The sequence below is a fragment of the Nesterenkonia sp. Act20 genome, assembly GCF_019173455.1.
Lineage (GTDB): Bacteria > Actinomycetota > Actinomycetes > Actinomycetales > Micrococcaceae > Nesterenkonia.
This window is the reverse complement of sequence record NZ_JADPQH010000001.1, coordinates 1,604,876-1,662,546: the sequence shown is the minus strand read 5'-3', so window position 1 is coordinate 1,662,546 and position 57,671 is coordinate 1,604,876. Positions and strand designations below refer to the sequence as shown.

The window sequence follows — 57,671 nt, the reverse complement described above, 5'->3', positions numbered from 1 at the left end:
TCACAGACCCATCTATCGATGCAGTACGGGTTCGACAACAGCTACCAAGAGAACCTTCAGCGGTTTGATGACCTGGGCCTGTACACGGCGGTGACCGAGATCGACGTCCGTGGAGAGGTGGATGAGAACGACCAGATGTCCGCCGAGGACCGTGCCGGCGCGGCGGAACGCTACGAGACGGTGCTCGAGGCGTGTCTCGCGGTGAGTGGCTGCAACTCCTTCACCATCTGGGGAACCCTCGACGCACAGAGCTGGGTGCCGAATACGTTCCCCGGTGAGGGCGATGCCACGCTCCACGAGGGGGACTACGAGCGAAAGCCCGCCTATTGCATCCTCCAGCGCACACTGGTGGAGCATGAGGAAGGGGACGCTGCCTGGGATGCGGACCCCGCGTTTGAAGAATGCCGCAGCATCCTTCAGGAGGCCGGCCTCTGATCAGGCGTCGTGAGGAGCTTTGGTGACCCTCGCCTCGGTCAGGCCGGGGTCACCATCGCTCTGGTTCACCGTGCTGGAGTTGCTGCCGGGGCCGTCCTCGGTGTCAGTGTTCTCCTCAAGCTCCTGGACTCCCCGGACGGTGACTCCATTGACCTTCAGCGCGTGCGCGTTGACGGTCCCGGAGACGCTGATCACCTCACCTACCGCGTCGCCGTCGATCTGGAAGGGCATCGGCTCTGCCATCGTGATCCGGGCCTGCTTGGCCTGACGCACGGTCATCACGGGGATGTCGGCCGCGAAGCGCGTGACGGTCTTGGCCAGAATCCGCGCCCAGTCCAGTGCGTGGCGCGGAGTGAACAGCACCGCGTCCATGTGCCCGTCGTCGAACTCGGCGGAGGGCACCAGCAGCATTCCGGCCTGGAGTGAGCCGCAGTTCGCCAGCAGGACCGAGCGGACCTTGTGGGTCTGCGCCTCGCCGCCGTCGAGCTGCACGGTGACACTGGAGCGCGCGCCCATGATGTGGCGCAGTCCGGCCTCGCCATAGGCCAACCAGCCAGCGCGCTGCTTGAGCGCCTCACGGGTGTCGCCCATCACCTCGGCGTCCAGACCGCCGCCCGCGATGACCAGGGAGATCTCTTCTTCGGTGCGACCGCCCACACGCTCGAGCACCAGGTCCAACGTGTCCACGCGGTGACTGCGGCCATGGATGGCCTCGTCCACGCAGGCATGCAGGTCCTGATAGGGCAGGCCGATGTTGCGGGCGAAGAGGTTTCCGGTGCCCAGCGGCACGATCCCCAGCGCGGTCTCGGTTCCGGCAAGCTCCGCGGCCACAGCGCGGACGGTGCCGTCTCCACCAGCGGCGACGACGACGACGGCGCCCGCCTCCAACGCTCGGCGGGTCATCTCATGGCCGGGATCCTCGGCGCTCGAGGCCATCACGAGCGGACTCGGCATGCCGGCTCGGGAACAGGCGGAATGGATCTGCCGCACGACGTCGTCGGAGGAGTCCTTGGTCGTGTTGACCACCACCGCCACCAGGCGCCCCGGAGCGTGCTCGCTCGGGGAGTACTGGGTGTTGCTGCGCTCGCGTTCGAGCGCGGCGTTGCTGCGGCGAAGCTTGTGGCGCGAGACGCTCAGCCAGATCACCGCAATGAGCAGCAGTGCTGCCGCGGCGAGGGCGAACCAGAAAAGTGTGCTGGGGGCGTCGTTAGTCATCAAGGGCAGTGTACTGGCGGAGTCTGGCGGCGGTGTGGCGATAGGCTGGTGTCGTGATCGACATCAAGGACCTCATCGAGAATCCCGAGACCTACCGGGCCAGCCAGCGCGCACGCCAGGCGGACGAAGCCGCAGTGGATGCGCTGATCTCCGCCCAGGAGTCCCGCAACGCCGCCATCACCCGCTTCGAGACTCTGCGAGCGGAGCAGAAGTCCTTCGGCAAGAAGGTCGCCCAGGCCAGCGGGGAGCAGAAGCAACAGCTGCTCGCGGAGGTCAAGGAGCTCTCGCATCAGGTGAAGGCCGCCGAGGCCGCATCCGGTGAGGCCGAGGACCAGCTGCGCCGACTTCAGGGCGCCTTCCCGAACCTGATCCACGAAGGCGTCCCCGCCGGCGGTGAGGACGACTTCGTCGTTCTGCGCGAGGAAGGGGCGGCCCGTGACTTCGCGGCCGAGGGGTTCACCCCCAAGGACCACCTGGAACTGGCCGAGCGTCTGGCCGCCGTGGACATGGAGCGCGGGGCCAAGGTCTCCGGCGCGCGGTTCTACTTCCTCAAGGGGATCGGCGCCCGACTGGAGCTGGCCATGATGCAGATGGGCCTGGACCAGGCGGTGGAGGCCGGTTTCACTCCCATGATCACTCCCACCTTGGTGCGCCCCGAGACCATGGCGGGCACCGGATTCGATGTGGAGCACGACGACGAGATCTACCGTCTCGAGCGCGACGACCTCTATCTGGTCGGCACCTCGGAGGTGGCGATCGCCGGATACCACTCGGACGAGATCCTCGACCTGGACAAGGGTCCGGAGCGGATCGCCGGATGGTCCACCTGCTATCGGCGTGAGGCCGGGTCGCATGGCCGGGACACGCGCGGGATCCTGCGCGTGCATCAGTTCAACAAGCTCGAGATGTTCATCTACTGCTCGGCCGAAGACTCCGCCGCAGAGCACGCGAAGCTCCTGGCCTGGGAGGAGACGATGCTCCAGAAGATGGAGCTGCCTTACCGGGTGGTGGACATCGCCGCCGGTGATCTTGGTCTCTCCGCGGCCCGCAAGTTTGACTGCGAAGCGTGGGTTCCCTCCCAGTCCACCTACCGCGAGCTCACGTCCACCTCCGACTGCACCACTTTCCAGGCACGGCGGCTCAACATCCGGGAACGCACGCTGAAGGAGGACGGCTCCAAGGGCCCCACGCGCCCTGTGGCCACGCTGAACGGGACGTTGGCGACCACGCGCTGGCTGGTCGCGATCCTGGAGAATCACCAGCAGGCGGACGGCACCGTGCGCGTGCCCGAGGCGCTGCGTCCCTACCTCGGCGGCATGGAAGTGATGACCCCGCCGGCCTGAACTGGCAACTGAGGATAGGCTCAACTGCCTAGCGGTCCCTTTTATGAATCACTAGTATCAACAGTGTCCGCGCCGAAAAGCGCTAATGCATCAACAGCACAAGGAGTGTGACATGACTGAGAAGTACTCCGACTACACCGCGCCAGGTCTGGCGCAGGAGAACGGCCACGAGATTGCCGGTCTGCTGCAGAGCCGCCTGTACGCCCTGAATGATCTTCATCTGGTCCTCAAGCACGTTCACTGGAACGTGGTGGGCCCGAACTTCATCGCCATCCACGAGATGCTCGACCCGCAGACCGAGGTCGTGCGCGGATTCGCCGATGAGGTCGCTGAGCGCATCGCCACTCTGGGGGGATCCCCGTCCGGACTGAGCGGAGAGCTGGTCTCTAAGCGCCACTGGGAGGACTACCCGCTGTTCAAGGCTGACGGGACCACTCACCTGGCCGAGCTTGAAAAGGTCTACGACGGCGTCATCGGCGACCACCGCGATGTGCTGAACAAGGTCGGCGAGCTCGATCCGATCACCGAGGACCTGCTCATCGGACAGGCCAAGGCGCTCGAGCTCTTCCAGTGGTTCATCCGCTCGCACCTGGACAAGGCTGGAGCCACCTCCTGACCCGCTGAGGCTTGGTTCTTCACAAGGCCCGACGACGGCGCGTGAGTTGCGCGCCGACGTCGGGCCTTGCTGTGTCCGGGGTGCTCCATCACGGGGTCCGCTCTGAACAGATGTATTTGACGTTTGTTCTGGGCGACGTAGCATGGAGGAAGACCCAGGTACGAGTTGAGGAGCCAACATGAGCAGTCAGTTTCGAATCGTCATCGGCAGCGACGAAGCCGGTTTCGCCTATAAAGAAGCCCTGAAAGCTGACTTGGAGGCCGATCCTCGAGTGGCCTCGGTCGTCGATGTCGGCGTCGGCGACGACGCAGACAAGACTCCGTATCCCAATGTCGGGGTCTCCGCCGCGGAAAAGATCGTCGCCGGCGAGGCCGACCGGGCGTTGCTGCTCTGCGGCACTGGTCTCGGCGTGGCCATCTCAGCCAACAAGGTCAAGGGCATTCGCGCAGTCACCGCCCATGATGCCTATTCCGTGGAGCGCGGCGTGCTCTCGAACAATGCCCAGGTGCTCTGCATGGGACAGCGCGTGATCGGTCGGGAGCTTGCCCGCAAACTGGTCGATGAGTGGCTCAAGCACGAGTTTGACCCCTCGAGCGCCTCCGCCGAAAAGGTCGGGGCGATCACGCGCTATGAGGACACCGGCAGCTGCAGCTAGAGCTGGCGGTCCATCGCGCGAGCCGTTGACTCGTCGGTCACCAGGATGTTGAACCATCCTGCGCTGGCCGCAGCGAGGATGCTCGGCGCCTTGTGAACCCCTACGGCCGCCGCGATGCGCGTGGGAACTGCACGCAGCGTCTCGCCAGGAACCCGCACCATCCGCTCGCTGCCGGGGAACGTGACCTCATGACCCTGCGGATCGTAGAACGCGAGGCAGACATCGCCGATGGACTGCGCGAGGTTCGGGTGATGGCGGGGCACTGACTGGGCGATCGAACTGCGTGACAGCGGCGCCGCGCCGATGCCCACCAGTGCCACCTTTGCAGTATTCCAATCGGCGACCACCTGGCGATAGCCCGGGTCGTCCTGCAGCGCCGAAAGCAGGGCCGGTGACGGCATTGATGGCGCGAAGAGATAGTGGGGGTAGCCCCCGGAGGTCGCGGCGAAGGCTCGCACCACCTCATTGGTCTGGTGCCAGGGATCCGGCTCCGCCTGGCCGCCCACGGTGGGGGCGATGACCACGCCCGCGAAGTCGCCCAGGCGCTGCTGTGCCAATGCGTAGGTGGTCTCCCCTGAGGCCAGCAGCAGGACGTCGCCGGCGCGCAGATTCGCGCCTGCCAGGGCCTGTCGCGTCACCGGGCCCAGACCCAGGCCGACCCGCTGAGACTGATCTCCCGGTGCCAGGTACACAGCCTCCACGCCCAGCTTCTGCGTCAGCCGCGCGCTGAGCTCATCCATGCCGGAGGCCGCAGGGCGGTGGACTCGGATCTCGACGATCCCCTGAGCCCGCGCCTCTGCCAACATGCGGCTGACCGAGGGGCGGGACACCTTCAGCTGCTCGGCAACCTCGGCCTGGGTCGCGCCCTGCTCGTAGTAGAGCTGGGCAGCCCGATACAGGCGCTCCAGCTCAGACGTGCCCTCGGGAGCGTCCTTCATGACCTCTGTTGCCTCCATCGGGACATCGTATCCGTCCACCTGACTTCACGGGGAAAGTGGTGCTGGTCACGCAATCTGCTCTAGGGTGGCCTCAGCACATATGTCAGCGCACATCTGTACCGCCCGTCAAGGGCGTACCGATCCGGGACCACGAGGACAGTCATGACCTACCTGCTCAACTCTGCATCTGATTTCTCCCACGAGGCGGTGCTCGGCTTCGCCGCCGCCAACTCGCAATACGTGACCGCCGTGCACGGGGGAGTGGTTCGCTCCACGCAGACCCCCGCCGGCCAGCCTGCGCTGGTGATCGGCGGCGGCTCGGGACACTACCCCGCGTTCGCCGGCTGGGTCGGCCCCGGGATGGGCCACGGCGCCCCGTGCGGAAACATCTTCTCCTCCCCCTCCGCCTCCCAGGTCTACTCGGTGGCCCGCAACGCCGAGAACGGCGGCGGAGTTCTCATGGGATTCGGAAACTATGCCGGAGACGTCCTGCACTTCGGAGCCGCCGCAGAGAAGCTCCGTGCTGAGGGGATCGACGTGCGGATCATTCGAGTCAGCGACGACATCGCCTCGAATAGCCGCAAGAACCATCGGGATCGTCGCGGCATCGCCGGTGACCTTCCGGTGTTCAAGATCGCCGGAGCCGCAATCGAGGCGGGCGCTGATCTGGATGAGGCCGAGCGGATCGCGTGGAAGGCCAATGACGCGACGCGTTCCTTCGGGCTGGCCTTCGACGGGTGCACGCTGCCAGGTGCCGAGGAGCCGCTGTTCCATGTGCCGGAGTCCACCATGGGCGTCGGACTGGGGATCCACGGGGAGCCCGGCATTCGAGATCTGCCGATGGGCACCGCCAGTGAAGTCGCCGACCTGCTCTTCGAAGGCATCCTCGAGGAGGTGCCGCAGGATCGGAGCGGACGCGTCGCCGTCGTGCTCAACGGTCTGGGACGAGTCAAGTATGAAGAGCTCTTCGTGGTCTATGGGCGGATCGCCGAGCGTCTGGCAGAAGCAGGTCTCACTGCCGTACAGCCCGAGGTCGGGGAGTTCGTCACCAGTCTGGACATGGCGGGATTGTCATTGACCGTGGTGTTCCTCGACGAGGAGCTCGAAGGGCACTGGGTCGCAGCCGCCGACACTCCTGCCTATCGCCGAGGCGAGCTGCGGGACCTCCCCTCGATGCAGGACCGCGCACCGCGCACCGACTTCTATACTCCCGGCGAGGAGAATGTTCCCGAGGCCACCACGGAGTCGCAGACCACCGCCGCCTCTGTGCAGGAGGTCATCGAGCTCTTCGCGCAGGTCTGCGCCGAGAATGAGGGAGAGCTCGGCCGGCTCGACGCCGTGGCAGGCGACGGCGACCACGGGCAGGGCATGGTCCTGGGCAGCCGCGGCGCGGTTGAGGCCGGCCGCGCAGCGCTCGAGAGAGGGGCCGGGGCCAGGACGGTGCTGCTTCACGCCGGAACGGCATGGGCCGAGTCTGCGGGCGGCACCTCCGGTGCCCTCTGGGGTTCAGCGCTCACCGCAGCCGGTGGCGCGCTCTCCGATGAGACCAAGGCTGACCCGGAAGCCGCGCTGCAGGCGCTGCTCCGTGCGGTCGAGGCCGTCCGTCGGCTCGGTGGCGCACAGCCGGGGGACAAGACCATGGTCGACGCCGCAGCTCCATTCGCTGCGCACCTGAAGCAGCAGTCGCAGGCCGGCCAGGATCTGCCCTCTGCGCTCTCCGCAGCGGCCGCCGTTGCTACCGAGGCCGCTGCCGAGACCGCAGAGCTCAAGGCGCGCCTGGGCCGCTCCCGGGTCCTCGGGGACAAATCGCTCGGTACGCCTGATCCAGGGGCCACCTCCTTCGCCCTGCTCATGGAAGCCCTGGCGGACCATCTGAAGAAGGCCCGCGGATGACCCGTTGGATCGGCACCAGCTGGAAGATGAACAAGACCCTGGCCGAGGCGCGCGCCTACGCCCGGGGACTCGACGAGGCGCTCAGCAGCCGTCCTGAGCTCACGGACGGGGTGCAGCCGTTCATCATCCCTCCCCATACTGCGCTGGCAGCTGTGGCCTCCGAGCTCAGTTCGGATTCCCCGGGGGTCGGATCGGCACCAGGCGTTCACCTCGGCGCGCAGAACGCGCACTGGGAGGACAGTGGCGCCTGGACCGGGGAGGTCTCTGTTCCGCAGGTCAAAGATGCCGGTGCCGTGCTCCTCGAGATCGGCCACTCCGAGCGCCGCGAACACTTCGCGGAGACCGTCGAGACCACACGCCGGAAGGTCGAGGCGGCCCTGCGGCACGAGCTGATCCCCCTGCTGTGCATCGGCGAATCCGCCCAGATCCGCCAGCAGGGCGGCACGGCCGACTTCCTGCTTGATCAGGCGCGCGGTGCACTTCAGGGACTCACCGAGGAACAGCTGAGCCGGGTCCTCATCGCCTATGAGCCCATCTGGGCGATCGGCGCGCAGGGACGCCCGGCCGAGGTTGATGAGCTCCTCGAGCCCTTCGACGTGCTGCACGAGGAGTACGGAGGCCGAGTGGAGGCCCTGCTCTATGGCGGATCGGTCACACCAGAAAACGCTGCGCAGTTGCTGGGCATCCCCGGGGTGCAGGGTCTGTTCATCGGACGCGCGGCATGGTCCCTGCAGGGATATCTGGAACTTCTCCAGCTCGCCGCCCGGCCTTCTGCCGCCTAGATTCCGCAGGACTCGGCTCCCCGCGTCGCCCCACCATCACGTGTGACGCTTGACACACGCGACCAAGTACTCAAAGATGAACCCGCATGCACGTTTGAAAGGAACAAATGTTCACAGCAGCCACGTGGCCCATTGCAGGAAATATGCTCGCCTTCGGAGGGACGACCTCCGAGGGTGTCCCGGTCTGGGAGGCATCGACGACCTATTGGTCCGACTGCCTGCGCCAGATGCGCGAACTCGGCTTCGATCACATCGACCCCACGGATGCCTGGCTTCCTCTGCAGAAGCTCTCCCCATCCCGTCTCGAAGACTTCAAGAAGGTCCTCGCGGATGAGGGGCTCAAAATCTCTTCGATCTCCATGACGCGGAACTCGGTAGTGGATCGAGAGCACGGCGAACGCAATCTCGCCGATGCCCATCGGCTGATCGACATCGCCCCCGAGTTTGGTGCGACGATCGTCAACACCGGCTTCATGCAGGCGCTGACGCCGGTCCAGCAGCAGGCGCTCTGGTTCTGGCTTGAAGAGGGCCACCATGACGATCCCGCCCTGCGCCCGCTGGCGGTGGAGCGAATCCGCGAACTCGGTGACCACGCTCAGGCCAACGGCATCGAGCTGAGCCTGGAGATGTATGAGGACACGTTCCTGGGCACCGCCGACGACGCCGTCGCGTTCCACGCCGACGTCGACCACCCCGCCGTGGGTCTGAACCCCGATCTCGGCAACTTCATCCGCCTGCACCGGCCGATGCCGGCCTATGAGGAGATGTTCGAGAAGGTCCTCCCGCACGCGAACTTCTGGCACATCAAGAACTACACCCGAGACGAAGACCCGGCGACGGGCGGCTACTCCTCGGCGCCGATGCCGCTGAAGTACGGCCAGATCAACTACCGCAAGATCATCCGCCGGGCCCTGGAGCTCGGCTACACCGGGCCGTTCTGCTGCGAGCACTACGGCTCGGACTCCATCGGAGTCTGTGCCGAGAATCGCGAGTACATCGCACAGATTCTGACCTCGGCGGAGAACAGTCCGCTGCTCGCCGCCGCACGCCCAGCCACGAGCTGAGTCGGCTGCGATCAGGCACGAACACCACCAGACAGCGCACCATGACGAAAGAGGCATGAGAACCATGGCCAAGACCATCAACACCGTGACAGTCGTCGGCGCCGGGTACATGGGCGGCGGCATCGCCCAGTCCCTGGCCCTGGCGGAGCTGAAAGTCGAGATCGTCGACGTCGACGTCGAGGCAGCCAAGAAGGGTCTCGAGCGGCTGCTCCAGGAGGCTCAGGAGTTTGAGGACCAGGGGCTGTACGCGGCTGGATCCACTGAGACCATCAAGGCGAATCTGACGGCGGGCCGCACGCTTGAAGAAGCCGTCGCCGAGTCCGACTTCATCGAGGAAGCCGTCTTCGAGTCTCCCGAGGTCAAGCGGGAGGTGCTGGGGAAGATCTCCGAGCACGCTCGCGAAGACGCCATCATCGGCACGAACACCTCCACGATTCCGGTTCACGTGCTGGTCTCAGCGGTGAAGAACCCCGAGCGGTTCCTCACCGTGCACTTCTCCAACCCTGCTCCCTTCATCCCCGGTGTCGAGCTGGTCTCCGGGGAGGCGACCACCCCCGATGTGGTCGACGCCGTCAAGGAGCTCCTGGCTCGAGCGGGCCGTGAAGGTGCCGAAGTCGCGGACACTCCCGGCATGGTCTTGAACCGGCTCCAGTATGCGCTGCTCAAGGAGGCCGCCTCGGTGGTCGAGGAGGGCATCGCGACAGCAGAAGACGTCGACACCGTGGTGCGGACCACCTTCGGCTTCCGGCTCGGCTTCTTCGGCCCCTTCGCGATCGCCGACCAGGCAGGCCTTGATGTCTACGCCAACGGGTTCAACACGCTCTCCGAGGCCTATGGCGAACGCCTCGCCCCGCCGAAGCTGCTCGAGGAGAACGTCGCAGCCGGTCGCCACGGAGTCAAGAACGGCAAAGGCTGGACCGGGGACTTCGACGACGAGACCAAGGCCGCTGTCATCGCCTATCGCAACAAGGCCTACGCCCGCATGGGCGACCTGCTGCGCGAGCTGGGCCCGGCCCCGAAGGGTAAGAAATGACCGATGATCTGACGCTCGCCTTCGAGCTCCCCACCCCAGCCCTGCTCGTCCTGGCACTGGCTTCCATCATCTTGTTGCTGGTGCTGATCGTGAAGGTCAAGCTCCATGCCTTCTTCTCGCTGATCATCGTTTCGCTGATCACCGCGCTGGCCGCCGGCATCGCGGTCGGCGACGTGCTCTCCGTGGTGGTCGGTGGCTTCTCCACCACAGTGGGCAATGTCGCGCTGCTCATCGGCTTCGGCGCTGTGCTCGGACGTCTGGTCGAGATCTCCGGCGGCGCGCAAGTGCTGGCGGACAAGATGCTCGCCACCTTCGGGGAGAAGCGAGCGCCCCTGGCCCTCGCCGTGGCTTCGCTGTTCTACGCCTTCCCGATCTTCCTCGACGCAGGCTTCATCGTCATGCTCCCGGTGATCTACACCGTGGCACGCAGGCTCGGCGGCAGCTTCATGCTCTACGTGCTGCCTTCCATCGGCGCGTTCCTGATGATGCACGCCCTCACCCCACCGCACCCCGGGCCAACGGCGGCCGCCACGGTCATGGGTGCAGACATCGGACTGGTTCTGATCGTCGCCATGATGGTGGGCATCCCCACCTGGTACCTGGCCGGCTACCGGCTCGGCCTGGTCATGGCCAAGGGTTACCCGAACTTCCCGGTCCCGAACCTCTTCGGGGAGTCCAGGGTCACCGAGGAGTACGCGCGGCCCGCCTTCGGCACCGTCATCTTCGTGCTGCTCCTGCCGCTGGCGCTCATCTTCTACAACGCGCTCTCCAACACGCTGGAGGCCGATGGCCGAATCAGCGAGGACAGCTTCGGCTACGCGCTCTCCCAGCTCATCGGCCCCACCCCTGTGGCGCTGCTGATCGCAACGTTGGCCGCGATGTACCTGCTCTTCATCAAGCCGCGCAGGGGCTCGGGCGGACTCGGCGACGCGATGTCCGACCTCATCGACAACGCGCTCGCTCCGGTCTGCTCGATCATCCTGATCACCGGTGCCGGTGGCGCCTTCGGCGCCGTGCTCACCGCCACCGGGATCGGCGGATCCATCGCCGAGGGGCTGGATGCGCTGGGCCTGCCGGTCATCCTTGCGGGCTTCCTCGTCGCCGTGGTCATCCGCGTCGCACAGGGCTCGGCCACAGTGGCAGCGACCACCGCCGGCGGGATCATGGCCCCCGGCGTCATGGAGCTGGGACTCGACGGCTTCGCCCTGGCGTCCCTCGTGGTCGCCATCGTGGCGGGCTCGATCACCTTCTCGCACTTCAATGACTCCGGCTTCTGGCTCGTCGGCCGCTTCTGCGGCTTCGACACGATCACCACCTTGAAGACCTGGTCCGTCATGGCCACGGCCATCGGCTTCATGGCCTTCTTCCTCAGCTGGGGCGTGTACGCCATCGCCGCTTGAGGACCCGAATACCGCACGACACTCGTACCGCAAGCACATCGCAATTGATGAGGAAAGGAACGATCGATATGTGGGAAAGAAAAGCAAGACTCAGCACGGCCGTGATCGCGGCAGGTGCGCTCCTGAGCGTGTCCGCATGCGGAGGTGGGGACGGCGGCGGCTCAGAGGGCGAGGAGCCAACCGCCTGGGTCCTCAACGGTGGCGTCTGGAACGAGGTGGAGGAGGACTTCGAGGCATGGAACGAAGAGAATCCCGACCAGGCCTTCGCCGTTGAGAGCTTCGCCAACGACATCTATAAGGACCGCATTCGCCAGGCCGTGGGTTCGGGGGAAGCACCCACGTTGATCGTGGGCTGGACCGGCGGAGGACTGCTGGAGTACGTGGAAGGTGACTACGTCACCGACATCACCGAAGAGACCGAGGAGCTGCGAGGTCGGCTGATCGAATCGGTGGTCGCCAACGGTGAGGTGGATGGTTCCACCTACGCCGTACCGATGAACAACGTGCAGCCCGTTGTCATGTACTACAACCAGGCCGTCTTCGACGAGGCTGGCATCGAGGTGCCGACCACCTGGGAAGAGACCCTTGAAGCGGTGGAGGTGTTCAATGAGCAAGGCGTCCATCCCTTCGCCCTCGCCGGAGGCTCCAATTGGCCCCTGCTGATGTGGGCCTCGTACTTGACCGACCGCATCGGAGGTCCGGAGGCGTTCCAGGCCGTGGTGGAGGGCGAGGAAGATGCCTGGTCGCACCCGGCCATCATCGAGGCGCTGGAACGTTGTCAGGAGCTTGTGGAGGCGGGGGCCTTCGACCCAGGATTCGCCTCGGTGGTGGCTGACAACAACGAGGACGCCCACCTGGTGGCGGACGGCAAGGCGGCTATGGTCCTGCAGGGGTCATGGGTCTACTCGCGTCTGCTGGAGGAGAGCCCCGACTTCATGGAGACCGGCAATCTCGGTGTGACCACCTTCCCTGAGATCGAGGGCGGGGAAGGTGACCCCGCGAACATCGTCGGCAATCCAGCCAACTTCTGGTCGGTCTCAGCCAATGCCTCCGAAGGCGAGCAGCAGGCAGCGGTGGACTACCTCTCTGACTGGCTGTTCAACGACGAGTATGTCGACGGCATGTTGGAGACCGGAAACATCCCTCCGCTGACGGGGCTCGAGGAGAAAATTGCAGAGACCGAGGATCCCGAGTTCCTCAACTTCACCTACGAAACCGTGACAGAGGCCCCCAGCTTCCAGCTGTCCTGGGATCAGGCTGTCGATCCTGCGCAGGTGCAGGTTCTGCTGCAGAGCCTCTCCCAGGTGTTCCGCGGCGAGATCACGCCTGAGGAGTTTGCGACAAACATGAATGAAGCCCAGGCCAGCGAGTAATCGAGGGCTGTTCAACGGCTGTGAGGCCTGGGCACCGGCAGGAGATGGCTGGTGACCAGGCCTTACGTCTGTGTCGGGCGTCCGCCCCCGAACAGACCTGCTGCGAGTTAAGTTTCACCATGAGACGCAAGTGTGACGTCGGTCATGAGTTGTGTCTTGACACACACTGATCGGCTATTTAGTCTTACGGCAAGACGAAATCCAGATCACAGTCTGTTCCAGGTCCACTCGGGCTTCAGACCCGGATCTGGTTCGGACTGCGGCTCTGTACCGCTGAGCACCCCCACCCGGCCGATCCGGGACGCGGGGAAGCCTCGGCCCTGTACCGGTACAGCGCTGGAGCTCGCACTGATGAGAAAGGACGCGCGACGATGCGTAAAGCAACTCGTATGGCAGCAGCAGGCCTCGGAGTCACCTCGCTGATGGCGATCTCCGCCTGCGGCGGAGGAGACAACGGCGGTGGAGGCGGAGACGCAGACGCCAACGCATGGATCCTGACCGGCGGCGGCTGGCCCGCCATCGAAGAAGACTTCAACCGTTGGAACGAATCCAACGAAGACGCACAGATCGACGTCGAGGGCATCGAGAACGATTCCTACAAGGGCCAGATCCGCACCGCGGTCGGCTCCGGCGAGGCCCCCACACTGATCATGTCCTGGACCGGCGGCGCGCTGCTGGAATACGCCGAGCAGGATGCCGTCGTGGACCTCACCGGCGAGACCGGTGACCTCGAAGAGCGCGTCTTCGACTCGGTCTGGCAGAACGGCCAGGTCGATGGCAGCACCTACGCCGTTCCGCTGAACGACGTCCAGCCCGTGGTCATGTATTACAACCAGGAGGTCTTCGACGAGGTCGGCCTCGAGGTTCCGGAGACCTGGGAAGACGTCGAGGAGGCCATCGAGGTCTTCAACGAGAATGATGTCGCGCCCTTCTCCCTGGCTGGCGGCTCCGTCTGGCCCGCGCTGATGTGGCTGCAGTACCTCACCGATCGCCACGGCGGCGAAGAGGCGTTCCAGGCAGTGGTCGAGGGTGAAGAGGGCGCATGGGACAACGAGTCCATTCTCTTCGCACTGGAGACCATGCAGGACCTGGGCGAGAACGGCGGCTTCATCGAGAGCTACAACTCCGTGACCGCAGACCAGAACGAAGATGCTCAGCTGCTGGCTGACGGTGAGGCAGCCATGCTGCTGCAGGGCTCGTGGGTCTACGCCACCATCAACCAGGACTTCCCAGAGTTCGCCGATTCCGGCAACTTCGGCTTCACCTCCTTCCCGACTCTGGAAGACGGGGCGGGTGATCCCTCGAACATCGTCGGCAACCCGGCCAACTTCTGGTCGGTCTCGGCTGACGCCTCGGAGGAGGAGCAGCAGATCGCGATGGATTACATCAGCGAGAACCTCTACAACGAAGAGACAGTGGACGCGATGCTCGAGGCCGGATCGCTGCCGCCGCTCAATGACATCGAAGAGGAGATCGCTGCCACTGAAGACGCGGACTTCCTGGAGTTCTCCAGCCAGCTGGTCGGCGACGCCAACCACTTCCAGCTCTCCTGGGACCAGGCAGTTGCATCCAACGTGGCGCAGCCGCTGACGGACAACCTGTCCGGAATTCTCCGCGGGGAGATGACTCCGCAGGAGTTCGTCGACGCGATGAACGCGCTGTAACAACCCCACATACGGTTCGGGGCGGCCGCTACTGGTCGCCCCGGACCGTTTGCCTTGCACCGACAACAAGAATCTGAATCGAGCTCATGACTGAAACCGCTTCTCGAAGCAAGACGACCGGGCTTGGTCATAAGGGACCCTCGTTCCTGATGGCGCTGCCCGCTGTCGCGTTCTTCGGTATATTCGCCCTGATCCCACTCATCGGAGTGGTCGTCATCTCCTTCATGGAGTGGAACGTGCTGGGATCGCCCGAGTGGGTCGGCCTGACCAACTGGGAGGCGGTGCTCTTCGATCGCCCGTTCACCTGGACGGCACTCGGCCTGACGGTCACGTTCGTCATCGGTTCATATCTCTTCCAGGCCCCTGTCGCGCTGCTTCTGGGCGTCTTCATGGCAGGCCAGCAGCGCTACCGCGCCCTTCTCGCGGTCCTGTACTTCCTGCCGCTGCTCTTCTCCTCGGTGGCCGTCGGCCTGACCTTCCAGTCGTTGTTCTCCCCGAACTACGGCCTCTCGGCAGCGCTGCCCTTCGAATGGCTTCCCAACGACTGGCTGGCGAACTCCGACCTGGTCATGTGGGTGATGATCTTCGTGGTCGGCTGGTGCTTCGTGCCGTTCCACGGTCTGCTCTACCAGGCAGGCGTGCGCCAGATACCCCAGTCCATGTACGAGGCCGCCACCATCGACGGCGCAGGTCGTCTGCGGCAGTTCTTCTCGATCACGCTGCCCCAGCTGCGCTACACCATCATCACCTCTTCCACGCTGATGCTGGTCGGCTCGCTGACCTACTTCGACCTGATCTACGTGCTGACCGGCGGACAGCCTGCAGATGCAGTGCGCATCCTGCCGCTGGACATGTACGTCACCGGATTCGCCTCATACAACCTCGGCTACGCCTCGGTCATCGCGGTGATCCTCGTAGCAATCGGACTGACCCTCTCCCTCTTGCTGAACGTCCTTTCGGGCTCCTCCAAGATGGACAGCGACAAGGCAGGCGCATGATGACCCACACCACAAGCAGCGAACCAGTCACCCCGGACGCGAAGTCGGACCGGGCGATCACTCCGGAGACTGCCGGCGCAGACCGCGGCAACATCAAGCAGAACAAGGTCCGGCGCACCGGCGCTCCGGGCGAGAAGCTGAACATCCTCGGTGGGCTCGGCGGCTGGATCTGGCTGGCCGTGATCATCCTCCCCATCTACTACATCGTCATCACCTCGTTCCGCACGAGTGAGGATCTCCGGGCGAACAACCAGCTGCTGCCCTCCACGAACCCGACGATCGCGCCGTTCATCAAGGTGCTGCAGAACGACTTCCTGCACTACTTCACCAACTCGGTCATCGTCACGCTCGCCACCGTGGCCGTGGTGCTCTCGGCCTCGGTGATGGCGGCGTACTACATCACTCGTTCCACCACCTTGGGCGGCAAGCGCCTGTTCCAGATCATCCTGCTCGGCATCGCGATCCCGGTGCAGGCAACGATCATCCCCGTGTACTACCTGATCCAGCAGCTGGGTCTCTATGACACCCTCTGGGCGCTGATCCTGCCGCAGATCGCGTTCGCGATCCCGCTGAGCGTGCTGATCATCGTGAACTTCGTGCGCGACATCCCAGCCGAGCTCTTCGAGTCCATGAAGGTCGACGGCGCCGGGGAGTGGCGGATCCTCACCTCGCTGGTGCTTCCGATGGCGAAGCCGGCGTTGATGACCGTGGGCATCTACCAGGCCCTGCAGGTCTGGAACAGCTTCCTGTTCCCGCTGGTGCTCACCCAGAGCAGCGAAGTGCGTGTGCTGCCGCTCTCCCTGTGGGAGTACAGCGGCCAGTTCGGCATCGACGTTCCAGCAACCCTGGCAGCCGTCGTGCTCTCGGCTCTGCCGCTGCTCGTCGCCTACATCTTCGCTCGCCGCCACATCGTGGCGGGTCTGACCGCTGGCTTCGGCAAGTGAGAATCGGCATCAACGCCTGACCCTCGGCGCCGCCGCATCGAAGCTGTCCACCAGCTCCGATGCGGCGGCTTTGCCATGCCAATGCCTCATCGTCGCTGAAACAACCCAAGGAGTTCATACGTGAGCAAGCAGACCCCCGAACGAATCACCGGCCCATGGAACGACACCTCCCTCTCAGCAGAGAAGCGCGCAGACGCGCTGCTGGCGGAGATGACACTGGAGGAGAAGGTCTCCCAGCTCGGCTCCCACTGGGAGATGCGCGAGGATCCGGACACTCAGGGTGAGGTCGCACCCATGGAGGACGCGATGTCCGCGGGCAAGCTTCCGTTCGAATCCGAGATCCTCGACGGCGAAGGTCACCTGACCCGCACCTACGGCACCGTGGCCCTGTCAGTGCCCGAAGGCGCCGCCGATCTGCGTCAGCGCCAGGCTGCGGTGGTCGCTGCCAACCGCTTCGGTATCCCCGCGATCGCCCACGAGGAGTGCCTCACCGGCTACACCGCCTACCAGGCCACGGTCTACCCGACCTCGCTGGCTTGGGGAGCCACCTTCGATCCGGAGCTCATCGAGGAGATGGCCGCTGCGATCGGCGCTGATATGGCCGCCACCGGCGTCCAACAGGGACTCTCCCCGGTGCTCGATGTCGTCCGCGATGCCCGCTGGGGCCGAGTGGAGGAGACCATCGGTGAGGATCCCTATGTGATCGGCACGCTGGCCACCGCCTACGTCAAGGGCCTGCAGGCGAGCGGCATCATCGCGACGCTCAAGCACTTCGCCGGCTATGCAGCCTCCCGCGCGGCGCGCAACCACGCGCCGGTGCACATGGGCAAGCGCGAGCTGATCGACATGATCTTCTATCCCTTCGAGCTTGCAGTCCGCGAGGGCAAGGTCGGGTCGGTGATGAACTCCTACGCCGACATCGACGGCGAGGCCCCGGCCGCCTCGCACTGGCTGCTCACCGAGGTGCTGCGCGAGCACTGGGGCTTCGAAGGCACCGTGGTCGCCGACTACTGGTCCGTGGCCTTCCTGGAGAAGATGCATCACGTCGCCGCCGATCAGGCCGAGGCTGCGCGGCTCGCCATCTCTGCCGGGCTCGACGTGGAGCTGCCCCACACCGGCGGTTTCCGCACCCTGGCGCAGCAGGTCCGCGACGGACTGCTCGAGGAGTCGGTGCTCGACGCCTCGGTGCGTCGTGTGCTGCGGCAGAAGGCTGAGCTCGGTCTGCTCGACCGCGGCACCGACGACGCCGACTGGGAGCCCACCATCGACGAGTCCGTGAACCTGGACTCGGAGAGCAACCGGACCCTGGCCCGGACCGTGGCGGCCAAGTCACTGGTGCTGCTGAAGAACGACGGCGTGCTGCCGCTGGCTCCGGCCTCCCAGGCCGGAAAGCGGATCGCCGTCGTCGGACCTTCCGCGGACGAGCCGCGGACCATGATGGGCTGCTACTCGTTCCCCAACCACGTGCTGGCGAAGTACCCGGCCGGGACCTTCCCGCACAAGGGCATCGGCGTGCCGATGCCCTCAGTCCTGGAAGCACTGCGCGAGACCTACTCCGACGCCGAAGTCACCTACAGCTACGGCTCACCGATCGTGACCCACGACGACAGCCAGATCGAAGCCGCCGCGGAGTCCGCGGCAGCGGCCGACATCGCAGTGGTCACCGTGGGCGACCTGGCCGGCATGTTCGGCGCAGGCACCTCCGGCGAGGGCTGCGATGTGGAGGATCTGAAGCTTCCAGGCGCTCAGCATGAGCTCGTGGAGGCCGTCCTGGCCACCGGCACCCCCGTGGTGCTCGTGGTCATCTCAGGGCGCCCCTATGCACTGGGAGGCCTCGCTGAACGCTGCGCCGCCGTGGTGCAGGGCTTCTTCCCCGGCGAAGAGGGAGGTCCGGCCATCGTGGACCTGCTCAGCGGCGCCATCGAGCCCACCGGTCGACTGCCGATCGGTGTTCCGGCCCAGCCGGGCGGCCAGCCCGTCGGCTACATTGCGGCGCCGCTGGGGCAGAACAGTCAGGGCGTCTCCAACCTTGATCCCACCCCGCTGTACCCCTTCGGGCACGGTCTCAGCTACACCACCGTGGAGTACTCGGAGCTCTCCGTCTCCGCCGCAGAGCTCGCGGTGGACGGGACGGCCCAGGTGAGCGTGACGGTCACCAACACCGGGGCGCGCCCCACGGAGGAGGTCGTGCAGCTCTACTTCGGTGATCGCGTCGCCTCTGTGGCCCGCCCCGTCCGGCAGCTGCTCGGCTACACCAAGGTGGAGCTGGCCCCGGGCCAGAGCCGCACCGTGACCTTCGAGGTCCACGCCGACCGGTTCTCGTTCACCGGAGTGGACTACCGCCGGATCGTGGAGCCGGGCGCGATCGATCTCTACGCCGGCCCCTCCGTGGGCGAGCTGCCTCTGCAGGCTGAGCTGCACCTCACCGGAGCCGTCCGGGAGATCCAGGGCCAGCGCGTGCTGAGAACTCCGGCAACAGTGAGCTGACTCGCTGCCGGACTGAAGCCCGGCCCACACCCCACCACGAGGTGTGAAGAAGCCCCCGACGCAGCAGCGTCGGGGGCTTCTTCAATCCTGCTCAGTTGTGGTCAGGATCAGTGTTTCTCGGCGATCAGCGCCCGTCGGGCGGCGTAGGCCTCGCGCACCTGGGGAGTGGGGGTGCCGCTGATGGTCTCGGACTCCACGGTGTTCCAGGAGGGCGCTTCTGCGTCCCCGGAGAGCACCCACGCGGCCTGGCGGGCGGCCCCATCGGCCACATACTCGCCGGGAGCGGGCACCTGCACCTCGCGGCCGAAGATCGCGGGTGCGATCTGCTGAACCGCTGCGGAGCGGGCAGCCCCACCGATGAGCTTGATGGACTGGACCGGGACGCCCAGCGAGGTCATCGCCTCCAGCCCGTCGGCGAGTCCGCAGAGCAGACCCTCCACGGCGGCGCGTGCCACATCCTGCGGGTTCATCGAGGCCAGGGTGAGCCCGATGAAGGAACCGGTGGCGTAGGGCAGATTCGGCGTACGCTCTCCCTCGAGGTAGGGCACCAGGGTCAGCCCATTGGCGCCGGGCTCGGCCGCCAGGGCAAGTTCGGCGAGTCCGGCGTGATCCACGCCGAGCATCCGGGCGGCGCCGTCCATGACGCGGGAGCCGTTGAGCGTGACCGCCAGCGGCAGGAACTGACCGGTGGCATCGGCGAAGCCGGTGACCATTCCGGAGGGGTCCTGGATCGGCTCGGGCGAGACGGCGGAGACCACGCCCGAGGTGCCGATGGAGATCGCGACGTCGCCGGTGCTCATGCCCAGGCCCAGGGCCGCAGCGGCGTTGTCGCCAGCCCCCGGTCCGAGGACCAGATGGCCCCAGCCTCGCGAGTCGTCCCCGGTGCCGACCTGATCACGCGGGCCGCAGACCCGGGGGAGGATGATCGCCTTCGCGTCCTCTTCGCTGATCCGCAGGGCGCGGGACAACAGGTCGTAGCGATAGGTGCCGGCCGCGGTGTCGAAGTATCCGGTGCCGGAGGCATCCGAGCGGTCCGTGGCAAGCTCGTTGAGATCGGTGGAGCCCGAGAGCTTCCAGGTCAGCCAGTCATGGGGGAGCGCGACGGCGGCCACGCGGCCTGCGTTCTCCGGCTCGGCGTCGGCCAGCCAGCGCAGCTTCGTCACGGTCAGTGAGGCCACCGGCACCGAGCCGGTCATGGAGGTCCACGCGGCCGCGCCCTCGGAACCTCCGCCGAATTCGTTGATCAGCTCTGCAGCCGCATCGGCGGAGCGGGTGTCGTTCCACAGCAGCGCATCACGGATGACCTCACCGTGGGCGTCCAAGGCGACCATCCCGTGCTGCTGGCCGCCGACGGACGCGGCGGAGACATCTGCCAGCCCGCCAGCGGACTCGATGGCGCTGAGCAGGGCGTCCCACCAGGCGGCGGGGGCGACCTCGGTGCCCTCCGGATGCTTCGCGGAGCCGGTGCGCACCAGGGCTCCGGTCTCGGCGTCGCGGATGACGACCTTGCAGGACTGGGTGGAGGAATCTATTCCTGCGACGAGTGTGGGCACCGCAGTCTCCTTTCTTGAAGCCGCCCGGCAGGGCCGCCTCGGGGTGGGTCGGGGATGCTCAAGAGGATCTCACGGCCGTGGCCGGCCGCCCCAGAACACTGGTGCGACCGGCCACGACACGAGGCTCAGCTGATGATCAGCCGATCAGGTGCTTCATTGCCAGCTGGTTCAGGTTCACGAAGCCGTATTCGCGCTCGGCGGCCTTGTCCACGTCGAACTTCTCGTAGGTGGAGGTGTCGGCGAGGAAGTCGGTGAGCGACTCTCCGGCGGCGAGGGTGGTCTCACCCAGCTCGTAGACGCCGGAAGCCTTCAGCGCAGCCTGCACCTCTGGGTCCGCGCGGAATGCCTTGGACTTGTCGGCCAGCATGGTGACCATCTCGACGTTGGCCTTCGCGGAATCCCAGATGCCCTGGACGTAGTCCGTGCGGGAGGGCTTGTAGTCGAAGTGCAGCCAGCCGTCGTACTTCGCTCCGCCGCCGGGGAAGCCGTTGACCAGCAGGTCGATGGTGAAGAACGCGGAGGCCAGCTCTCCGTGACCGAAGACCAGGTCCTGGTCGTACTTGATCGAGCGCTGACCGTTGAGGTCGATGTGGAAGAGCTTGCCTGCCCACAGTGCCTGGGCGATCCCGTGGGTGAAGTTCAGGCCTGCCATCTGCTCGTGGCCGGTCTCCGGGTTCAGTCCGACGATGTCGCCGTGCTCGAGCTTCGCGATGAAGCCCAGGGCGTGACCGATGGTCGGCAGGAAGATGTCGCCGCGGGGCTCGTTGGGCTTGGGCTCCAGCGCGATGCGCAGGTCATAGCCCTTGTCCTTGATGTAGCTGGCGATGGTGTCCACGCCTTCGGCGTAGCGCTCGTGGGCTGCGAAGAGGTCCTTGGAGCCGTCGTACTCGGCGCCTTCACGGCCGCCCCACATCACGAAGGTCTCGGCGCCGAACTCGGCGGCGCGGTCGACGTTGCGCAGCAGCTTCCGCAGGCCGAAGCGGCGCACGGAGCGATCGTTGGAGGTGAGGCCACCGTCCTTGAAGACCGGGTGGGAGAAGGTGTTGGTGGTGACCATCTCGACCTTCAGGCCGACCTCGTCAGCGACCTCCTTGAAGCGGGTGAAGTACTTCTCGCGCTCGGAGTCGTCGGTGCCGAAGGGGGCGACGTCGTCGTCGTGGAAGGTGACTCCCGATGCGCCGGCTTCCTTGATCTTGGGCAGGTACTCCCAGGGCTCGAACTCGGGGCGCGAGGCCGAACCGAACTGGTCCTGGGCGGTCCAACCGACGGTCCAGAGACCGAAGGAGAGCTTGTAGTCAGATGCTGGCGTCGATGCCATGGGGGGCCTCCTGCAAGGGATAGTTCCGGGGTGCACCGGGAAGCTGTGACCCGGCACTCATTTTGTTTCTAGATGAAACCTAAATCGAATTGGGGCTAAGATCAAGTCCGTGACCCAAGACACTTCCAGCAAGACGGCCGGACCGAGACCCAGCACCGGCTTCGGTGTGACCTCTCGCGGCTCTTTGGCACGCCTCGGCCGCAGCTCCGGAGCCGACCATGCGGACTACGCCCGATCCCCGCGCAGCGAGGGATCAGCCTCCGCACACAGCCCGCGTCCCGGTGCCCGCCAAGAGACGCTGCGCGAGACGAACCTGGTGCTGCTGACCGAAGAGATCTTCTCCGCAGGGGTAGCCCTCTCCCGGGCAGACCTCGCGCTGCGCACCGGCATGACGCGCTCCACCGTCTCCCGTCTGGTCGATGACCTGCTCGCCGCGCGCATCATCCGCGAGGGATCACCCTCGGTCGGCGGTGGCGCCCGCGGCCGTCCCGCGGTGCCGCTGCACCCTGCGCGCGCGACCCTGGCGGGTCTGGGAGTGGAGATCAGCGTGGACTTCATGGCGGCTCGAGCACTGGACCTGACCGGGGAGGTCCTGGCCGAGGAGACCCTGGACGGAGACTTCCGCGGATCCGATCCGGAGGCGGTGCTCCCGCAGGCCGGAGCGATGGCCATCCGAGTGGCACGCGCGGCAGCTGAGCGCGGCGCCACGATCGTCGGCACCGTGCTCGCACTTCCCGGTCTGGTCGGCGCGGACGAACACTCGCTGGTGCTCGCGCCGAACCTGGGCTGGCGCGGAGTGGACGCGGTCTCCCTGCTGGTCGGGGAGGAGCGAGAGGTCTTCGGCGGCTTCATTCACGCCGCCAATGAGGCCAAGCTCGCCGCGCTCGCCGTGGCCCAGGAACTGGCCGCCGCAGACCAGCAGGAACAGACCTTCCTCTACGTCTCCGCCCAGATGGGCATCGGCGCCGCAGTGGTGATCGAATCCGTGGTCGATGTCGGACAGCACGGCTGGGCCGGAGAGATCGGACACATCTCAGTGGAGCCCAACGGGCCGCAGTGCGGCTGTGGCGCCCTGGGATGCCTGGAGACCTACGCAGGCAAGCGTTCGCTGCTTGCGGCCGCCGGAATGGCCCGCACCGCCAGTGCGCAGGAGCTGGTGGAGCTGAGTCGGCGCGACGACGACGACGGCCGGAAGGCCTGCGCGGCGATCGACCGGGCCGGGTGGGCGCTCGGCGTGGCCCTGGCCGGGGCGATGAACCTCCTGGACATCCACGACATCGTGCTCGGAGGGGTCTACGGGCCGCTGGCGGAGATGCTGAGTCCCAGGATCGAGGAGGAGCTCAACTCCCGGGTGCTCTCTGCGCAATGGAGCACCTTCCGAGTGCGCACCGCCTCCGGGCAGCCCGCACCGGCAGCCACCGGCGGAGCGCTGCGCGCCATGCGCTGCGTGGTGGACGCCCCGCTGCAGTGGGTGCCGCTGCCGCTCTGAGCCCCGGACATCCCATCCCGCCTGTGGCCGTGCTGGGAGAGTGACCGTACTGGGAGAGCCCAGATCGCTCGACCCCGGGGGGGGGGTCAGTCGACGCGGATGGCTTCGATGCTGTAACCCATGCGGAACCATTCACCGGGGGCGAGGTGGACGAGGTCCTCTCCGGAGTTCAGCGCATTGGGCGGGCAGCTCATCGGCTCGATGGCGACTCCCGCGCGATCAATGCGCTCGCCGGTGTAGACCTGCACCCAGGGAGAGTCGGCGATCATGCGCACCACGAATCCCGACGGGCCGTGGACGAGCTCTGCCGTCCACCCTTCCGGGGGAAGGTCGGTGAAGGCATGATCGATGCGCCGTCCGGCAAGCAGCGGTCCGTTGGTCAGGTCGAAGTCCCCGGAGACGGTCTCGCGCCCGGTGACAGCGCCATCAGGCGAGGTCCTGAGCATCGTGCGAGCCGGCAGGCGAAGGCGGCATTCCTTCAGCGAGGCGCCGCCCGCGGTCAGGTAGGGGTGGAAGCCAGCGCCGAAGGGCGCGGTCTGCCGGGCAGGAGTTGCGACGTCGTCGTCGGCCTGTGCCTGATCCTGCTGCGTCGTGTCGGTCTGCGGGGCATCTTTCTGCACGAGATCTTCCTGCACCAGATCCTCCTGTGCAGGGTCAGCTGCCACATCCGTCTCCGTGACATCATCCCCACCGGCGGGTTCGCCGTCGATCTCCACGGAATCCCCATCAGCGTCGGGGGACGCCTCGGGTTCCAGCGGCTCGGACAGCGGGAGGTCCTCCGCTGAAGGGGCGTCAGTGGCGTCGGCCAGCTCGTCGGCGGTCAGCTCAGGCTCCACCTGCGGGTGGTAACGGGCCATCAGTGTGGCGGAGAGTCCGATGTCGGCGGAGACGCGGTAGATCAGCACGATGTCGAGTCCGAAGGGATAGCCCTCGGTAGGCTCCAGAAACCCCTGCAGCTGAACCTCGCTGTCTTTGCGCGCTTGCACGCGCAGCGGGAGGTCCACCATCAGACCATGCAGCGCGGCGCCGGTGGTCTCTTCGTTGACCGGGAGCGCGTAGTCCTGACCGTCGTAGGAGTACATGCCGCCCTGCGTGCGATTGGGCCAGGGGGCAAGGACGGCCCCCGCGAAGGCTCCTTCAGTGGCGTCGCCTGCGGGAACGACGAGCTCGTCCTCGTGATGCTTGAGGCGCAGCAGCTGACCGCCGAGGAGGCTGATCTGCGCTGAGTATCCGCCGCCGTCGATGGATACCGAGTTCGTCGTGTCCATATGTGGTGCCTCCTACGAAGCGTCGCAATACCGTGCGTCTCCGTGCTCCTGCTCCGGCCAAGCTGAGGACCAGGCGGACGGTAGCAATGAAACGCAAAGTGACATGTAGGTCAACAGTACCCAAAAGGCTATAGTCCGGCCTATTCCTGGGCATGTGCGGCGCGGTGACGGTGTGAGACTGACCGATAAGGCATAATGGTTCGTTACCCTTTCGAGCGAGTGTGAAGACAATGAATACATCTGCAATGACAGCCTCTGAAGAATTCTCCATCCCGGCGGCCGGTTCCGGCGGCAGCTTCGCCCATGCCCAGGGAAAGAAGATGGTCTGCCTCGACGTGGACGGCACGATCGTCCACCACGACGGCCGGATGTCCGATGCCGTGAAGGAGATCGGACGTTCCCTCGTGGCCGAGGGGCACACTGTGGTGGTCTCCACGGGTCGCTCGCTGCCCGCCACTCTGCCGGTGGTCGAGACCTTCGGGATCGAGCACGGCTACGCTGTCTGCAGCAACGGCGGTGTGACGGTGCGCATCGACGCCTCGCTGGAAGACGGCTATGAGGTGCTGGACCGGCGGATCTTCGATCCCGCCCCGGCGCTGGACGCGCTGATGGAGCGTCTGCCGAGCGCGCGCTACGCCATCGAGACCTCAGTGGGGGATTTCCTCTCCACTGAGCGCTTCGAGGACATGTCCTTCGGCCTGGATGCACGCGGGGTCAGCTTTCAGGAGATGAAGGACGCCGAGGCCGTGCGCCTGGTCGTGAACTCCACCGACTCCACGGCCGAGGACTTCACCGCGGCTGTGGAGGGAATCGGCCTCCACGGCGTCACCTACTCCGTGGGCTGGTCGGCCTGGCTGGACATCGCGGCCGCAGGGGTCACCAAGGGCTCGTCGCTGGAGACGCTGCGCGAACGCCTCCAGGTGCCGGTTCAGGACACGGTCGCCGTGGGCGACGGCCGCAACGACATCGAGATGCTGCGCTGGGCCGCCCTCGGTGTCGCCATGGGGCAGGCCCCTCAAGAGGTCATCGACTCCGCCGACGAGGTTACCGCCGCTGTGGAGCAGGACGGACTGGTCAGCGTGCTGCAGCGGGTGCTCAAGGGCTGAGGCCCGCCTTCGGACGACGACGGCGACAGCGGGCGGACACGCGTCAGCCTGGTGTCACCTCGACGTCGACCCGGTCGGGGTAGAACGCCAGGTGGTCCTTGATCTCGGCCACCGCAGCGTGGGGGTGCTCGTAGCTCCAGACAGCATCGCCGAGCTCCGTGTCTCCGGCAAGAACGGTGAAGTAGCTCGCCTCGCCCTTATAGGGGCAGTAGGTCTCATGCTCGGTGCGCCGAAGCGCCGCCATCTGCACATCGGCCCGCGGGAGGTAGTAGGCGGGCGGATATCCGTGCTCACGCAGCACCAGCGCGGCGTGAGTGTCCGCCAGGGTGACGCCCGCGGCCGTGACGCGCACATGCTCGGCACTCGCGGTGACGCGGATGGGGTGATTCGGGCCAGGCTGAAGAACCGTCTTCTCAGTCATGGGATGGACAACCATTCCACTGATCGCCCCATTCCGTCCTGGTGGCTTGGACCAGCGATGGAGGGGGCGACGGCGCGCCGTCGCTCCCTCCATTCAGCGTCACTTGGCTGGATCTAGCGCAGCGGCAGCTTCTCGTCCTCGGTCAGCGCCACGTCGTCCTCCTGCTCCTTCTCTCCGGTCCAGGCCCGCTTCATGGACATGATGCACTCGGCCAGCACCCAGACGGCGGCGAAGATGATGACCACGTTCAGCGTGAACAGCAGCCACTGTCCCTCGTTGAAGAAGCTGAACACCTGCACCACGGCGGCGTAGGAGCTCATCACGAGCACGAAGGCCATCGGGATCAGCACCGGCAGGAACGGGCGGTTCTTCTTCATCAGCATCACCACGATGATGCCCAGGGTCAGAGCCGCCAACAGCTGGTTGGTGGTGCCGAAGAGCGGCCAGATCAGCATGCCGCCTGAACCGTCGGCGCCCTGCGAGAAGGTGAGACCGCCACCGATCACGATCACGATGATGGTCGCCGCGATCACCCCGATCCGCACCTTCGCGAGCTCACCGATCTCCTGGACCACGAAGCGCATCAGTCGCACGCCGGTGTCCATGGTGGTGGCCGCGAAGAGCACGGCCATGGTGGCCAGGATGGTGGCCGAGAGGTCCTCGGGGATGCCCAGACCGGCATTGACGATCGTCCCGCCGCCGGCCACGAAGTTCCCGACCGGATTGTCGTTGAAGGAGGCGTAGACCTCTTCCCACTGAGTCAGCGACTGGAAGCCGGCGGTGGTGGCGATGATCGCGCCCAGCGCGAGCAGACCCTCACCCACCGCACCGAAGTAGCCGACGAATCGGGCATCGGACTCGCGGTCCAGCTGCTTCGAGGTCGTGCCGCTGGCGACCGTGCCGTGGAAGCCTGAGATCGCGCCGCAGGCGATGGTCACGAACAGCAGCGGCACCATCGACGGTGTTCCCTCGGGAAGGTTCGTGTTGATGGCCGGGGCCACGATCGTCGGCGTCGCGATCAGGGTGGCGCCGTAGAGGATGCCCAGGCCGATGAACAGCTGCACTCCGTTGATGTAGTCGCGCGGCTGCAGCAGCACCCACACCGGAAGCAGTGAGGCGATGCCGGCGTAGAGGAACAGCACGATGATCCAGACCCCGTTGGGGGCCAGTCCGAAGGTGCTCTCCGGCAGCTCGATGGGATAGGAGTTGCCCACCACGATCAGCGCATAGAGCGCGACGACGCCGACGATCGTCACCGCCAACAGGTTCATCCGGAACCGGTAGATGGCCTGGCCGACCAGCAGCGCCACGATCAGCGCGCCCCAGGTGGGGATGACCGAGCCCGGCTGTGAGACCAGCAGGTTTGAGATCACCACGGCGAAGGCGGCCACGACCATGAGCAGCAGCAGGAAGACCACGACCAGGAACAGGTTGCGACCGCGTGCGCTGATATAGCGCCCGGAGAGTGTGCCGATGGACTGTCCACGGTTGCGCTGGGAGGCCCAGAGCGCGCCGAGGTCATGCATGCCCGCGATGAACACGGTGCCGAAGGTGACCCAGAGGAACGCCGGGAGCCAGCCCCAGATGACCGCGACGGCGGGGCCCACGATGGGGGCGGCTCCTGCCACCGAGGTGAAGTGGTGGCCCCAGAGCACGTAACGATTGGTGGGAACGAAGTCCACGCCGTCGTTGAACTGGTGGGAGGGGGTCTTGAACTCGGCGTTGAGCTTATAGACCTTCCGTGCCAGGAAGCGTGAATATAGGAAATAGCCGGTGAGCATCATCGCCACACCGATGATCGCGATGATCAGGGAATTGATCCCGTCCATGTTCTCCTCCTCATTGAGGTGCACCTGCCCGAGGGTGGGCGCGCATTGGGCGCAGTGATGTGATGCCCACCATGGTACGCAGTGTGAGGTGCTCCTCACACAGTCGACATGCGAGTCCTGGTGTCTGGCTGCGTCCTCGGCGCCGGGCCTGGATCCTAGGCCCGCCGCGACCGCCGATAGGATCGCGGGATGGCCGAACTCAGTGCAATCCCCGTGACCCTGGAGTGGGTGCGCGCCGCGGTCCTCCACGCCCAGCGGATTCCGGACCCTCGCGGCCCCAGCTCCTACGCCACGGCGGCCGAGGTGCTCCGCGGGATCGGGCTCATCCAGCTGGATCCGCTCACCCGGGTCTCCACGGCGCAGCGGCTCACCTCGCTGACCAGGCTTCCACGAAGCGCCCGGGCCGAGGACGTCGATTCCTCGCTCTGGCCAGCCGGGGCGCCGCTGCATGAGCCCCCGGTCTCCTTCGAGGCCTTCACCAAGGTCGCCTGTGTGTTCCCGCTGGAAGACTGGCCGCTGCTGCAGCTGCGCCGCGAGCGGGTGCGTGAGACCTACGGGCGCCAGATCGACCACCGCATGCGTGAACGGATCCTCGAGGTCGTCGCGCAGCGGCCGCAGGGCGCGCAGATCGGCGCCATCGAATCGACACTGGGGGAATCTCGGACCACCGGGTGGAACTGGTCCGAGATCAAGAAAACCGCTGAGCTCATGGTGCGCACCGGAGACCTGGTGATCACGGCACGAAACGGCATCATCCGCCTCTTCGACCTGCCGGAGCGGGCGCTGCCGACTCCGGTCCGGGAAGCCTCGCATCTGCCCCCGGAGCAGCTGCGCGCCGGGCTCGCCCGCCGGGCGGCGGGCACGCTGGCGGTGATGACAGTCGGGGACTTCGCCCACCATTACCACCTCTCGGCCGCGGACGCCGGTCGGGGCATCGAGCTCGCGGGGCTGCTGCCGCTGCAGGTCGCCGGATGGAAGGACACCGCATATTGCCTTCCGGAGCTGCTCGACGCCATGCCGGTGGACGAGCCCACAGAGCCCGGCTCCGGCCCGGCATCCGCAGCCCGGCTCATCGGCCCCTTCGACCCCCTGCTGCGCGATCGCGGCCGTGCACGGCGGATCTTCGGCTTTGACTACACCTTCGAGGCCTACGTCCCCCGGGACAAGCGGCTCTACGGGCATTACGTCATGGCGGTGCTCTCCGGCACGGAGATGCTCGGCCGAGTCGATCTTCAACGGGTGTCGGGGGTGCTGCAGGTGAACCGCATCTTCAGCGAATCCGGCCATAGCCAACGATCGGTGGCCGCTCGCGCACGAGCCGGAGCCAAGACGCTCGCCGCCCAGCTCGGGGTGCAGCTCTCGGGCGACGCCGCACGGTGAACCAGCACATGGCAGGCGCGGCGGACACCGAGCCTGCCGGGGGTCGGAATGTGTACGCTTGGCCCAGAGAAGGACGCGTTCGAGCGTGACCTCTGAGGTCAGCCCGACGCGAGACCCAGCACAGCCATTGACGCACAATCAGAGGAGAACCCATGGCCCTGACTCACGATGTCACCGTCGAAATCCCCGAAGGCTCCCGCGTGAAGTACGAGATCGACCACGAGACCCATCGTCTCCGCCTCGATCGCGTGCTGTTCACCCCCATGCAGTACCCGACGCACTATGGCTACTTCGACGAGACCCTCGGTGAAGACGGTGACCCGCTCGATGCCATGGTCTGGATCCCCGGTGTGGATCTGGTGCCCGGCGTCGTCGTCGAGTCACGGCCTGTCGGCGTGCTGAACATGACCGATGACGGTGGAGGCGATGCCAAGCTGCTGTGTGTCCCCAAGGACAAGCGTTTCGATCACATCCAGGAGCTCGAGGACGTCGACGAGTGGACCCGCAAGGAGATCGAGCACTTCTTCACCCGATATAAGGACCTCGAGCCCGGCAAGTGGGTCAAGATCGAGGGCTGGGCGTCCCGCGCGGAGGCTGAGGCCGAGCTGACCCGCTCCATCGAGCGCTTCAAGGGCTGATCCAGCCCCACCGAACCTCTGCACGGCCGACTGGTGGGCGGTAATCGGGAATTTCTGCGCGTTCTGCGCCGGAATCCTCCCGAATATCGCCCACCAGATGCATTCGCGCCAGCACCGAGGTTGTTGTGATGTGATGGGGCGATGAACAGCATCTCCGAGGCCCACGCCGGCGACCTGATGATCAATTGGGAGATCGCCAGCACGACGGCGGCCAAGCTGGCCCCCGCCGGCCCCCGGTTCACCCCCGCACAGGTCACCGAAGAGGTCGACGCCCTTCGCCGTGCCGCCGCGCAGGCAGTGGGTCACGTCCATCGGATCACCGGTCTGGATGCCGCCGAGAATCTCGGCACCGACCCGGCCGAGACCCTGGTCGTGGATCGCGCCACCTGGTCCAAGGCGAATGTGCAGAGCTTCCGCGAGCTGCTGGCGCCTGCGCTGAGAGTCGTCCTGGAGCAGAAGCCCGAGCTCGGCAAGGAGGGCTCCAACGCCCAGGTCTTCGGATCCTCCTTCGCCGGAGCAGAGCTCGGCGCCATGCTCTCCTTCCTCTCGGCCAATGTGCTGGGCCAGTTCGATCCCTTCGGACAGAACCGGCTGATCCTGGTCGCGCCGAACATCGTGGAGATCAGCACCGAGCTCAATGTAGTGAGGGAAGACTTCCGACTCTGGGTCTGCCTGCATGAGCAGACCCACCGGGTGCAGTTCGCCGCCGCGCCCTGGCTGGCCGACCATCTCCGGTCCAAGATCACCGAGCTGAGCTCCTCCACCATGGGGATGGCCACAGGTTTCGGTGAGCGTCTCGGCGAGATCATCTCCGAGGTGCGCAAGGGTCGCGGACTCATCGAAGTCATCCAGTCCCCTGCAGACCGCGAGACCATGTCGCATCTGACAGCCGTGATGAGCCTGCTGGAAGGCCATGCCAACGTGATCATGGACTCGGTGGACTCCTCGATCGTGCCCAGCGTGAAGACCATCCGCCGACGCTTCGAGGCGCGCGGCAAGACCCGCACCCCGCTGGAGAAGTTCATCCGCAGGCTGCTGCAGCTCGATCTCAAAGCCGCGCAGTACCGCGACGGCCAGAAGTTCGTCGGGCACATCGTCGAGGCCGTGGGCATGGACTCCTTCAACACCATCTGGGAGTCTCCGGAGCATCTGCCCACCGAGCACGAGCTGCACCATCCGCAGGAGTGGATCGAGCGCATGGGGCTGGTGTGAGCCCGCGCTTCCCAGATTCACTCAATCGCGCCCGCCGTGCTGTCGAGGCGGTGCTCGATCCTGCGGGGCTGACCCTGGTGGCCTGTTCTGGGGGCGCCGACTCGCTGGCGCTCGCGGTGGCCGCCGCCTTCCACCACCAGCGCACCTCGGGGCCGCTGGCGCAGGCGCGGGTGGGCGCCGTCGTCGTGGACCACCAGCTGCACCCGGACAGTGAAGCCGTCACCACGACGGCGCTGCGCCAGCTGGAGGCTCTGGGCCTCGAGCCGCTGATCTCGCTGCCCGCATCCGTGGACCCCAGCTCCGGCACCGGGCCCGAGGCCGCCGCACGCACGGCCCGATACCGCGCCTTCGAGCAGGCGCTCACCCAGACCGGTGCCAGCCGGATGCTGCTCGCCCACACGCAGGACGATCAGGCAGAACAGGTGCTGCTGGGCCTGGCCCGCGGCTCCGGCACCCGCACCCTGGCAGGGATCCCGGCCGAACGGGGTCCTTTCCGTCGTCCCCTGCTCGGGCTCAGCCGCGCCGAGACCGAGGAGATCTGCGCCCACGCCGGCCTGACCCCGTGGCAGGACCCGGCCAACGCGGATCCGCGGTACCTGCGCTCCCGGGTGCGTACCCGAATCCTTCCCTTTCTGCAGGCCGAACTCAGCGGCTCGATCCGCGAGTCGCTGGCGCGCACCGCGCAGATCGCCGCCGAGGACGCCGCCTATCTGGAGCAGGAGGCCAAACAGGTCTTCGCCGCCCTGCTCGAGGACCCAGGCGCCGAGGGGCAGCTGCGCATGGACCTCGCCGCGCTGCACCGCGCGCCGCCGGCCATCCGCCGCCGGGTGATCGCGCTCGCCGTCGTCGCCGCGGGAGGGTCTGCACCGTCTTTCGAACGCCTCCGCGCGGTCGAGAACCTGCTGGTCACGGAGGGCTCCGCAGGGCCCGTGGAGCTCGAGGGACACCTGAGCGCGCACCGTGGCACACGCGAAAGCCCGGACTATGGGAAACTTGTCCTCGTTCCACGCCTGAACTGAGGAACGCGAGACTTATCTACGAGGAGCTGGACACCGCCCATGGACGCTCAGGATGTCAGTGCAGATCTCACCGAGGTGCTCTACACCAAGGACGAGATCGACGCGAAGATCAAGGAACTGGCCGCGCAGATTGATCGCGACTACGCAGACAAGGACGTGCTGCTGGTCGGCGTGCTCAAGGGCGCGGTGATGGTGATGGCCGATCTCGCCCGCGCGATGAAGTCACACGTGACCATGGACTGGATGGCGGTCTCCTCCTACGGCTCGGGCACCAAATCGTCCGGCGTGGTGCGCATCCTCAAGGACCTGGACGCGGATCTGATGAACCGACATGTGCTCATCGTCGAAGACATCATCGACTCCGGGCTGACCCTGTCCTGGCTCAAGACGAACCTGGAGTCTCGCGGACCCGCCTCCCTGGAGATCTGCACCCTGCTGCGCAAGCCGGAAGCGGTCAAGGTCGAGATCGACGTGAAATACGTCGGCATGGACATCCCGAACAAGTTCGTGGTCGGCTACGGCCTGGATTTCGCCGAGAAGTACCGCAACCTCGACTGCGTCGGGATCCTGGCTCCGCACGTCTACCAGTGAGCTGGCGGCGAACGTCGCCGGACCGGTTACCCGCGTGCCGCCCGGCCCGAGTACCTTTAGAGGCCCTAGCACCCTAGACAGGCTAAGCACATCTGCGTCTGACGGAGCTGCATGAACTTCAAGAAGATCTTCACCGGACCGCTGTTCTGGATTCTCCTGGCAGTGGTGCTGCTGCTGCTCGTCGTGCCCATGATGTTCTCCTCCTCGGCCAACGGCCAGCGCGTGGACACGAATGTCGGCCTGGAGCTGCTCGCTGACGGCGAGGTCGAAGAGGCCCAGGTCGAGGACGGGGACCAACGGGTCACGTTGAACCTGAGCTCGCCCTATGAGCAGGACGGCGAAGAGGTCGGCGACGTCGTCCACTTCTTCTACTCCACCGCCCGCGCCGAGAATGTGGTCAACGCGATCTCCGACGCCGACCTCGATGGATACACCGATGAGCCGGAGCAGTCGAACTGGCTGCTGTCCATGCTCGGCTTCATGATCCCCTTCCTGATCATCGCCCTGCTGTTCATCTGGCTGATCGGGAGGATGTCCGGCGGCAACTCCCGCGTCATGCAGTTCGGCAAGTCCAAGGCCAAGATGTTCGACAAGGACATGCCCCAGGTCAACTTCGGCGATGTCGCAGGCGCCGAGGAAGCCGTCGAAGAGCTCCACGAGATCAAGGAGTTCCTCTCCGAGCCCGAGAAGTTCCAGCGCCTCGGCGCCAAGATCCCCAAGGGCGTGCTGCTCTACGGGCCTCCCGGCACCGGCAAGACCCTGCTGGCGAAGGCCGTGGCGGGCGAGGCCGGCGGCGCCTTCTACTCCATCTCCGGCTCGGACTTCGTGGAGATGTTCGTCGGCGTGGGCGCCTCCCGCGTCCGTGACCTGTTCAAACAGGCCAAGGAGAACGCTCCGGCCATCATCTTCGTCGATGAGATCGACGCCGTGGGCCGCCAGCGGGGCGCCGGCGTGGGCGGAGGCAACGACGAGCGCGAACAGACCCTGAACCAGCTGCTGGTGGAGATGGATGGCTTCGACGCCAACACCAACATCATCGTCATCGCCGCCACCAACCGTCCCGACGTCCTGGACCCGGCGCTGCTGCGTCCCGGGCGCTTCGACCGCCAGATCCCCGTCGAGGCCCCCGACTTCGCCGGGCGCCGCGCGATCCTCGAAGTCCACGCCAAGGGCAAACCGATGGTCGATGACGTGGACCTCAGAGCCGTGGCCCGCAAGACGCCGGGCTACACGGGCGCCGACCTCGCCAACGTCCTCAACGAGGCCGCCCTGCTCACCGCCCGGTCCAACGCCGACCTGATCGACGACCGCGCGATCGACGAGGCCATCGACCGGGTCATGGCCGGACCGCAGAAGCGCACCCGCCTGATGAAGGATCACGAACGTCGAGTCACCGCCTATCACGAGGGCGGGCACGCTCTTGTGGCGGCCGCGCTGAACTACTCAGCGCCCGTCACCAAGATCACGATCCTCCCGCGCGGACGCGCCCTGGGCTACACCATGGTGGTGCCCGAGGAGGACAAGTACTCCACCACCCGCAACGAGCTGCTCGACACGATCGCCTACGCCATGGGCGGCCGGGTGGCCGAGGAGATCGTCTTCCAGGACCCCTCCACGGGCGCGGCGAATGACATCGAGAAGGCCACCGATACGGCGCGCAAGATGGTCACTGAGTACGGCATGAGCGCGAAGATCGGCTCCGTGAAGCTCGGCACCGGGGACACCAGCCCGTTCCTGGGACGCGAGATGTCCAACGGCAAGGAGTACTCCGAGGAGCTTGCCGCCGTGATCGACACGGAGGTCCGCGCCATCATCGACGAGGCGCACGACGAGGCGTACCACGCGCTGCATGAGAACCGGCATGTCCTGGACCGTCTGGCCGAGGAGCTGCTGCGCGTGGAGACGCTCAACGCCCACGAGGTCGCGGCCATCTTCACCGATGTGGTCAAGCGTCCGGTGCGTCAGGTCTGGGAGTCCTCTCCCGGGCGTCCGGTCACGATCACCTCCGAGGTGGTGCCCGAAGGCGAGCGGGACCCCGAGTATCAGTTCGACGGTGAGCGCAGCGATGGCTGATCGGCCCGCCGCGGACCTGACGGAGCCGGTCGACCTGCCCCGCATCGAGGCAGCAGTGCGCGAGATCCTCCTCGCCGTGGGTGAGGATCCGGAGCGCGACGGCCTCAAGGGCACCCCGTCCCGCGTGGCGCGGGCCTATGAGGAGGCCTTCCAGGGCCTCCGTGAGGATCCCGCCGAGCTGATGTCGACCACCTTCGACATCGGCCACGAGGAGCTCGTGCTGGTCCGCGACGTGCCGTTCTACTCCATGTGCGAGCACCACCTGGTGCCGTTCTTCGGCCACGCGCACATCGGCTACATCCCCTCCCCGGAGGGCAGGGTCACAGGCCTGAGCAAGCTCGCCCGGCTGGTGGACATCTTCGCCAAGCGTCCCCAGGTCCAGGAGCAGCTCACCACGCAGGTGGTCGATGCCCTGGTGGAGCACCTGGCCCCGGGCGGGGCCATCGTCGTCGTCGAGGCGGAGCACCTGTGCATGTCGATGCGCGGGGTCTCCAAGCCCGGTGCGCGGACCATCACCTCGGCAGTGCGCGGTCAGCTGCGTGACGCAGCCACCCGCTCCGAGGCGATGAGTCTGATGCTCCACGGCCGCCCCAGCTGATCCACCTCGACCTCGTACATCGGCGCACCCCAGAGGCATAATGGGATCCCAGCCATCGCGGCTGTCTTGTCATGCCCGTTGCCCAGTCCCAGCCGAAGCGAGAGTCAGATGCGCACCTCCATCATGGGGATCCTCAACCTCACCCCCGACTCCTTCTCCGACGGCGGCCGGTTCGACGACGGCGCGGGGTCGCCCGACGTCGTGGCCGCGGTAACCGAGGCGATGCGCATGACGCAGGAGGGAGCCGAGATCATCGACGTCGGTGGGGAATCCACCCGGCCCGGGGCCCAGCCCACTGCCATCGAGGAGGAGCAGCGCAGGATCATGCCGGTGCTCAGCGAACTCTTCGGATGCGGCATCCGCGTCTCCGTGGACACCCGCCGCGCCGCGACGGCGCTGGCCGCACTGAAATGCGCCGATGAGGCGGGGGTGGATCCGCGCGAACTGATCATCAATGATGTCTCCGGACTGCTCACCGACCCTGCGATGCCCGATCTGATCGCCGAGACCGGTGCGCAGATCGTGATCACCCACAACCGCGGCGACTCCCAGACCATGGGCGCACTGACCGGCTACGACTCCGTGCTCGAGGACGTCATCACGGAGCTCACCGGGCTGCGCGACCGCTATGTGGCGGCCGGGGCTCGTCGGGAGCAGATCATCCTGGACCCGGGGATCGGCTTCTCCAAGACCCACGAGCAGAACTGGGAACTCATCCGCGGCCTGGAGAATTTCGTCAGGCTCGGACACCGAGTGCTCTTCGGGGCCTCTCGGAAGGGCTTCCTCGGCTCGGTCTCGACTCCCGACACCGGTGTCACCCCAGGAGACCCATCCGGGGCTGATGAGACCGGTGCGGTCGTGTCCAGCGCTGCAGTGTCCGGACCGGCACATCCGCGGGACGCGGCCACGGCCGTGCTCTCCGCCGTGGCGGCCGAGGCCGGAGTCTGGGGTGTTCGGGTCCACGACGTGCAGGGAAGCCGAGATGCTGTGCAAGTGATCTCCAAGCTGAGAAGCTAGGGGCATGTCCAGCAGGAGCGACCTCAGCGACACCATCCGGCTCACAGGCCTCACTGCGACCGGCCACCATGGTGTCTTCGACTTCGAGAAGCGCGAGGGCCAGCCCTTTCGGATCGACGCCGAGCTGACTCTGGACTTCCGGGCAGCGGGCCGCAGCGATGAGCTGCAGGACACCGTCTCCTACGTCGAGATCGCCGAGCTGATCGAAGCAGCGATCACCGGCGAGCCCTTCGACCTCATCGAGGCGCTGGCGGATCATCTCGCCCGCCAGATCCTGCGCAGCGACGAACGCCTGCTCGCCGCCGAGATCACGGTGCACAAGCCCCAGGCGCCGCTGGCTCAGAGCTTCCAGGATGTCTCCGTGACCGCTCGCCGGACACGCTCGGACCTGGACTCACCGGCCGGGGGTGCCGAGGTGCGCGCCATCCTGGCGCTGGGGTCGAATCTCGGGGATTCCGCGGCGACCCTCGCTTCCGCCGTGACCTCGCTGCGCAGCCGTGCCGGGCTGCGCGTGCTCGCCGCCTCACCGCTGGCCCGCACCCGCCCGGTCGGCGGGCCGCAGGATCAGCCGGACTTCCTCAACCAGGTGATCGAGATCGCGACGACCAAGAGCCCCCAGGAGCTGCTCGCGCTGACCCAGCAGGTCGAAGCAGAACACCACCGCGCCCGGGGCGCTCAGAACGGAGAGATCCGCTGGGGCCCGCGCACGCTGGACATCGACATCATCACCTACGCTTCCGCGCGCGTCTCCACACCCTCTCTGCAGATCCCTCATCCGCGTGCTGCCCACCGTGGCTTCGTGCTGGTGCCTTGGATGTGGATGGACCCGCAGGCCACTCTCGATGGAGCCTCCGTGGCCGAGCTCGCCGCTCAGGCCGCAGACGCCGCCACAGTGGAACTCGCCGAGGAGCACACGAACGCTGTGGTGAGACCATGAGCCGGCTGCGCCCGGTGTGGCTGCTGATCATCTGCGCCGCCGCCGCGCTCGGCGGCCTGTTCGCGACCATGCTCATGGCATCGGCCGGACTCGGGTCCCCGGTGCTTCCGCGCACCTCACTGATCACGCTGCTCGGCATCGCTGCGATCATCCTGACCCTTGGGCTGCTGGTGTACAGGGACCAGCGCCAGATCGCCCGTGCCGCCGAACAGGGGCTCCGCGCACCGCGCGCTCCGCGCAGGCTGCACCCGCTGCAAGCGGTCCGAGTGGTCGCCGCAGGTCAGGCAGGCGCCTATGCGGGAGCGCTGATCGCTGGCTGGCATGCGGGAGTCCTGATGGATCTGATGCCGTCAGTCTCGCTCACGGCGCCTACCGTGATCTCATCCCTACTGATGATCACCGGGGGAGCGATCTGGGTCATCATAGGATTCGTCGTGGAGCTGCTCTGCCGCATACCCCCGGATGAGAACTCCCCAGAAGGGGACCGGGCGAAGAGCAGGGGACCCCGCCGCAGCACAGGACCGATACCAGAGGAGGGCTATGCCCGCGGAACCCATTGACCCCACAGGTGTCACCTGGACCCGGGTGGACGATCGGTACATCACCGTCAAGTTCATCACCGGAATCGTCGGATGGGTGATCACCCTGGCAGCAGTGGCGACGCCCATAGTCTTGGATGCTCTCGGAGTGATCGGCAACATCCCCGGATGGATCGAGATCCTCGTCGTCGCGGTGCTGCTGCTCTGGGCTGCGGCGGATCTGCTGCTGATCCCGCGGCGCATCCGCTCGATCGGCTACCACGAGCGCGAGGACGACCTCCTGATCCGGCGAGGGATCCTCTTCCAGCGGGTCGTCGCGGTGCCCTACGGTCGGCTTCAGTACGTCGACATCGAGGCGGGTCCGCTCATGCGCCGCTTCGGTCTCTGCACCGTGCAGCTCAAGACCGCCGCCGCGGCCACCGATGCGGTCATCCCCGGGGCCTCGCGCCAGGAGGGTGCCCGGCTGCGTGAAGAGCTCTCCGTCCGTGGCCAGGCACGACTGGCTGGCTTGTGAGCTCGCACATGACCGAAGGAACCACCGGTCAGCCCCCGGACACGCAGTCCCCAGATCTGCAGCCTTCAGCCACGCAGGCCAAGAGCTCCGACTCCGGTCCCGAACGCTGGTTCGATCCCAGCTGGACCAAGGTTCATCCGCTGAGCCCGTTCGTGCGTGGCTGGGTCACGGTGCTCGCGATTCCGGGCATCATCTTCGGCTACAACTGGCAGATGTGGGCGGACGCCTGGCAGGCCGTCCAGAGCGGTGAGATTCAGCGAGATGTCTCGGCGAACCCGATGCCCTTCATCCTCGGTGGAGTCGGCGCGCTGTTGATCATCGCGCTGATCTTCGGCAGCTTCGTGCTCTCCTGGTGGTTCACCCGATACAAGATCACCACCGAGCACGTGATGGTGAAGTCAGGTGTCTTCGTTCGCCAGCACCGCCAGGCCCGCATCGATCGGGTCCAGGCGGTGGACCTTCGCCAACCTCTGGCGGCGAGGATCACCGGTCTGGCCGAGCTGAAGTTCGAGGTGGCCGAGGGTGACGGGACAGCCGCCACCCTGGCGTTCCTGAAGAAGGCCCAGGCCGAGGAGCTCCGCGCCGAGATCATGGACCGCGCCGCGGGCAACACGCCCAGCGCGGCAGCAACCGATCAGATCTCGACCGAGCCAGGCGCCGGCCCGGAAGGCACCGCGACCGCCCACGGTGAGCGGCTCGCGCCGGAGCAGCACCACCAGGCGACGGCGCCCTCCGGGAGCCCGGACCGGCTCGTCGCAAAGGTGCCCACGGGACGGCTGATCGGTTCGGTGCTCAGCGGCTGGGGGACGGTCTTCGTGCTGCTGCTGATCCTCGTTGCGGTCGGCGCCCTGATCGTCGGACTCATCACCGCCTCGCTCGACCCGGCTGAGGGCTTCGGAGCGGTCTGGCCAGTGGTCGCCGCCCTCGGTCTTCCCACTTTTCTTCCCATGGCGATCGCCGCGATCACCATCTATTACCAACAGTTCAGCTCCGGCTTCGGATTCACCTCCACGGCCACCAGCGCGGGGCTGCGGATCCGCTACGGGCTGCTGGAGACCACGAACCAGACCATCCCCCCGGGCAGGGTCCAGGCGCTGCAGATCCAGCAGCCGGTGCTCTGGCGGCCCTTCCATTGGTTCCGCATCGTGGTCACTGTTGCCGGCTATGGGATCGGCGAGAAGCGCTCGGTGCTGCTTCCGGTCGGACGGATCGAGGACGTCATGGCCACTGTGGCCGAGATGTTCCCCGACCTGCAGGTGGAGAACCCGGAGGAGGTCTTCACCGCGGGGCTGTTGAACAGCGGCACCGAGCTGAACTTCACCGAAGTCCCCCGCCGAGCCCGGCTCTTCGACCCGTACGTGCGTCGTCGTCGTGGGTTCCGCACCACCCCGGCCGCGCTGATGTTCCGGGACGGCCGCGCCGCGCGGCGCCTGACGATGATTCCGCATGAACGGATCCAGTCGCTGAGCATGCACCAGGGGCCGTTGCAGCGCGGTCGGGCGGTGGCGGACATCTTCGTCCATTCCCCCGCGGGCCCCTTCCAGGCGCGGCTGAAGAACCAGGACCTGGACGCGGCGCGTGAACTCTTCGAGTACGAGTCGGCTCAGGCCGCGACCGCCCGGCGCTACAGCGACCGCAACCACTGGATGCGCCCGGAGGAGCTGCAGGAGTTTGAACGCAAGGCGGCAGAGGCGATCGCCCCGGCCGGCGGCGACGCCGAGACCCCCGCCGGCGCTGAAGGCCATCCGGTACAGGCACCCCACGAGACCCCCGCAGACCACCAGGCAGAGGAGCAGCATCTCCGTGAACGCTGAGCAGCCCGTCGACCCCTATGCGGCGGAGCTGCCGCCCTCTCGACGGGAGGGCCGCCTCGGCGTCGGCATCATCTCTGCCGGAAAAGTGGGTGCAGTGCTGGGATCCGCGCTGCGCGGCGCCGGACACTCGGTCCTCGGGGTCCACGCCGTCTCCGAGGACTCCCGGACGCGCGCCGAGTCCCTGCTCGGCGGTGTTCCGGTGTTGGAGATCCCGGAGATCATGCGCCGAGCCGAACTTGTCCTGCTGGCTGTCCCCGACGATGCGCTCGGTGAGCTCGTCTCCGGTCTGGCCGAGGCCGGGCACGTGCAGGCTGGACAGCTGATCGTGCACACCTCCGGGCGCTTCGGCACCGAGGTGCTTGCACCGGCGATGGGCCGCGGAGCCATCGGTCTGGCGATCCATCCGGCGATGACCTTCACCGGGCTGAGCATGGACCTGCAGAAGCTGCACACCTGCGCCTTCGGAGTGACCGCCCCGGCACCGGTGCTGCCCATTGCGCAGGCCCTGGTGGTGGTGGTGGGCGGCGAGCCCGTGGTGATCCGGGAGGCCGACCGGCTGATCTATCACGCGGCGCTGGCGCATGCCTCGAATCATCTGAACACGATCACCGGCCAGTCCGCCGAGATGCTGCACCGCATAGGGGTTGAGAATGCCGAGACGGTGCTCCGACCGCTCATGCAGGCCTCCTTGGACAATGCGCTGGCCTCGGGGGAGGGCGCCCTGACCGGACCGGTCGCGCGCGGAGACGTGGGTACGGTCAGCCACCATGTGCGGCTGTTGGCCTCCTCGGACCTGCCGGCCGATATCCGCACCGCCTATCTGACCATGGCGCGGGCGACGACCCAGCGCGCTCTGGACCGGGGACTGATCTCCGCCGGCAAGGCCGCGGAGCTGCTCGACGTCCTCGGGGGCTGAGGCGCACGTGCTCGTCTCGGGCGCCTCGCCCAGCGGACCTACACTGGATCGGTGACTCAGCCGCAGGTTTCCACCACCATCGCCAGCTTCCGTGCCGCGCTCGCCGAGGCGGTCGCCGCACACGTCCGTGACGGCAGGAACGCCCCGGTCGTCGGGCTCGTCCCGACCATGGGTGCGCTGCACTCGGGTCACGCCGCACTGATCGACGCCGCCCGGCAGCACTCCGACATCGTGGTCGCCTCGATCTTCGTGAATCCGCTGCAGTTCGACGACGACGCCGACTACCTCCACTATCCGCGCACGCGGGAGAAGGACATCGCGTTGCTGGGAGACCACGGCGTGGACCTGGTCTTCGCGCCGGAGATCGAGGAGATGTACCCGGGCTACCCGGAGGCGCCCCTGGTGAGGCTCAGCGCCGGCGAGCTGGGACGGCGCTGGGAGGGAGCAGCCCGCCCGGGGCACTTCGACGGGGTGCTCACCGTGGTCGTCAAGCTCTTCCACATTATGGCACCGCCCGCCCCGGCCGTCTTCGAGGCCTGGTTCGGCGCCAAGGACGCCGAGCAGGTCGCGATCATCTCCCGCATGGTGGCCGACCTCGACCTCGAAGTGGGCATCCGGACGGTCCCGATCGTGCGCGATGAGAATGGACTGGCGCTCTCCAGCCGCAACCAGCGCCTCCAGGAGGAGGACTACGCCGCTGCGCTGGCGCTGCCCTTCGCACTGAGCGCCCTGGCGGAGGACGCGGCCGCCGGCAGACCCTTGGGATTGGCGGACCAGGTCGCAGAGCTCAGCTCCGCCGACGGTGTCGAACTGGACTACCTCGTAGTCCTGGATCCAGCCTCGCTGCGCGAGATCGAACCCGGCGGTCAGCTGCAGAACCACGACGGGGTCCTGCGCGGAGAAGCCCTGGCGCTCATCGCTGCACGAGTGGGGCCGGTCCGCCTGATCGACAACGTGCTGCTCGTCCCAGGAGGATCCGCCGGGGAAAGCTCGACGCCTCGCCCGGAGTAGGCTGGGCAGATGACTGAGACCGCCAGCACCACCCCCCGCACAGCCAGCGCCGCGAGCTCTTTTCCCTATATCGATCACAGCGTGCGCCCTCAGGACGATCTGCAGAAGCACGTCAACGGCGAGTGGCTCAAGACCGCCGAGATTCCCGCCGACATGGACGCGTATGGCTCATTCCACGAGCTGCGCGACAAGGCCGAAGCGGATGTGCGCGAGATCCTGGAGCAGGCCGCCGCCTTCAGCGCCGGAACCGAGACCGCCGCACGGGCCGATGCCGAGCCCAGTGACGCCCAGATCGAGGATCCCGCCATCGCCGCACGCATCGGGTCCTTCTACGCCTCCTTCATGGACGCCGAGGCCGCCGAACGCCGCGGTCTGACCCCGATCGAGCCGATGCTCGCCCAGCTCGAGTCGGTGAGCAGCATCGAAGACCTCATCCGACTCTCCTCGGCCTGGCAGCGTCAGGGAGTCGAAGGGATCTTCGTCGCCGGAGCTATGCGCGACGCGGGCGACCCCACCCGGATGCTCTGGCACATCATGCAGTCTGGACTCGGTCTTCCCGATGAGTCCTACTACCGCGAGGAGAAGCTCACCGACATCCTCAGCGCCTATCAGGACTACCTGGTGCAGATGCTGCAGATCAGCGGGATCGAAGATGCAGAACGCGCGGCCGCCGCCGTCGTCGGCCTGGAGTCCGCCATCGCTGACCACCATTGGGACAAGGTGACCACCCGTGATGCGCAGAAGCGCTACAACCTGGTGACCGAGTCTGAGGCGCTGGCCCTGATGCCCCTGCTGCGCGAAGCAATCACCGGGTGGGGCCTGCAGCCGCGGCACACCGAAGAGCTCGTGCTCGCCCAGCCCGACGTGCTCCCCGGCATGCAGGCCGTGCTCACCGAGCGCCCGCTCGAGACCTGGAAGCTCTGGCTCCGGGTCCAGCTCATGCGCTGGGCCGCGCCGCTGCTGCACAGCGACCTCGTGGAGCAGAACTTCGACTTCTACTCCAAGAAGCTCTCCGGAGCCCAGGCGCTCAAGGAGCGCTGGAAGCGCGGAGTGGCGCTGACCAACGCGAACCTCGGCGAAGACGTGGCCCAGATCTATGTCGCCCGGCACTACCCGGAGCAGGCCCGGGCAGCCATGGATGAGCTGATCGCCGCCCTCATCGCGGCCTACCGAGCGTCCATCAGCGAGCTGAGCTGGATGGGTGAGGAGACCAAGGCCAAGGCACTGGAGAAGCTCGATGCCTTCACGCCGATGGTGGGCTTCCCCGATCGGTGGATCGACTACTCCAGCGTGGAGGTGGACGCCGACGACGTGGTCGGCAACGTCCGTCGGGCAGCCGAGTTCGAGTGGGGCCGTGACATCGCCAAGCTGAACGAGGGGCCAGACCCCGAGGAGTGGCATATGACCCCGCAGACGGTCAACGCCTACTACTCGCCGCTGGAGAACGTCATCTGTTTCCCCGCCGCCATCCTCCAGCCGCCGTTCTTCTCGGCCGAGCGGGACATGGCACAGAACTTCGGAGCCATCGGCGCTGTCATCGGACATGAGCTTGGTCACGGCTTCGACGACCAGGGTTCGCGCTACGGGGCCGACGGCTCGCTGCAGAACTGGTGGACCGAGGCCGACCGCGAGGCCTTCGAGGAGCGCACGGCGAAGCTGGTCGACCAGTACAGCGCTCTTTCGCCCTCTCAGGCTCCGGAACACACGGTCAATGGTGAGCTCACCCTCGGGGAGAACATCGGTGACCTCGGTGGACTGGGGATCGCACATAAGGCGTACCGACTCTGGCTCGAGCAGCAGGACATCGAGGCCCCGGAGCTTGAGGGCTACACTGCCGATCAGCGCTTCTTCTTCGCCTGGGCCCAGGCCTGGCGCAACCTCACGCGTCCGGAACGGGCGGTCACCCTGATCAGCATCGATCCGCACGCCCCCGCGGAGTTCCGGGCGAGCCAGGTGGTGCGGAATCTCGACGCCTTCCACGCGGCCTTCGAGACTCAGCCAGGTGATGGGATGTATATGCCTGAGCAGGAGCGCGTCACGATCTGGTGAGCTGAGCGCTTCGGACTGACAGCCCGGACCGACAGCCCGGACTGACAGCACCGGCTTGCGGCCCCGCGGCGCGTTGTCCGCGGGGCAGTGCGCTCCGCGAGGCCGCCAGGCGCTGGGCACGTAGAATGGCGGACTGTGACTGATCAGACTCCCGCCCCAGCCGGCAAAAAAGACATCGACAACAACGATCAGCGCGCGGTGCGCCTGGACAAGCGTGAGCGCCTGCTCGAATCCGGTGTCCAGGCCTACCCGGTCACGGTGGAGCGCACTGCTTCGCTCACCGAGGTGCGCGAGCGCTTCCCCGACCTTGAGCCAGGCGCCTCCACCGGAGAGACGGTCTCCGTGGCCGGTCGTGTGATGTTCGTGCGCAATACCGGCAAGCTGTGCTTCGCCACGCTGCAGGAAGGCGGTCCGGACGGCACCGGCACTCGACTGCAGGCCATGCTCTCGCTGGCCGAGATCGGGGAGGAAGCGCTTGCCCAGTGGAAGTCGCTGGTCGATCTGGGCGACCACGTGCAGGTCACCGGAGAGGTGATCGCCTCCCGCCGCGGTGAGCTCTCCATCATGGCGAACTCCTTCGAGATCGCATCAAAGTCGGTGCGCCCGCTGCCGGTGCTGCACGCAGAGCTCAATGAAGAGACTCGTGTGCGCCAGCGCTACGCGGATCTGATCGTCCGCGATGAGGCTCGCCACATGGTCTATCAGCGCGCGGCGATCACTCGTTCGATTCGTGAGACCCTGCATGGCCGCGGCTATGTGGAGGTCGAGACCCCCATGCTCCAGCTCATCCATGGAGGCGCTCAGGCTCGTCCATTCCAGACCCATCTCAATGCCTTTGATCAGGACATGACACTGCGCATCGCCACCGAGCTCTACCTCAAGCGCGCGGTGGTCGGAGGGATCGACCGGGTCTTCGAGATCGGCCGGGTCTTCCGCAATGAAGGCGTGGACTCCACACATTCACCAGAGTTCACCACACTTGAATCCTATGAGGCGTGGGCGGACATGTACGTGATGGCCGAGCGCATGCGCGAGATGATTCTGGCTGCCGCGGACGCCGCAGGGGTCAGTCGCCAGATCCAGACCGACGCCGGTGTCATCGACCTCGACGCCGAATGGAAGTGGCTCTCGGTCTACCCGGGGCTCTCCGAGGCGGTGGGCCAAGAGATCACGCCCGAGACGCCCGCGGCCCAGCTGCGTGAGATCGCTCAGACCCATGACGTCTCCGTGGACCCGGCGTGGGACGCGCAGAAGCTGATCATCGAACTCTTCGGTGAGATCGTCGAGCCGCAGCTGATCCAGCCCACCTTCGTCTGCGACTACCCTCCGGCAGCCCAGCCACTTGCTCGCGCTCATCGCGAGAAGCCAGGCGTCATCGAAGCCTGGGACCTGATCATCGGTGGCATGGAACGTGGAACGGCGTTCTCCGAGCTGGTGGATCCGGTGCTGCAGCGCGAGCGCCTTGTGGAACAGTCTCGGCTTGCCGCTGCCGGCGACGACGAGGCCATGCAGCACGACGAGGACTTCCTGCGCGCGCTGGAGTACGGGGCCCCGCCGATGGGCGGCATCGGCCTGGGAATCGACCGACTGGTCATGCTGTTCACCGGTGCCGGTATTCGCGAGACGATCCTGTTTCCGCTGCTCAAGCCTGAGGCTCAGGCCTGAGCCTGCTCTTATACTCGGGGTAGGCTGAAAAAATAGTCAGGAATGCCCCGTGAAACCTGAATGTAGGCAAGGAATTTAATGGAAAACGTCTGGACGTACTTTGAAGTTCTTGTCCCCTCCATCGGGGTCGGCCTCGTGTTCTGGTTTGCTATGCGTGCCATCTTCCGCGCCGACCGCAACGAGCGCGCGGCGGAGGCGCAGGTGCGTAAAGATGCTTCTCAGCAGGCTTTGCATCCCAACCACGAGTCAGCGGACGGGTCCGCCCATTCTGCGCCCAGCCCACGCTGAAAAAGTTGGGCGTCAGTACTGTCTTAGTGACAGAGCCTGGTTACTGGCGAGAAACTTGTTCTGAGCTGAAGAAAACCTGAAAGCTTCCAGCTTGACCGCGAATTGTATTTATTGAAATACTTACTCTGACATAGATCGTTTTTGGTCTGTCGTCGTGGGATAAGCGTCGGAAGTGATGAATTGGATCGGCTTCTGGCGTGTGAGTGAGGAGTGAGGTGTTAGAGATGGCTCAAAAGGTAGAAGTAGTTCTCGTTGATGACCTTGACGGCAGCGAAGCCAAGGAGACTGTCACATTCGGCCTGGACTCCAGGTTTTATGAGATAGATCTCAGCGATGACCATGCCAAGGAGCTCCGCGAGACGCTCAAGAAGTACATCCGGAAGGGTCGGGCCATCGCCCCGCCCTCCCCGCAGAACGAGGCCCGTCAGATTCGTGACTGGGCCGTGAAGAATGGATATCAGGTCTCCAGCCGAGGTCGCTTGCACCGCGACATCGTTGAGGCCTATCGCAACGCCAAGAAGCGATAAAGCACCAAACTTTTCTCCGTTCTGCGTGGAGCCCGGATGCAGCATGACGCTGTGCCGGGCTCCACGCATGTCCGGGAGGACTTTCCCCTATGGCGAACAGCGGCGACGCGGCCGCGGAAGGCCCGTAGCCTTGAGGCAGAGCACCAACGCTAGGAGTGTCTGTGGCTATGTTCGAGAGATTTACTGATCGCGCCCGGCGCGTGGTTGTGCTTGCCCAAGAAGAGGCACGCATGCTGAACCACAATTACATCGGCACCGAGCACATTCTGCTCGGTCTCATCCATGAAGGTGAGGGTGTCGCGGCCAAGGCCCTTGAGTCGCTGGACATCTCACTGACCGGCGTGCGCGAAAAGGTGCAGGAGAAGATCGGTCCCGGCCAGAATGCGCCGAGCGGTCACATCCCCTTCACCCCGCGCGCCAAGAAGGTCCTGGAGCTCTCGCTGCGCGAGGCGCTCCAGCTGGGCCACAACTACATCGGCACCGAGCACATCCTGCTCGGGCTGATCCGCGAGGGCGAGGGTGTCGCAGCCCAGGTCCTGGTGGAGCTCAATGCCGACCTCAACAAGGTCCGCCAGCAGGTCATCCAGCTGCTCTCCGGCTACTCCGGGGGCAACCAGGAGAAGGCCGGAGCCGGCGTCGGACAGTCCAGCTCGAATGAGGGCACCCCCGCAGGTTCGGTGGTGCTGGATCAGTTCGGTCGCAACCTCACCGCAGCCGCCCGAGAGGCGCAGCTGGACCCGGTGGTGGGCCGCGACTACGAGCGTGAGCGCGTGATGCAGGTGCTGTCCCGCCGCACCAAGAACAACCCGGTGCTGATCGGTGAGCCCGGTGTCGGCAAGACCGCCGTCGTCGAGGGCCTGGCGCAGGCCATCGTCAACGGCGATGTGCCGGAGCTGCTCAAGGACAAGCAGCTCTACACGCTTGACCTCGGGTCCCTGGTGGCCGGTTCGCGCTACCGCGGTGACTTCGAAGAGCGGCTGAAAAAGGTGCTCAAGGAGATCCGCACCCGCGGGGACATCATCTTGTTCATCGATGAGATCCACACCCTTGTCGGTGCGGGTGCCGCCGAGGGCGCCATCGACGCCGCTAACATCCTCAAGCCCCTGCTGGCCCGCGGTGAGCTGCAGACCATCGGTGCGACCACGCTCGATGAGTACCGCAAGCACATCGAGAAGGATGCTGCGCTGGAGCGTCGCTTCCAGCCGATCCAGGTGGAGGAGCCCTCGGTCGAGGTGACCGTGCAGATCCTCCGCGGTCTGCGCGACCGCTACGAGGCGCACCATAAGGTCTCCATCACCGAGGAGGCGCTCGAAGCAGCCGCCTCGCTGGCCAACCGCTATATCAATGACCGCTTCCTGCCGGACAAGGCCATCGACCTGATCGATGAGGCCGGTGCCCGGCTGCGCATCCAGAAGATGACGGCCCCGCCGGAGCTCAAGGAGTTCGACGCGAAGATCGAGGATGTCCGGCGGGAGAAGGAATCCGCCATCGACGCCCAGGACTTCGAGGGTGCTGCCAGCCTGCGTGACAAGGAGCAGAAGCTTGTCGAGGAGCGTCAGGCGAAGGAAGATGCCTGGAAGTCGAGCTCGAACGATGAGATCGCCGAGGTCGATGCTGATCTGATCGCTGAGGTGCTCGCCTTCTCCACCGGTATCCCGGTGTTCAAGCTCACCGAGCAGGAGTCGGATCGCCTCCGCCGCATGGAGGAGGAGCTGCACAAGCGGGTCATCGGTCAGGACGAGGCAGTGAAATCCCTGTCCCGGGCCATCCGCCGCACCCGAGCCGGGCTGAAGGACCCGAACCGGCCCTCGGGCTCGTTCATCTTCGCCGGACCCACGGGCGTCGGCAAGACCGAGCTGGCCAAGTCCCTGGCCGAGTTCCTCTTCGGTGACGAAGAGGCACTCATCACCCTGGACATGTCCGAATTCTCCGAGAAGCACACCGTCTCACGGCTCTTCGGCGCCCCTCCAGGCTATGTGGGCTACGAAGAGGGTGGACAGCTCACCGAGAAGGTGCGGCGTCGTCCCTTCTCCGTGGTGCTCTTCGACGAGGTCGAGAAGGCTCACGCGGATCTGTTCAACTCCCTTTTGCAGATCCTCGAGGACGGTCGACTCACCGACTCGCAGGGCCGCGTGGTGGACTTCAAGAACACCGTGATCATCATGACCACGAACCTGGGCACCCGGGACATCTCCAAGGGCGTGATGACCGGCTTCACCTCCAGTGAAGACACCACGACCAACTATGAGCGGATGAAGGCCACGGTCAGCCAGGAGCTGCGCCAGCACTTCCGGCCCGAGTTCCTCAACCGCGTGGACGACACCATCGTCTTCCCGCAGCTGAAGCAGGAGGAGATCGTCCAGATCGTGGATCTGTTCGTGAACCGTCTGCGCACCAGGCTCTCCGAACAGGCGATGACCCTCGAGGTCACCCAGCCAGCTCGAGTGTTCCTCGCGGAGACCGGCTACGATCCGGCGATGGGTGCCCGGCCGCTGCGCCGCACCATCCAGACCCTGATCGAGGACGAGCTCTCCGAGCGGATCCTCTACGGCGAGATCCCCCACGGTGCCGGCATCGAGATCGGTGTCACGGGCGAAGGACGCGAGCGCAAGCTCTCCTTCGAGTGGCATGAGCCGCAGGATCAGATCGAGGCAGCTGAGGAGCCCGCCGCGATCGAGAGCTGAGCAGGCTCAGCCGGACCCTTGCGGTCCCCCTGAGTGAAGCGCCGTCGGAATCTTCCGGCGGCGCTTCACTCATCTCTGCGGCATCGCACCCTCCGGCTCGGGTGCCCCCGCGCGCGCATGGGCGGTGGTTCAGGAGCCGGGTGGGCCGATCACCAGCAGCGCCACGAACACCAGGACGACGACGCCGGCCAGCCCCCCGCCGATCAGCGCAGGCTTCTGCAGCAGCACTCGCAGTGCTCGGTCATGCCAGCTGTGATCCTTGGGATCGGCGGTGGCCGCGGTGCGCCATGGCCCGTCGAGGCGACCGCTGCGCGCGAGCCACAGATCCACCGGGATGGTCGCGTAGGGGATGATGGCGCTGATCAGCGCGATAGCCGTCGGCCCGGGGGACCAGCGCTGATTCTTCGCGACGATCACGGCAGTGGCTCCATAGGCCAGGAACACGAAGCCGTGGATGCCTCCGCCGATGCTCACTGCGATGTCAAGGTCGTTGGTGGCGCGCAGGATCATCCCGCCGATGAGCAGGGTCCAGGACACCGCCTCGGCGAAGGCCAGCACACGGAAGAAGATCTTGGGGGAGCGGAACACGGATCTCCTGAGAGTCGGCAGGGATGGGGCTCCGAGCATCGTACGGGGTCCGCCTGAGGCGGGCAGCAGGTGCGCCGGAATATGTCAGTGCCCGGCGGTAACGTAGGAGACATGGCAACTCGCACCGCTTCACGGAGCAGCTCGCGCTCCAAGGGGTCCCCAGCTTTCGAATGCACCGAATGTGGTTGGCAGACCGTCAAGTGGGTCGGCCGCTGCCCCGAATGCCAGGCCTGGGGCTCCGTGGAGGAGAAGGGCCAGGTCACATCCAGGACGAGGGCGGCCAGTCAGCTCGCCACCCCAGCGCGGGTCATCCATGAGGTGGATGCCTCCGAGGCCGAGTTCCGACCCACGTCGATCGGGGAGCTGGACCGCGTCCTGGGCGGAGGCCTGGTCCCGGGGGCCGTAATTCTCATGGCCGGCGAACCCGGGGTCGGAAAGTCCACGCTGCTGCTGCAGGTAGCCGCTGCCGTGGCACGGGCGCACACCAGCTCACCGGTGCTCTACATGACCGGAGAGGAGTCGGCCGCCCAGGTGAAGAAGCGCGCCGAGCGCATCGACGCCATCTCCGACGGTCTCTACCTCGCCGCCGAGTCTGATCTCGGCCAGGCGCTGGGTCAGGTGGAGAAGCTCTCCCCGCAGCTGACCATCATGGACTCGGTGCAGACCTTCTCCTCCGCCGAGGTGGACGGCGCCGCAGGTGGGGTGACCCAGATCCGCGAGGTCACGGCCTCCATGATTGAGGCCGCGAAGCGCAAGAACATGACCACCATCCTGGTCGGGCATGTGACCAAGGACGGCAACATCGCCGGACCCCGGATGCTGGAGCACCTGGTGGACGTGGTCTGCCAGTTCGAAGGAGATCGGCACTCCCGGCTGCGCCTGCTCCGCGCGGTGAAGAACCGCTACGGACCCACCGATGACGTGGGCTGCTTCGACCTCAACGAGGACGGGCTCACCTCGCTCGCCGATCCCAGCGGCCTCTTCGTCTCGGCGATGACCGAGCGCGTTCCGGGCACCTGCATCACCATCACCCTGGAGGGTCGGCGCCCGCTCACCGCCGAGGTCCAGGCGCTGGTTGCCGAATCTCAGGCAGCACAGCCGCGCCGGGCCGTCTCGGGGCTGGATTCGCCGCGCGTCTCGATGCTGCTGGCGGTGCTGCAGCGCCGGGCGAAGCTGACCGCTCTCATGAAGTCCGAGGCCTACGTGGCCACGGTCGGTGGAGTCAAGATCACCGAGCCGGCGGCGGATCTTTCCATAGCCCTGGCGGTGGCCTCTGCTGCGTTGGAGAAGCCGCTGCCGAATCGTTTCGTGGCCTTCGGTGAGGTCGGTCTCGCGGGGGAGGTGCGCCCTGTGCCCGGGCTCCGTCAACGATTGGAGGAGGCTCAGCGGCTGGGATTCACCCACGCCATCGTCCCGCGGAAGTCCACCGGGACCGAGAAGGAAGCGGTGCCTGAGGGCCTGCGGGTCCGCGAGGTGGGCTCTCTCTCCGAGGCGCTGAGCCTGGTCCTCGACGGCGGTCAGTCCAGCTGATCCGTAGAAGGCTCAGCCGAGTCAGCGCCTAGGCTCCGGGCAGACTGACGCGGGTTTCTGTCTGCGCGGCGAGCCCGTCACCGATCAGTGAATCCAGGCAGCGCGCGCGCTGCTCGGCTGAGGCCTCGGGAAGCGGGAGAGCCTCCAGCAGCTCGTCTCGCTCCACGGCATCTCCTGTGCGCAGCACGGCCATGATGGCTCCTCGCACCTGCCGGTCGGTCCCGGCCCAGCCCTGCCCACGGGTCTGCTGCTCCTCGGTGGGGGCCGGGGATCCGGCAGCCCTCCAGGCGCAGAGATCCGCCACGGGGCAGATCTCGCACTGGGGAGCGCGAGCGGTGCAGATCAGCGCCCCGAGCTCCATGGCCGAGGCGTTCCAGGCGCAGGCAGTTGCTCCGCCGTCGGGCGCTGTGGCCGGCATCAGCTCGACGGCGAGCTTGCGCTGCGCGGAGGTGTAGGTCTTGCCGGGAAGCGCATCTCCGGTGAACGCGCGGGCGTGCACGCGGCGGATGTTGGTGTCGACCACGACCTCGGGCTGGTTGAACGCGAAGCAGGCCACGGCGGCGGCGGTGTATTCCCCTACACCTGGCAGCTCACGCAGCGCCTCGGCGGTGTCGGGCACCTCACCGGAGTGCCGCTCGACCATCGCCTGGGCCGCGGCCTGCAGGCGCAGCGCCCGACGCGGATAGCCCAGCCGGTCCCAGGCCGTGAGCACCTCGGCCGTCGGAGCCTGAGCAAGATCGACCGGACGGGGCCAGCGCTGCATCCAGTCCCGCCAGCGCGGCAGGACGCGCACCACCGGGGTCTGCTGGAGCATGACCTCACTGACCATGACGCCCCAGGGGGAACATTCGGGGGCTCGCCAGGGCAGATCCCTGGCGTGGACCTCGAACCAGTCGATCACGCGCTCATGGACCAGCATGGGCTCCGGGGTGAACACGAGGTCCGCCCGGGCTGCGGCAGTGGCCGTGGCGGGGGCAGCCCGGGGGCCTGACCCAGGAACGGTCGGGCGCGTGTCGTCGGTCGTGGCAGGAGATGTCATCGCCTTGAGTCTAGAGACCCGCCGCATCGGCCTTGGCGCGTGAACGCTTCAGACCTCCACGTTCAGTGAGCCCACCAGTTCCTGGACCCGGCCCCTGATGTCATCTCGGATGGTGCGTACCTGTTCGATGTTCTGGCCTGCCGGGTCATCGAGCTGCCAGTCCTCGTAGCGTTTGCCGGGGTAGAAGGGGCATTCGTCACCACAGCCCATGGTGATGACTACGTCTGACTGTTTCACTGCATCATCGGTGAGCTTCTTCGGCAGGTTCTCGGAGATGTCGATTCCCAGTTCGCCCATCGCTTCCACGGCAACGGGATTCACGGAGTCCTTAGGCGCAGTTCCGCCGGAGAAGACCTCCACGGAATCTCCCGCAATCTCCCGCAGGAATCCAGCCGCCATCTGAGATCGTCCAGCGTTGTGGACACAGACGAAGAGCACGGAGGGCTTAGGGCTGTTCATGGGTCTCCTCCCGGAGAATGTGGTGGTGGGGGTCAGCTCAGTGGAAGCGATCAGACGGAGTGTGGGGGAGTCGCGGCCATGGCGCCGACCTGATCGGCGGGGGTCTTGGAGCCGGTGAAGAACCGCCGGGTCCAGAGCGCGACATAGACCAGGGCGACGAGGACGGGGACCTCGATCAGCGGGCCCACGACGCCGGCCAGCGCCTGTCCGCTGGTGGCTCCGAAGGTTGCGATGGATACAGCGATGGCGAGTTCGAAGTTGTTGCCGGCGGCGGTGAAGGACAGGGTGGTGGTGCGCTCGTAGCCCATCCGCAGCAGCCAGCCGATGACCATGGAGGCGCCGAAGATCACCACGAAGTAGACCAGCAGCGGCAGCGCGATCCGCGCCACGTCCAAGGGGTTGGTCAGCACCTGTTCACCCTGCAGGGCGAACAGCACCACGATGGTGAAGAGGAGGCCGTAGAGCGCCCAAGGACCGATCTTCGGCAGAACCTTGGACTCGTAGTACTCGCGGCCGCGGACGCGTTCGCCCAGCGTGCGGGTCAGGAACCCGGCGACCAGGGGTATGCCGAGGAAGACCAGCACCGAGACGGTGATGGCGACGATGGAGAACTCCGCGGACGTGGTCTCCAGGCCCAACCAGCTGGGCAGCACCTGGAGGTAGAACCAGCCCAGGACCCCGAACATGAACACCTGGAAGACCGAGTTGATCGCGACCAGCACGGCGGCCGCCTCGCGGTCCCCGCAGGCGAGGTCATTCCAGATCAGCACCATTGCGATGCAGCGGGCGAGGCCCACGATGATCAGACCGGTCCGATACTCCGGCAGATCGGGCAGGAAGACCCAGGCCAGGACGAACATGAAGGCGGGTGCCAGCAGCCAGTTGATCAGCAAGGAGGTGACCACGAGCTTCTTATCCGTGAGCACCCGTCCGGTCTCGTTGTACCGGACCTTGGCCAGCACGGGATACATCATCACCAGCAGCCCGATCGCAATGGGAAGCGAGACTCCGGCGACCTCCATGGATTCCATCGCGACGCCCACCTGGGGAACGACGGCTCCCAGAGCGAGCCCCAGTCCCATGGCGGCAAGGATCCACACCGGCAGGAATCGGTCCAAGAGCGAGAGCTTGGCCACCACGGCTGAGGTGTCGGGGACGGGCGGGGCAGACTGACTCACGGCACTCCTGAAGAGATCGACAAACTTCGATGCTCCGAGTATCGTCAGAAACATCGATGGATGTCAATCCATCCGTTTCGTTGTGCTGCAAGCAGGATCGAAGGAGATGCCATGACCACTCAGCTCGACTGCCAGGCTACCGCGCTGGCAACCGTCTCCATCGATCCCGAGCAGGCTGCCGAGCTGGCCGTGGGCTTCAAGGCGCTCGCCGACCCCAACCGGATCACCCTGCTGACGCTGATCGCCGCGGAGCAGAAGGGCGAGGCCTGTGTCTGCGACCTCACCGAACCTCTGGGCCTGGGTCAGCCCACCGTGTCCCACCACCTCAAGGTCCTGGTCGACGCCGGCTTCCTCTCCCGGGAGAAGCGCGGGACCTGGTCCTATTATTCTCTCGTGCCGGGCGCGCTGCCCGAACTCTTCCACGCCATGACCGAAAGGACCGATCAGTGACAGAACGAGCCTCCCTGAACAGCCAGGATGCCTCCACCCACCCCGCCGATCAGCCGGTTCGCGGGGCTGAGGAGGAGATCGCTCCGGTCGCCGCGGCGGCTCCGCGCACCGAGACCCCTGCGGTGCTCTTCGTCTGTGTGAAGAACGGCGGCAAGTCCCAGATGGCCGCCGGGCTGCTCCGTCATGATCTGGCCGCCGCCGGAGAAGCAGGCGCCGTCGTCGTCTCCTCGGCTGGCACACAGCCCGGCTCGAAGATCAATGCGCTCTCCGCCGAGGTGCTTCAGGAGATCGGCGCAGACATCACCGGTGAGACCCCCACGCAGCTGACGCCGGAAGCCATGCGTGAGGCTGGGCACGTCGTGGTCATCGGTGCCGAAGCCGAGGTGGAGGAGCTCGACGGGGTCACCCTTGAGCGCTGGGAGATCGATGAGCCCAGTGAGCGCGGCATCGAGGGGCGCGAGCGAATGGAGCTTGTCCGCGACGACATCCACCTCCGGGTGCGCGAACTGCGGGAACGGCTGCTCAGCTGAGAATCACCCCCGGTGACCTCGGCTAACCTGGGGCCATGGGTTCGAAGCGAAGGCGGCAGTCTGCCGAGGTGTACAGGCGTCGTCGCATCTTCGTGGGAATCCTCGCCGTACTGCTGATGGCACTCGGCGGTCTGCTCACACTTCTCGTGGTCGGCTGGTTCAGCGACGAAGACCAGTCCGAGGATGGATCGAACTCCGCACCTGGCGGCGTCTCCGGCTCCGCCGACGAAGGAGCTTCCGAGGCAGAGCCCGAAGAGGGAGACTCGACCGGCTCCGGCGAGGAGAGCCCCGACGCAGAGGACTCTGGGAACGAGGCTCCGGAGTCCGAGGAATCTGAAGACGAGGCTCCGGAGGACGGCAGCTGCCGCAGCGGTGATCTGCTGGTCCGCGCAGAGACGGGTTCGGAGTCCTACGCGCCTGGATTCGCGCCGATGCTCGTCATGGAGGTGGAGAATTCCGCCGATTATGCCTGCACCGCAGATCTGGGAACCGCCGAACAGGAATTCGTCGTCTCCCATGCCGGTGCCATCGTCTTCTCCACTGCCGAGTGCTCGCTGTCTCGAGAGAACCTCGAGGTGAAGCTGGAGCCCGGGCAGGTTGAACGCGCGAACTTCACCTGGCCGCGCTCCGATTCTTCGGAGGACTGCGCCCAGCCGGACAGCTCGCTGAGCCCTGGCAGCTACGAGCTGACCGTGAGTCTGCGCGGAGTCCGCTCGGAGCCGCAGGAGTTCATCCTCAGCGAGGGCTGAGTGTTCCGCCACCTAGACTGAGCAGATGGGTTCCTTCATCACCAGGCCTGCGCGCACAGCCGATGTCTCAGCGATCATGGGGATGGCGGAGCCGCTGGTCGATCAGCGGGTGCTCGTGCCCAAAGAGGCCGTCGCCTACTACGAGGCCATCCAGGAATTCATGGTGGCCGAGGCCGAGGACGGCACCCTCGTCGGCTTCGGTGCGCTGCACGTGATGTGGAAGGACCTCGCCGAGGTGCGGACCCTGGCCACGGATTCACGCTGGCGCGGCCACGGAGTGGGTTCCGCGCTGCTGCAGGAGCTGACCAGTCGCGCCCAGCAGCTCGGCGTCAGCCGCGTCTTCTGTCTGACCTTCGAGGTCGAGTTCTTCACCCGCCACGGGTTCGGAATCATGGACGACCAACAGACCCTCGACCCCGAGGTCTATACCGAGCTGCTCCGGTCACCCGATGAAGGCGTGGCTGAGTTCCTCGATCTCGCCCGGGTCAAGCCGAACACGCTGGGCAACACCCGCATGATCCTGCAGCTATGAGGCCTTCCGGGACTCAGAGCTCGGGAAGCTGATCGCGGGCATCTTCGTGGGTGGACCCGGCCGCCTGCAGCAGGTCCACGACCAGCGTGCGCAGCAGCAGCACGACTGTCTCACCCTCCAAGGTCACGATCCCGAGTGACTTGGGGTGCAGGCGCTGCGCCAGCGCTGCCAGCGCCTCCTGAGCGGTTTCCATGCGTTGCGCGTAGGCAGAGCCAGGCTCCGAGACGGCCTGGGAGAGCAACAGCGAGGCATCGGCGAATTCATCCAGCACGGCTGAGAGATTCTCCACGCCGGCGTCGGTCAGTGACGCGTTGTCCACCGTGCTGATGATCCGCCTCGCCACCACCCGCATGCTGCGCACGGACAGATCCACCTGATCGGAGACCTCGGCCATGTGCCGGACGTAGTGCCGGTGCTTGCGGTAGGCGGGGGAGAAGCTTGTGAGCTCCTTGGCCGAGTTCACGGCAGTCCGCAGCTCGTCGATCTGCGGCTGGAGACCACGGCAGCGGATCAGCGAGTGCCAGGCCTGGCGTGAGTCGGAGCTGCGCACGGCTTCAGCGACGTCGCGCAGTGAGGCGGTCATCGAATCCACGACACTCTTGAGCTCGGCGATGGGCTCCCGTCTGGGGTCCTTCGGGGTCAGCAGGGTGATCAGCAGAGCCACCGCCCCGCCGACTATGGCATCGACGCTGCGGGTGAAGGGACCGAGCAGGCCCACTTCCGGCGGTGGGATCAGCACCACCAGCAGAGCTTGGAGTCCCATCTGCATCGCCAGCACCGGGCCCGGGTCGAGGAATCGTGCCAGCATGATCGAGAGGAACAGGACCAGCGCGGCAGTGGCCAGGTTGGACCCCAACAGCTGCAGCAGCACATCGCCGATCAGAATGCCGAGAGTGCACCCCACACTGACCTCGAGCACCTTGCGCATCCGGGGTTCCTTGGAGAATCCCAGGGCGATCAGCGCCGCGATGGCGGCGAAGAGGGGGGCCTCATGCCCCAGAACTTGTTCCGCCACGGTGTAGGCTCCGACCCCGGCAACGGTCATCTGCAGAGCGGGGATCACCGAATGCCGTGCCCTGCGGAGTCCCACCCGCGCTCGACGTGTGGTGAAACGGCGCGCACGAGTCAGCGAGGAGTCGGTGCTGCGCTCAGATGTCACCCCCAGAGTCTATTCCGCAGGACGGATCGGGGATACGAGCCGGCTCACACCTGAAGCCGAAGCTTGTTCACCAACCGTTCACCCAACGTGGGCAAGGGGGACACCTGAGCAGGGTCGCCAAGTCACCTGTCCTGCTTAGTGTGAGTCAAGGTTCGCCGGAG

General features: G+C 66.3%; 52 protein-coding genes (1 of these 52 cut by a window edge). 40 read left to right on the top strand and 12 right to left on the bottom strand.

What is annotated here, in order from left to right; translation table 11 throughout:
* Window positions 1–435, top strand: the 3' end of a protein-coding gene (locus IY716_RS07630) for an endo-1,4-beta-xylanase (RefSeq protein WP_218220954.1). Its footprint begins 1,023 nt before the window's first position; only the last 435 of its 1,458 coding nucleotides appear in the window; its start codon lies off the left edge, out of view; it ends in the stop codon at window positions 433–435.
* On the opposite strand, the gene IY716_RS07625 is transcribed toward IY716_RS07630, so the two are convergent.
* Window positions 436–1,650, bottom strand: coding sequence for a diacylglycerol kinase family protein (locus IY716_RS07625; protein ID WP_218220953.1), 1,215 nt, complete (start codon window positions 1,648–1,650; stop codon window positions 436–438). It abuts the gene before it with no gap.
* Window positions 1,651–1,703: 53 nt separating this feature from the next.
* Between IY716_RS07625 and serS the strand changes: the two genes are divergently transcribed.
* The 3 genes from serS (at window position 1,704) to IY716_RS07610 (ending at window position 4,264) form a co-directional block, all read left to right on the top strand.
* Window positions 1,704–2,993 carry a serine--tRNA ligase gene (gene serS, locus IY716_RS07620; protein WP_218220952.1) on the top strand — a complete coding sequence of 430 codons (1,290 nt, stop codon included), beginning with the start codon at window positions 1,704–1,706 and terminating at the stop codon, window positions 2,991–2,993.
* 112 nt (window positions 2,994–3,105) lie between these two features.
* The gene (locus tag IY716_RS07615) at window positions 3,106–3,609 is read left to right on the top strand and encodes a Dps family protein (RefSeq protein ID WP_218220951.1); all 504 of its coding nucleotides are present in this window, start codon (window positions 3,106–3,108) and stop codon (window positions 3,607–3,609) included.
* A 178-nt stretch (window positions 3,610–3,787) separates the two neighbouring features.
* Complete coding sequence (locus IY716_RS07610) at window positions 3,788–4,264, top strand: ribose-5-phosphate isomerase (RefSeq protein ID WP_218220950.1); 477 nt, start codon at window positions 3,788–3,790, stop codon at window positions 4,262–4,264.
* On the opposite strand, the gene IY716_RS07605 is transcribed toward IY716_RS07610, so the two are convergent.
* On the bottom strand, window positions 4,261–5,220 hold the full coding sequence (locus IY716_RS07605) for a sugar-binding transcriptional regulator (RefSeq protein ID WP_218220949.1): 960 nt from the start codon (window positions 5,218–5,220) through the stop codon (window positions 4,261–4,263). The two genes, IY716_RS07610 and IY716_RS07605, sit on opposite strands and share 4 nt — an antisense overlap.
* A 144-nt stretch (window positions 5,221–5,364) precedes the next feature.
* Here IY716_RS07605 and IY716_RS07600 point away from each other — a divergent pair, with 144 nt between their 5' ends.
* From IY716_RS07600 to IY716_RS07555, 10 genes are all read left to right on the top strand, one after another.
* On the top strand, window positions 5,365–7,095 hold the full coding sequence (locus tag IY716_RS07600) for a dihydroxyacetone kinase family protein (RefSeq protein WP_218220948.1): 1,731 nt from the start codon (window positions 5,365–5,367) through the stop codon (window positions 7,093–7,095).
* Complete coding sequence (locus IY716_RS07595; RefSeq protein ID WP_218220947.1) at window positions 7,092–7,877, top strand: triose-phosphate isomerase; 786 nt, start codon at window positions 7,092–7,094, stop codon at window positions 7,875–7,877. The genes IY716_RS07600 and IY716_RS07595 overlap by 4 nt, the downstream gene beginning before the upstream one ends.
* 107 nt (window positions 7,878–7,984) lie before the next feature.
* The gene (locus IY716_RS07590; RefSeq protein ID WP_218220946.1) at window positions 7,985–8,941 is read left to right on the top strand and encodes a sugar phosphate isomerase/epimerase; all 957 of its coding nucleotides are present in this window, start codon (window positions 7,985–7,987) and stop codon (window positions 8,939–8,941) included.
* 64 nt (window positions 8,942–9,005) lie between these two features.
* Window positions 9,006–9,974, top strand: a complete 969-nt coding sequence (locus IY716_RS07585) for a 3-hydroxyacyl-CoA dehydrogenase family protein (protein WP_369699630.1) — start codon at window positions 9,006–9,008, stop codon at window positions 9,972–9,974.
* Entirely contained in the window at window positions 9,971–11,374 is a 1,404-nt protein-coding gene (locus tag IY716_RS07580) for a GntP family permease (protein WP_218220944.1), read from the top strand. The genes IY716_RS07585 and IY716_RS07580 overlap by 4 nt, the downstream gene beginning before the upstream one ends.
* Before the next feature lie 128 nt (window positions 11,375–11,502).
* Entirely contained in the window at window positions 11,503–12,747 is a 1,245-nt protein-coding gene (locus IY716_RS07575) for an extracellular solute-binding protein (protein WP_369699629.1), read from the top strand.
* Window positions 12,748–13,118: 371 nt separating this feature from the next.
* Window positions 13,119–14,411 carry an extracellular solute-binding protein gene (locus IY716_RS07570; RefSeq protein ID WP_218220943.1) on the top strand — a complete coding sequence of 431 codons (1,293 nt, stop codon included), beginning with the start codon at window positions 13,119–13,121 and terminating at the stop codon, window positions 14,409–14,411.
* An 86-nt stretch (window positions 14,412–14,497) separates the two neighbouring features.
* Window positions 14,498–15,409 carry a carbohydrate ABC transporter permease gene (locus IY716_RS07565; protein ID WP_218220942.1) on the top strand — a complete coding sequence of 304 codons (912 nt, stop codon included), beginning with the start codon at window positions 14,498–14,500 and terminating at the stop codon, window positions 15,407–15,409.
* Window positions 15,409–16,353, top strand: a complete 945-nt coding sequence (locus IY716_RS07560; RefSeq protein ID WP_218220941.1) for a carbohydrate ABC transporter permease — start codon at window positions 15,409–15,411, stop codon at window positions 16,351–16,353. The genes IY716_RS07565 and IY716_RS07560 overlap by 1 nt, the downstream gene beginning before the upstream one ends.
* 120 nt (window positions 16,354–16,473) lie before the next feature.
* Window positions 16,474–18,840, top strand: a complete 2,367-nt coding sequence (locus tag IY716_RS07555; protein ID WP_218220940.1) for a glycoside hydrolase family 3 N-terminal domain-containing protein — start codon at window positions 16,474–16,476, stop codon at window positions 18,838–18,840.
* Between the two features lie 107 nt (window positions 18,841–18,947).
* Here the strand turns inward: IY716_RS07555 and xylB are convergent, their stop codons facing one another.
* Together xylB and xylA are read right to left on the bottom strand one after the other, a co-directional pair.
* A complete protein-coding gene (gene xylB / locus IY716_RS07550; protein ID WP_218220939.1) occupies window positions 18,948–20,393 on the bottom strand; it encodes a xylulokinase in 1,446 nt (481 codons plus the stop codon).
* 136 nt (window positions 20,394–20,529) lie between these two features.
* On the bottom strand, window positions 20,530–21,711 hold the full coding sequence (gene xylA, locus IY716_RS07545) for a xylose isomerase (protein WP_218220938.1): 1,182 nt from the start codon (window positions 21,709–21,711) through the stop codon (window positions 20,530–20,532).
* 109 nt (window positions 21,712–21,820) lie between these two features.
* Here xylA and IY716_RS07540 point away from each other — a divergent pair, with 109 nt between their 5' ends.
* On the top strand, window positions 21,821–23,200 hold the full coding sequence (locus IY716_RS07540; RefSeq protein WP_218220937.1) for an ROK family transcriptional regulator: 1,380 nt from the start codon (window positions 21,821–21,823) through the stop codon (window positions 23,198–23,200).
* An 86-nt stretch (window positions 23,201–23,286) separates the two neighbouring features.
* On the opposite strand, the gene IY716_RS07535 is transcribed toward IY716_RS07540, so the two are convergent.
* Entirely contained in the window at window positions 23,287–24,468 is a 1,182-nt protein-coding gene (locus IY716_RS07535; RefSeq protein WP_218220936.1) for a hypothetical protein, read from the bottom strand.
* A gap of 245 nt (window positions 24,469–24,713) precedes the next feature.
* Here IY716_RS07535 and IY716_RS07530 point away from each other — a divergent pair, with 245 nt between their 5' ends.
* Window positions 24,714–25,574, top strand: a complete 861-nt coding sequence (locus tag IY716_RS07530; protein ID WP_255316465.1) for an HAD family hydrolase — start codon at window positions 24,714–24,716, stop codon at window positions 25,572–25,574.
* 43 nt (window positions 25,575–25,617) lie between these two features.
* Here the strand turns inward: IY716_RS07530 and IY716_RS07525 are convergent, their stop codons facing one another.
* A complete protein-coding gene (locus IY716_RS07525; protein ID WP_218220935.1) occupies window positions 25,618–25,995 on the bottom strand; it encodes a DUF427 domain-containing protein in 378 nt (125 codons plus the stop codon).
* Window positions 25,996–26,108: 113 nt separating this feature from the next.
* Window positions 26,109–27,815 (bottom strand): carbon starvation protein A, encoded by a 1,707-nt coding sequence (locus tag IY716_RS07520; RefSeq protein WP_218221465.1) that lies wholly within the window; start codon window positions 27,813–27,815, stop codon window positions 26,109–26,111.
* A gap of 198 nt (window positions 27,816–28,013) precedes the next feature.
* Here IY716_RS07520 and IY716_RS07515 point away from each other — a divergent pair, with 198 nt between their 5' ends.
* The 19 genes from IY716_RS07515 (at window position 28,014) to IY716_RS07425 (ending at window position 49,296) form a co-directional block, all read left to right on the top strand.
* Window positions 28,014–29,204: a DNA glycosylase AlkZ-like family protein gene (locus tag IY716_RS07515; protein WP_218220934.1), complete on the top strand. Its 1,191-nt coding sequence runs from the start codon at window positions 28,014–28,016 to the stop codon at window positions 29,202–29,204.
* A 158-nt stretch (window positions 29,205–29,362) separates the two neighbouring features.
* Entirely contained in the window at window positions 29,363–29,842 is a 480-nt protein-coding gene (locus IY716_RS07510; protein WP_218221464.1) for an inorganic diphosphatase, read from the top strand.
* A gap of 141 nt (window positions 29,843–29,983) precedes the next feature.
* On the top strand, window positions 29,984–31,054 hold the full coding sequence (locus tag IY716_RS07505) for a zinc-dependent metalloprotease (protein WP_218220933.1): 1,071 nt from the start codon (window positions 29,984–29,986) through the stop codon (window positions 31,052–31,054).
* On the top strand, window positions 31,051–32,073 hold the full coding sequence (tilS, locus tag IY716_RS07500) for a tRNA lysidine(34) synthetase TilS (RefSeq protein WP_369699628.1): 1,023 nt from the start codon (window positions 31,051–31,053) through the stop codon (window positions 32,071–32,073). The genes IY716_RS07505 and tilS overlap by 4 nt, the downstream gene beginning before the upstream one ends.
* 39 nt (window positions 32,074–32,112) lie before the next feature.
* Window positions 32,113–32,664 (top strand): hypoxanthine phosphoribosyltransferase, encoded by a 552-nt coding sequence (hpt, locus tag IY716_RS07495; RefSeq protein WP_192591529.1) that lies wholly within the window; start codon window positions 32,113–32,115, stop codon window positions 32,662–32,664.
* Window positions 32,665–32,775: 111 nt separating this feature from the next.
* Window positions 32,776–34,737, top strand: a complete 1,962-nt coding sequence (gene ftsH, locus IY716_RS07490; protein WP_218220932.1) for an ATP-dependent zinc metalloprotease FtsH — start codon at window positions 32,776–32,778, stop codon at window positions 34,735–34,737.
* Complete coding sequence (folE, locus tag IY716_RS07485; RefSeq protein WP_218220931.1) at window positions 34,730–35,335, top strand: GTP cyclohydrolase I FolE; 606 nt, start codon at window positions 34,730–34,732, stop codon at window positions 35,333–35,335. The genes ftsH and folE overlap by 8 nt, the downstream gene beginning before the upstream one ends.
* Before the next feature lie 108 nt (window positions 35,336–35,443).
* Window positions 35,444–36,352, top strand: coding sequence for a dihydropteroate synthase (gene folP / locus IY716_RS07480; RefSeq protein WP_218220930.1), 909 nt, complete (start codon window positions 35,444–35,446; stop codon window positions 36,350–36,352).
* 4 nt (window positions 36,353–36,356) lie between these two features.
* Window positions 36,357–37,289: a 2-amino-4-hydroxy-6-hydroxymethyldihydropteridine diphosphokinase gene (gene folK / locus IY716_RS07475; RefSeq protein WP_218220929.1), complete on the top strand. Its 933-nt coding sequence runs from the start codon at window positions 36,357–36,359 to the stop codon at window positions 37,287–37,289.
* Complete coding sequence (locus IY716_RS07470; RefSeq protein WP_218220928.1) at window positions 37,286–37,849, top strand: DUF3180 domain-containing protein; 564 nt, start codon at window positions 37,286–37,288, stop codon at window positions 37,847–37,849. The genes folK and IY716_RS07470 overlap by 4 nt, the downstream gene beginning before the upstream one ends.
* Entirely contained in the window at window positions 37,830–38,342 is a 513-nt protein-coding gene (locus IY716_RS07465) for a PH domain-containing protein (RefSeq protein WP_218220927.1), read from the top strand. The genes IY716_RS07470 and IY716_RS07465 overlap by 20 nt, the downstream gene beginning before the upstream one ends.
* Window positions 38,343–38,350: 8 nt before the next feature.
* The gene (locus IY716_RS07460) at window positions 38,351–40,156 is read left to right on the top strand and encodes a PH domain-containing protein (RefSeq protein WP_218220926.1); all 1,806 of its coding nucleotides are present in this window, start codon (window positions 38,351–38,353) and stop codon (window positions 40,154–40,156) included.
* Entirely contained in the window at window positions 40,146–41,072 is a 927-nt protein-coding gene (locus tag IY716_RS07455; RefSeq protein ID WP_369699627.1) for a Rossmann-like and DUF2520 domain-containing protein, read from the top strand. Before IY716_RS07460 ends, IY716_RS07455 begins: the two co-directional genes overlap by 11 nt.
* 51 nt (window positions 41,073–41,123) lie before the next feature.
* A complete protein-coding gene (gene panC, locus IY716_RS07450) occupies window positions 41,124–42,083 on the top strand; it encodes a pantoate--beta-alanine ligase (RefSeq protein WP_218220925.1) in 960 nt (319 codons plus the stop codon).
* 9 nt (window positions 42,084–42,092) lie between these two features.
* Window positions 42,093–44,132, top strand: coding sequence for a M13 family metallopeptidase (locus IY716_RS07445; protein ID WP_218220924.1), 2,040 nt, complete (start codon window positions 42,093–42,095; stop codon window positions 44,130–44,132).
* A gap of 135 nt (window positions 44,133–44,267) precedes the next feature.
* Complete coding sequence (gene lysS / locus IY716_RS07440) at window positions 44,268–45,797, top strand: lysine--tRNA ligase (RefSeq protein WP_218220923.1); 1,530 nt, start codon at window positions 44,268–44,270, stop codon at window positions 45,795–45,797.
* Between the two features lie 78 nt (window positions 45,798–45,875).
* Entirely contained in the window at window positions 45,876–46,085 is a 210-nt protein-coding gene (locus tag IY716_RS07435) for a hypothetical protein (RefSeq protein ID WP_218220922.1), read from the top strand.
* A 224-nt stretch (window positions 46,086–46,309) separates the two neighbouring features.
* Window positions 46,310–46,612: an Lsr2 family protein gene (locus tag IY716_RS07430; RefSeq protein WP_192591516.1), complete on the top strand. Its 303-nt coding sequence runs from the start codon at window positions 46,310–46,312 to the stop codon at window positions 46,610–46,612.
* Between the two features lie 167 nt (window positions 46,613–46,779).
* A complete protein-coding gene (locus tag IY716_RS07425) occupies window positions 46,780–49,296 on the top strand; it encodes an ATP-dependent Clp protease ATP-binding subunit (protein ID WP_218221461.1) in 2,517 nt (838 codons plus the stop codon).
* A 129-nt stretch (window positions 49,297–49,425) separates the two neighbouring features.
* Here IY716_RS07425 and IY716_RS07420 read toward each other — a convergent pair whose 3' ends face one another.
* Window positions 49,426–49,884 (bottom strand): DUF3817 domain-containing protein, encoded by a 459-nt coding sequence (locus IY716_RS07420; RefSeq protein WP_218220921.1) that lies wholly within the window; start codon window positions 49,882–49,884, stop codon window positions 49,426–49,428.
* Window positions 49,885–49,995: 111 nt separating this feature from the next.
* On the opposite strand from IY716_RS07420, the gene radA reads away from it, so the two are divergent.
* The gene (gene radA, locus IY716_RS07415; protein WP_218220920.1) at window positions 49,996–51,414 is read left to right on the top strand and encodes a DNA repair protein RadA; all 1,419 of its coding nucleotides are present in this window, start codon (window positions 49,996–49,998) and stop codon (window positions 51,412–51,414) included.
* A 28-nt stretch (window positions 51,415–51,442) separates the two neighbouring features.
* On the opposite strand, the gene IY716_RS07410 is transcribed toward radA, so the two are convergent.
* The 3 genes from IY716_RS07410 to arsB are packed head-to-tail and all read right to left on the bottom strand — an operon-like array spanning window position 51,443 to window position 54,090.
* Window positions 51,443–52,453, bottom strand: a complete 1,011-nt coding sequence (locus tag IY716_RS07410) for an A/G-specific adenine glycosylase (RefSeq protein ID WP_369699626.1) — start codon at window positions 52,451–52,453, stop codon at window positions 51,443–51,445.
* Window positions 52,454–52,501: 48 nt separating this feature from the next.
* The gene (locus tag IY716_RS07405) at window positions 52,502–52,912 is read right to left on the bottom strand and encodes an arsenate reductase ArsC (protein WP_218220919.1); all 411 of its coding nucleotides are present in this window, start codon (window positions 52,910–52,912) and stop codon (window positions 52,502–52,504) included.
* A 50-nt stretch (window positions 52,913–52,962) separates the two neighbouring features.
* A complete protein-coding gene (gene arsB, locus IY716_RS07400; protein ID WP_369699625.1) occupies window positions 52,963–54,090 on the bottom strand; it encodes an ACR3 family arsenite efflux transporter in 1,128 nt (375 codons plus the stop codon).
* Between the two features lie 111 nt (window positions 54,091–54,201).
* On the opposite strand from arsB, the gene IY716_RS07395 reads away from it, so the two are divergent.
* The 4 genes from IY716_RS07395 to IY716_RS07380 are packed head-to-tail and all read left to right on the top strand — an operon-like array spanning window position 54,202 to window position 56,351.
* Complete coding sequence (locus IY716_RS07395) at window positions 54,202–54,540, top strand: helix-turn-helix transcriptional regulator (RefSeq protein ID WP_218220918.1); 339 nt, start codon at window positions 54,202–54,204, stop codon at window positions 54,538–54,540.
* Window positions 54,537–55,070 carry a low molecular weight phosphatase family protein gene (locus IY716_RS07390; RefSeq protein ID WP_369699624.1) on the top strand — a complete coding sequence of 178 codons (534 nt, stop codon included), beginning with the start codon at window positions 54,537–54,539 and terminating at the stop codon, window positions 55,068–55,070. Before IY716_RS07395 ends, IY716_RS07390 begins: the two co-directional genes overlap by 4 nt.
* Window positions 55,071–55,105: 35 nt before the next feature.
* Complete coding sequence (locus IY716_RS07385) at window positions 55,106–55,819, top strand: hypothetical protein (protein WP_218220917.1); 714 nt, start codon at window positions 55,106–55,108, stop codon at window positions 55,817–55,819.
* A 25-nt stretch (window positions 55,820–55,844) separates the two neighbouring features.
* Window positions 55,845–56,351, top strand: coding sequence for an amino-acid N-acetyltransferase (locus IY716_RS07380; RefSeq protein ID WP_218220916.1), 507 nt, complete (start codon window positions 55,845–55,847; stop codon window positions 56,349–56,351).
* Between the two features lie 13 nt (window positions 56,352–56,364).
* On the opposite strand, the gene IY716_RS07375 is transcribed toward IY716_RS07380, so the two are convergent.
* Entirely contained in the window at window positions 56,365–57,510 is a 1,146-nt protein-coding gene (locus IY716_RS07375; RefSeq protein ID WP_369699623.1) for an aromatic acid exporter family protein, read from the bottom strand.
* Between the last annotated feature and the right edge of the window lie 161 nt (window positions 57,511–57,671).

Coding starts and splice junctions, on each gene's coding strand:
- IY716_RS07425 (WP_218221461.1), top strand. CDS start 46,780: ATGTTCGAGAGATTTACTGATCGCGCCCGGCGCGTGGTTGTGCTTGCC.
- IY716_RS07410 (WP_369699626.1), bottom strand. CDS start 52,453: ATGACATCTCCTGCCACGACCGACGACACGCGCCCGACCGTTCCTGGG.
- IY716_RS07610 (WP_218220950.1), top strand. CDS start 3,788: ATGAGCAGTCAGTTTCGAATCGTCATCGGCAGCGACGAAGCCGGTTTC.
- IY716_RS07585 (WP_369699630.1), top strand. CDS start 9,006: ATGGCCAAGACCATCAACACCGTGACAGTCGTCGGCGCCGGGTACATG.
- IY716_RS07470 (WP_218220928.1), top strand. CDS start 37,286: ATGAGCCGGCTGCGCCCGGTGTGGCTGCTGATCATCTGCGCCGCCGCC.
- folE (WP_218220931.1), top strand. CDS start 34,730: ATGGCTGATCGGCCCGCCGCGGACCTGACGGAGCCGGTCGACCTGCCC.
- folP (WP_218220930.1), top strand. CDS start 35,444: ATGCGCACCTCCATCATGGGGATCCTCAACCTCACCCCCGACTCCTTC.
- IY716_RS07530 (WP_255316465.1), top strand. CDS start 24,714: ATGACAGCCTCTGAAGAATTCTCCATCCCGGCGGCCGGTTCCGGCGGC.
- IY716_RS07625 (WP_218220953.1), bottom strand. CDS start 1,650: ATGACTAACGACGCCCCCAGCACACTTTTCTGGTTCGCCCTCGCCGCG.
- IY716_RS07565 (WP_218220942.1), top strand. CDS start 14,498: ATGACTGAAACCGCTTCTCGAAGCAAGACGACCGGGCTTGGTCATAAG.
- IY716_RS07560 (WP_218220941.1), top strand. CDS start 15,409: ATGACCCACACCACAAGCAGCGAACCAGTCACCCCGGACGCGAAGTCG.
- IY716_RS07380 (WP_218220916.1), top strand. CDS start 55,845: ATGGGTTCCTTCATCACCAGGCCTGCGCGCACAGCCGATGTCTCAGCG.
- IY716_RS07445 (WP_218220924.1), top strand. CDS start 42,093: ATGACTGAGACCGCCAGCACCACCCCCCGCACAGCCAGCGCCGCGAGC.
- IY716_RS07430 (WP_192591516.1), top strand. CDS start 46,310: ATGGCTCAAAAGGTAGAAGTAGTTCTCGTTGATGACCTTGACGGCAGC.
- IY716_RS07435 (WP_218220922.1), top strand. CDS start 45,876: ATGGAAAACGTCTGGACGTACTTTGAAGTTCTTGTCCCCTCCATCGGG.
- IY716_RS07590 (WP_218220946.1), top strand. CDS start 7,985: ATGTTCACAGCAGCCACGTGGCCCATTGCAGGAAATATGCTCGCCTTC.
- radA (WP_218220920.1), top strand. CDS start 49,996: ATGGCAACTCGCACCGCTTCACGGAGCAGCTCGCGCTCCAAGGGGTCC.
- IY716_RS07515 (WP_218220934.1), top strand. CDS start 28,014: ATGGCCGAACTCAGTGCAATCCCCGTGACCCTGGAGTGGGTGCGCGCC.
- IY716_RS07395 (WP_218220918.1), top strand. CDS start 54,202: ATGACCACTCAGCTCGACTGCCAGGCTACCGCGCTGGCAACCGTCTCC.
- ftsH (WP_218220932.1), top strand. CDS start 32,776: ATGAACTTCAAGAAGATCTTCACCGGACCGCTGTTCTGGATTCTCCTG.
- IY716_RS07385 (WP_218220917.1), top strand. CDS start 55,106: ATGGGTTCGAAGCGAAGGCGGCAGTCTGCCGAGGTGTACAGGCGTCGT.
- IY716_RS07465 (WP_218220927.1), top strand. CDS start 37,830: ATGCCCGCGGAACCCATTGACCCCACAGGTGTCACCTGGACCCGGGTG.
- IY716_RS07460 (WP_218220926.1), top strand. CDS start 38,351: ATGACCGAAGGAACCACCGGTCAGCCCCCGGACACGCAGTCCCCAGAT.
- IY716_RS07535 (WP_218220936.1), bottom strand. CDS start 24,468: ATGGACACGACGAACTCGGTATCCATCGACGGCGGCGGATACTCAGCG.
- IY716_RS07525 (WP_218220935.1), bottom strand. CDS start 25,995: ATGACTGAGAAGACGGTTCTTCAGCCTGGCCCGAATCACCCCATCCGC.
- IY716_RS07605 (WP_218220949.1), bottom strand. CDS start 5,220: ATGGAGGCAACAGAGGTCATGAAGGACGCTCCCGAGGGCACGTCTGAG.
- IY716_RS07570 (WP_218220943.1), top strand. CDS start 13,119: ATGCGTAAAGCAACTCGTATGGCAGCAGCAGGCCTCGGAGTCACCTCG.
- IY716_RS07600 (WP_218220948.1), top strand. CDS start 5,365: ATGACCTACCTGCTCAACTCTGCATCTGATTTCTCCCACGAGGCGGTG.
- IY716_RS07615 (WP_218220951.1), top strand. CDS start 3,106: ATGACTGAGAAGTACTCCGACTACACCGCGCCAGGTCTGGCGCAGGAG.
- folK (WP_218220929.1), top strand. CDS start 36,357: ATGTCCAGCAGGAGCGACCTCAGCGACACCATCCGGCTCACAGGCCTC.
- IY716_RS07595 (WP_218220947.1), top strand. CDS start 7,092: ATGACCCGTTGGATCGGCACCAGCTGGAAGATGAACAAGACCCTGGCC.
- IY716_RS07505 (WP_218220933.1), top strand. CDS start 29,984: ATGAACAGCATCTCCGAGGCCCACGCCGGCGACCTGATGATCAATTGG.
- IY716_RS07580 (WP_218220944.1), top strand. CDS start 9,971: ATGACCGATGATCTGACGCTCGCCTTCGAGCTCCCCACCCCAGCCCTG.
- hpt (WP_192591529.1), top strand. CDS start 32,113: ATGGACGCTCAGGATGTCAGTGCAGATCTCACCGAGGTGCTCTACACC.
- IY716_RS07405 (WP_218220919.1), bottom strand. CDS start 52,912: ATGAACAGCCCTAAGCCCTCCGTGCTCTTCGTCTGTGTCCACAACGCT.
- xylA (WP_218220938.1), bottom strand. CDS start 21,711: ATGGCATCGACGCCAGCATCTGACTACAAGCTCTCCTTCGGTCTCTGG.